The sequence below is a fragment of the Streptomyces chisholmiae genome (assembly GCF_031845445.1).
GTDB lineage: Bacteria > Actinomycetota > Actinomycetes > Streptomycetales > Streptomycetaceae > Streptomyces > Streptomyces chisholmiae.
This window is the reverse complement of record NZ_JAVREO010000002.1, coordinates 1-55,771: the sequence shown is the minus strand read 5'-3', so window position 1 is coordinate 55,771 and position 55,771 is coordinate 1. Positions and strand designations below refer to the sequence as shown.

The 55,771-nt window shown below is 74.0% G+C and carries 53 protein-coding genes (1 of these 53 cut by a window edge); 28 read left to right on the top strand and 25 right to left on the bottom strand.

Features of this window, described 5'->3' with window-relative positions:
* The 3 genes from RM844_RS03105 to RM844_RS03095 form a co-directional block, all read right to left on the bottom strand.
* Window positions 1-1,552: the 5' portion of an ABC transporter substrate-binding protein gene (locus RM844_RS03105; protein WP_311664455.1), read on the bottom strand. Its footprint begins 83 nt before the window's first position; 1,552 of the gene's 1,635 nt are visible here — the first part of the coding sequence; the start codon lies at window positions 1,550-1,552; its stop codon lies off the left edge, out of view.
* Between the two features lie 129 nt (window positions 1,553-1,681).
* On the bottom strand, window positions 1,682-1,981 hold the full coding sequence (locus tag RM844_RS03100; RefSeq protein WP_311664453.1) for a carboxypeptidase-like regulatory domain-containing protein: 300 nt from the start codon (window positions 1,979-1,981) through the stop codon (window positions 1,682-1,684).
* Between the two features lie 174 nt (window positions 1,982-2,155).
* Window positions 2,156-3,517 (bottom strand): metallophosphoesterase, encoded by a 1,362-nt coding sequence (locus tag RM844_RS03095; protein ID WP_311664451.1) that lies wholly within the window; start codon window positions 3,515-3,517, stop codon window positions 2,156-2,158.
* Window positions 3,518-3,728: 211 nt separating this feature from the next.
* On the opposite strand from RM844_RS03095, the gene RM844_RS03090 reads away from it, so the two are divergent.
* Window positions 3,729-4,949 (top strand): D-alanyl-D-alanine carboxypeptidase family protein, encoded by a 1,221-nt coding sequence (locus RM844_RS03090; RefSeq protein WP_394814409.1) that lies wholly within the window; start codon window positions 3,729-3,731, stop codon window positions 4,947-4,949.
* Here the strand turns inward: RM844_RS03090 and RM844_RS03085 are convergent.
* The 3 genes from RM844_RS03085 to trpS all read right to left on the bottom strand — a co-directional run bounded on the left by RM844_RS03085 (window position 4,837) and on the right by trpS (window position 7,588).
* Window positions 4,837-5,775 carry a YihY/virulence factor BrkB family protein gene (locus tag RM844_RS03085; RefSeq protein ID WP_311664449.1) on the bottom strand — a complete coding sequence of 313 codons (939 nt, stop codon included), beginning with the start codon at window positions 5,773-5,775 and terminating at the stop codon, window positions 4,837-4,839. The genes RM844_RS03090 and RM844_RS03085 overlap by 113 nt on opposite strands.
* 97 nt (window positions 5,776-5,872) lie before the next feature.
* Window positions 5,873-6,445, bottom strand: coding sequence for a 2'-5' RNA ligase family protein (locus tag RM844_RS03080; protein ID WP_311665284.1), 573 nt, complete (start codon window positions 6,443-6,445; stop codon window positions 5,873-5,875).
* Window positions 6,446-6,571: 126 nt separating this feature from the next.
* On the bottom strand, window positions 6,572-7,588 hold the full coding sequence (gene trpS, locus RM844_RS03075) for a tryptophan--tRNA ligase (RefSeq protein WP_311664447.1): 1,017 nt from the start codon (window positions 7,586-7,588) through the stop codon (window positions 6,572-6,574).
* 157 nt (window positions 7,589-7,745) lie between these two features.
* Here trpS and rocD point away from each other — a divergent pair, with 157 nt between their 5' ends.
* The 3 genes from rocD to RM844_RS03060 all read left to right on the top strand — a co-directional run bounded on the left by rocD (window position 7,746) and on the right by RM844_RS03060 (window position 11,187).
* Complete coding sequence (rocD, locus tag RM844_RS03070; RefSeq protein ID WP_311664446.1) at window positions 7,746-8,978, top strand: ornithine--oxo-acid transaminase; 1,233 nt, start codon at window positions 7,746-7,748, stop codon at window positions 8,976-8,978.
* A gap of 186 nt (window positions 8,979-9,164) precedes the next feature.
* On the top strand, window positions 9,165-10,154 hold the full coding sequence (locus RM844_RS03065) for a malate dehydrogenase (protein ID WP_311664444.1): 990 nt from the start codon (window positions 9,165-9,167) through the stop codon (window positions 10,152-10,154).
* A gap of 124 nt (window positions 10,155-10,278) precedes the next feature.
* Window positions 10,279-11,187, top strand: coding sequence for a glycine betaine ABC transporter substrate-binding protein (locus tag RM844_RS03060; protein ID WP_311664442.1), 909 nt, complete (start codon window positions 10,279-10,281; stop codon window positions 11,185-11,187).
* Between the two features lie 50 nt (window positions 11,188-11,237).
* On the opposite strand, the gene RM844_RS03055 is transcribed toward RM844_RS03060, so the two are convergent.
* Window positions 11,238-11,651, bottom strand: coding sequence for a DUF3017 domain-containing protein (locus RM844_RS03055; RefSeq protein WP_394814408.1), 414 nt, complete (start codon window positions 11,649-11,651; stop codon window positions 11,238-11,240).
* Between the two features lie 35 nt (window positions 11,652-11,686).
* The gene (locus tag RM844_RS03050; protein WP_311664440.1) at window positions 11,687-12,547 is read right to left on the bottom strand and encodes a bifunctional methylenetetrahydrofolate dehydrogenase/methenyltetrahydrofolate cyclohydrolase; all 861 of its coding nucleotides are present in this window, start codon (window positions 12,545-12,547) and stop codon (window positions 11,687-11,689) included.
* A gap of 156 nt (window positions 12,548-12,703) precedes the next feature.
* Between RM844_RS03050 and RM844_RS03045 the strand changes: the two genes are divergently transcribed.
* Window positions 12,704-12,955, top strand: coding sequence for a hypothetical protein (locus RM844_RS03045; protein ID WP_311664439.1), 252 nt, complete (start codon window positions 12,704-12,706; stop codon window positions 12,953-12,955).
* Between the two features lie 97 nt (window positions 12,956-13,052).
* Here RM844_RS03045 and purH read toward each other — a convergent pair whose 3' ends face one another.
* Entirely contained in the window at window positions 13,053-14,618 is a 1,566-nt protein-coding gene (gene purH / locus RM844_RS03040) for a bifunctional phosphoribosylaminoimidazolecarboxamide formyltransferase/IMP cyclohydrolase (protein ID WP_311664437.1), read from the bottom strand.
* Complete coding sequence (purN, locus tag RM844_RS03035; RefSeq protein WP_311665282.1) at window positions 14,615-15,214, bottom strand: phosphoribosylglycinamide formyltransferase; 600 nt, start codon at window positions 15,212-15,214, stop codon at window positions 14,615-14,617. Before purN ends, purH begins: the two co-directional genes overlap by 4 nt.
* A gap of 270 nt (window positions 15,215-15,484) precedes the next feature.
* Here purN and RM844_RS03030 point away from each other — a divergent pair, with 270 nt between their 5' ends.
* Window positions 15,485-16,162, top strand: a complete 678-nt coding sequence (locus tag RM844_RS03030; RefSeq protein WP_311664435.1) for a hypothetical protein — start codon at window positions 15,485-15,487, stop codon at window positions 16,160-16,162.
* A 141-nt stretch (window positions 16,163-16,303) separates the two neighbouring features.
* Window positions 16,304-16,567 carry a hypothetical protein gene (locus RM844_RS03025; protein WP_311664433.1) on the top strand — a complete coding sequence of 88 codons (264 nt, stop codon included), beginning with the start codon at window positions 16,304-16,306 and terminating at the stop codon, window positions 16,565-16,567.
* Here RM844_RS03025 and RM844_RS03020 read toward each other — a convergent pair.
* Window positions 16,558-17,337 (bottom strand): helix-turn-helix domain-containing protein, encoded by a 780-nt coding sequence (locus RM844_RS03020; protein WP_311664431.1) that lies wholly within the window; start codon window positions 17,335-17,337, stop codon window positions 16,558-16,560. The genes RM844_RS03025 and RM844_RS03020 overlap by 10 nt on opposite strands.
* Before the next feature lie 117 nt (window positions 17,338-17,454).
* Between RM844_RS03020 and RM844_RS03015 the strand changes: the two genes are divergently transcribed.
* Both RM844_RS03015 and RM844_RS03010 read left to right on the top strand, forming a co-directional pair.
* Window positions 17,455-17,805, top strand: a complete 351-nt coding sequence (locus RM844_RS03015; RefSeq protein WP_311664429.1) for a nuclear transport factor 2 family protein — start codon at window positions 17,455-17,457, stop codon at window positions 17,803-17,805.
* A complete protein-coding gene (locus RM844_RS03010; protein WP_311664427.1) occupies window positions 17,802-17,951 on the top strand; it encodes a DUF1330 domain-containing protein in 150 nt (49 codons plus the stop codon). Before RM844_RS03015 ends, RM844_RS03010 begins: the two co-directional genes overlap by 4 nt.
* A gap of 768 nt (window positions 17,952-18,719) precedes the next feature.
* Here RM844_RS03010 and RM844_RS03005 read toward each other — a convergent pair.
* The gene (locus RM844_RS03005; RefSeq protein ID WP_311664425.1) at window positions 18,720-20,201 is read right to left on the bottom strand and encodes a cell division protein PerM; all 1,482 of its coding nucleotides are present in this window, start codon (window positions 20,199-20,201) and stop codon (window positions 18,720-18,722) included.
* A gap of 74 nt (window positions 20,202-20,275) precedes the next feature.
* Here RM844_RS03005 and RM844_RS03000 point away from each other — a divergent pair, with 74 nt between their 5' ends.
* Window positions 20,276-21,424, top strand: a complete 1,149-nt coding sequence (locus RM844_RS03000; protein ID WP_311664423.1) for a SigE family RNA polymerase sigma factor — start codon at window positions 20,276-20,278, stop codon at window positions 21,422-21,424.
* 83 nt (window positions 21,425-21,507) lie between these two features.
* Here the strand turns inward: RM844_RS03000 and sucD are convergent, their stop codons facing one another.
* From sucD to RM844_RS02985, 3 genes are all read right to left on the bottom strand, one after another.
* Window positions 21,508-22,392 carry a succinate--CoA ligase subunit alpha gene (gene sucD, locus RM844_RS02995; protein ID WP_311664421.1) on the bottom strand — a complete coding sequence of 295 codons (885 nt, stop codon included), beginning with the start codon at window positions 22,390-22,392 and terminating at the stop codon, window positions 21,508-21,510.
* Window positions 22,393-22,448: 56 nt separating this feature from the next.
* A complete protein-coding gene (gene sucC / locus RM844_RS02990; protein WP_311664419.1) occupies window positions 22,449-23,624 on the bottom strand; it encodes an ADP-forming succinate--CoA ligase subunit beta in 1,176 nt (391 codons plus the stop codon).
* A 241-nt stretch (window positions 23,625-23,865) separates the two neighbouring features.
* Window positions 23,866-24,270, bottom strand: coding sequence for a cobalamin B12-binding domain-containing protein (locus RM844_RS02985; protein WP_311664417.1), 405 nt, complete (start codon window positions 24,268-24,270; stop codon window positions 23,866-23,868).
* Window positions 24,271-24,596: 326 nt separating this feature from the next.
* Between RM844_RS02985 and RM844_RS02980 the strand changes: the two genes are divergently transcribed.
* Entirely contained in the window at window positions 24,597-26,276 is a 1,680-nt protein-coding gene (locus tag RM844_RS02980; protein WP_311664415.1) for a peptidoglycan DD-metalloendopeptidase family protein, read from the top strand.
* A gap of 105 nt (window positions 26,277-26,381) precedes the next feature.
* Here the strand turns inward: RM844_RS02980 and RM844_RS02975 are convergent, their stop codons facing one another.
* Window positions 26,382-27,107, bottom strand: coding sequence for a hypothetical protein (locus RM844_RS02975; protein ID WP_311664413.1), 726 nt, complete (start codon window positions 27,105-27,107; stop codon window positions 26,382-26,384).
* Window positions 27,108-27,262: 155 nt separating this feature from the next.
* The gene (pcrA, locus tag RM844_RS02970; RefSeq protein WP_311664411.1) at window positions 27,263-29,722 is read right to left on the bottom strand and encodes a DNA helicase PcrA; all 2,460 of its coding nucleotides are present in this window, start codon (window positions 29,720-29,722) and stop codon (window positions 27,263-27,265) included.
* Between the two features lie 319 nt (window positions 29,723-30,041).
* On the opposite strand from pcrA, the gene RM844_RS02965 reads away from it, so the two are divergent.
* Window positions 30,042-30,764 carry a DUF1707 SHOCT-like domain-containing protein gene (locus tag RM844_RS02965; protein ID WP_311664409.1) on the top strand — a complete coding sequence of 241 codons (723 nt, stop codon included), beginning with the start codon at window positions 30,042-30,044 and terminating at the stop codon, window positions 30,762-30,764.
* Between the two features lie 125 nt (window positions 30,765-30,889).
* Here RM844_RS02965 and RM844_RS02960 read toward each other — a convergent pair whose 3' ends face one another.
* Window positions 30,890-31,492 carry a dihydrofolate reductase family protein gene (locus RM844_RS02960; RefSeq protein WP_311664407.1) on the bottom strand — a complete coding sequence of 201 codons (603 nt, stop codon included), beginning with the start codon at window positions 31,490-31,492 and terminating at the stop codon, window positions 30,890-30,892.
* Between the two features lie 457 nt (window positions 31,493-31,949).
* Here RM844_RS02960 and RM844_RS02955 point away from each other — a divergent pair, with 457 nt between their 5' ends.
* Window positions 31,950-33,164 (top strand): C40 family peptidase, encoded by a 1,215-nt coding sequence (locus RM844_RS02955; RefSeq protein ID WP_311664405.1) that lies wholly within the window; start codon window positions 31,950-31,952, stop codon window positions 33,162-33,164.
* Window positions 33,165-33,212: 48 nt separating this feature from the next.
* On the opposite strand, the gene RM844_RS02950 is transcribed toward RM844_RS02955, so the two are convergent.
* Window positions 33,213-33,761: a hypothetical protein gene (locus RM844_RS02950; protein ID WP_311664403.1), complete on the bottom strand. Its 549-nt coding sequence runs from the start codon at window positions 33,759-33,761 to the stop codon at window positions 33,213-33,215.
* Window positions 33,762-34,388: 627 nt separating this feature from the next.
* Window positions 34,389-35,483 carry a Gfo/Idh/MocA family protein gene (locus RM844_RS02945; protein ID WP_311664401.1) on the bottom strand — a complete coding sequence of 365 codons (1,095 nt, stop codon included), beginning with the start codon at window positions 35,481-35,483 and terminating at the stop codon, window positions 34,389-34,391.
* Between the two features lie 225 nt (window positions 35,484-35,708).
* Between RM844_RS02945 and RM844_RS02940 the strand changes: the two genes are divergently transcribed.
* The 4 genes from RM844_RS02940 to RM844_RS02925 all read left to right on the top strand — a co-directional run bounded on the left by RM844_RS02940 (window position 35,709) and on the right by RM844_RS02925 (window position 38,809).
* On the top strand, window positions 35,709-36,119 hold the full coding sequence (locus tag RM844_RS02940) for a RidA family protein (protein WP_311664399.1): 411 nt from the start codon (window positions 35,709-35,711) through the stop codon (window positions 36,117-36,119).
* A gap of 174 nt (window positions 36,120-36,293) precedes the next feature.
* Window positions 36,294-37,937 (top strand): TlrC/CarA/OleB/SrmB family ABC-F type ribosomal protection protein, encoded by a 1,644-nt coding sequence (locus RM844_RS02935; RefSeq protein ID WP_311664397.1) that lies wholly within the window; start codon window positions 36,294-36,296, stop codon window positions 37,935-37,937.
* A 57-nt stretch (window positions 37,938-37,994) separates the two neighbouring features.
* A complete protein-coding gene (locus tag RM844_RS02930) occupies window positions 37,995-38,303 on the top strand; it encodes an ArsR/SmtB family transcription factor (RefSeq protein WP_311664395.1) in 309 nt (102 codons plus the stop codon).
* Window positions 38,300-38,809 (top strand): SRPBCC family protein, encoded by a 510-nt coding sequence (locus tag RM844_RS02925; protein WP_311664393.1) that lies wholly within the window; start codon window positions 38,300-38,302, stop codon window positions 38,807-38,809. The genes RM844_RS02930 and RM844_RS02925 overlap by 4 nt, the downstream gene beginning before the upstream one ends.
* A gap of 73 nt (window positions 38,810-38,882) precedes the next feature.
* On the opposite strand, the gene RM844_RS02920 is transcribed toward RM844_RS02925, so the two are convergent.
* Window positions 38,883-39,230: a hypothetical protein gene (locus RM844_RS02920; RefSeq protein WP_311664391.1), complete on the bottom strand. Its 348-nt coding sequence runs from the start codon at window positions 39,228-39,230 to the stop codon at window positions 38,883-38,885.
* 228 nt (window positions 39,231-39,458) lie between these two features.
* On the opposite strand from RM844_RS02920, the gene RM844_RS02915 reads away from it, so the two are divergent.
* From RM844_RS02915 to RM844_RS02895, 5 genes are all read left to right on the top strand, one after another.
* Window positions 39,459-41,708 (top strand): glycoside hydrolase family 9 protein, encoded by a 2,250-nt coding sequence (locus RM844_RS02915; RefSeq protein WP_311665279.1) that lies wholly within the window; start codon window positions 39,459-39,461, stop codon window positions 41,706-41,708.
* Between the two features lie 154 nt (window positions 41,709-41,862).
* A complete protein-coding gene (locus RM844_RS02910; RefSeq protein WP_311664389.1) occupies window positions 41,863-42,684 on the top strand; it encodes a DsbA family protein in 822 nt (273 codons plus the stop codon).
* A gap of 325 nt (window positions 42,685-43,009) precedes the next feature.
* Entirely contained in the window at window positions 43,010-44,101 is a 1,092-nt protein-coding gene (locus RM844_RS02905) for a C40 family peptidase (RefSeq protein WP_311664387.1), read from the top strand.
* Window positions 44,102-44,232: 131 nt separating this feature from the next.
* The gene (locus RM844_RS02900) at window positions 44,233-45,573 is read left to right on the top strand and encodes an IPT/TIG domain-containing protein (protein ID WP_311664385.1); all 1,341 of its coding nucleotides are present in this window, start codon (window positions 44,233-44,235) and stop codon (window positions 45,571-45,573) included.
* A gap of 35 nt (window positions 45,574-45,608) precedes the next feature.
* Window positions 45,609-46,154, top strand: a complete 546-nt coding sequence (locus tag RM844_RS02895) for a DoxX family membrane protein (RefSeq protein WP_311664383.1) — start codon at window positions 45,609-45,611, stop codon at window positions 46,152-46,154.
* Here the strand turns inward: RM844_RS02895 and RM844_RS02890 are convergent.
* On the bottom strand, window positions 46,147-46,455 hold the full coding sequence (locus RM844_RS02890; protein WP_311664381.1) for a hypothetical protein: 309 nt from the start codon (window positions 46,453-46,455) through the stop codon (window positions 46,147-46,149). The genes RM844_RS02895 and RM844_RS02890 overlap by 8 nt on opposite strands.
* Entirely contained in the window at window positions 46,452-47,834 is a 1,383-nt protein-coding gene (locus tag RM844_RS02885; protein WP_311664379.1) for a PspC domain-containing protein, read from the bottom strand. Before RM844_RS02885 ends, RM844_RS02890 begins: the two co-directional genes overlap by 4 nt.
* 124 nt (window positions 47,835-47,958) lie before the next feature.
* Here RM844_RS02885 and RM844_RS02880 point away from each other — a divergent pair, with 124 nt between their 5' ends.
* From RM844_RS02880 to RM844_RS02860, 5 genes are all read left to right on the top strand, one after another.
* Window positions 47,959-49,227 carry a PspC domain-containing protein gene (locus tag RM844_RS02880; protein WP_311664376.1) on the top strand — a complete coding sequence of 423 codons (1,269 nt, stop codon included), beginning with the start codon at window positions 47,959-47,961 and terminating at the stop codon, window positions 49,225-49,227.
* Window positions 49,224-49,904: a response regulator transcription factor gene (locus RM844_RS02875; RefSeq protein ID WP_311664374.1), complete on the top strand. Its 681-nt coding sequence runs from the start codon at window positions 49,224-49,226 to the stop codon at window positions 49,902-49,904. Before RM844_RS02880 ends, RM844_RS02875 begins: the two co-directional genes overlap by 4 nt.
* Window positions 49,905-49,995: 91 nt before the next feature.
* Window positions 49,996-50,352: a potassium channel family protein gene (locus RM844_RS02870; RefSeq protein ID WP_311664372.1), complete on the top strand. Its 357-nt coding sequence runs from the start codon at window positions 49,996-49,998 to the stop codon at window positions 50,350-50,352.
* A gap of 68 nt (window positions 50,353-50,420) precedes the next feature.
* The gene (locus tag RM844_RS02865) at window positions 50,421-51,104 is read left to right on the top strand and encodes a hypothetical protein (protein WP_311664370.1); all 684 of its coding nucleotides are present in this window, start codon (window positions 50,421-50,423) and stop codon (window positions 51,102-51,104) included.
* A complete protein-coding gene (locus RM844_RS02860) occupies window positions 51,092-52,114 on the top strand; it encodes a hypothetical protein (protein WP_311664368.1) in 1,023 nt (340 codons plus the stop codon). Before RM844_RS02865 ends, RM844_RS02860 begins: the two co-directional genes overlap by 13 nt.
* Window positions 52,115-52,138: 24 nt before the next feature.
* Here RM844_RS02860 and RM844_RS02855 read toward each other — a convergent pair whose 3' ends face one another.
* Both RM844_RS02855 and guaA read right to left on the bottom strand, forming a co-directional pair.
* Complete coding sequence (locus RM844_RS02855; RefSeq protein ID WP_311664366.1) at window positions 52,139-52,747, bottom strand: Uma2 family endonuclease; 609 nt, start codon at window positions 52,745-52,747, stop codon at window positions 52,139-52,141.
* Window positions 52,748-52,878: 131 nt separating this feature from the next.
* Window positions 52,879-54,456, bottom strand: a complete 1,578-nt coding sequence (guaA, locus tag RM844_RS02850) for a glutamine-hydrolyzing GMP synthase (protein WP_311664364.1) — start codon at window positions 54,454-54,456, stop codon at window positions 52,879-52,881.
* Between the two features lie 381 nt (window positions 54,457-54,837).
* Between guaA and RM844_RS02845 the strand changes: the two genes are divergently transcribed.
* Window positions 54,838-55,179, top strand: coding sequence for a chorismate mutase (locus RM844_RS02845; protein ID WP_311664362.1), 342 nt, complete (start codon window positions 54,838-54,840; stop codon window positions 55,177-55,179).
* Window positions 55,180-55,771: the final 592 nt, after the last annotated feature.

Genomic DNA, 55,771 nt, shown 5'->3' with positions numbered 1-55,771 from the left:
CGGTGAACCGCTTCTCCTGCCAGATCGGCACGACCGCCGCGCTCTCCGCGGCCACCTCGACGATCTCCTGGAACGGGACGGCGGCCTTGGCCCGGTCCGCCTCGGCCTGGGCCTGGGCCATCAGCCCGGCGATCTCGTCGCTGACGAAGCCGGTGCTCAGGGCGTCACCCGGGCCCACGATCGGGTCGACGAAGGTGGCCGGGTCGGGGAAGTCCGAGCGCCAGCCGATGAGATAGGCGTCGAACTCGCCCGCGGGCAGCCCGTCCAGGAACGGCTTCCACTCGTGGTGGGCCACCTCCACCTCGAAGAGGCCGTCCGCCTCCAGCTGCCGCTGCACGGTGGCCGCCTCCTCGTGGTTGGCGGCGCCCCGCGAGTAGGCGATGTCGAGGCGGTACGGCAGCGTGAGGCCGGCGTCCAGCATCCGCTGCCGCAGCACCTCGGGGTCCTGCTCGCGGTACTGGTCGAAGTACGGGGTGCCGTGGCCGATGTAGCCGACCGGGACCAGCGAGAACAGCGGCTCGACGGTGCGCTGCTGCACGTCGTTGCTGATCTCCTCGCGGTCCAGCAGGGCCGCCGCGGTCTGCCGGGCGACCTGGCTGGCGCCCGGCGTGCCCTCCTTGGTGTTGAAGGCCAGCATCCGGATGGAGCCGGCGATGCTCTCGGTGACCGGCTGGCTGGGGTCGCTGCGGTTCATCCCGGCCATCACGGCGGGGGGCATCTTGCCGTCGTTGACGTCCAGTTCGCCGTCGGCCCAGGCGGCGGCCAGCTCCTCGTCGGCGCCCAGCTCGTCGTCGCCGTAGAAGTAGCGGATGGTGACCGGGAACTCGGGCACCTCGTTGGCGCCCCGGTAGTCCGGGTTGGGCACCAGCTCGACGGACTGGCCGTCGTTCCACTCCTCCAGCAGGAACGGGCCGGAGCCGGACACCTCGAAGTCGGTGCGGGGCTCCAGCAGCTCGTACTCCTCCCGGTCCACGATGGCGCCGGCGCTGCCGGCCACCACCAGCGGGAAGGTCGCGTCCGGGTGCTCCAGTTCGAAGATGACGTCCTGGCCGTCGGTCCGCACCGCGACCAGGCTCTCCAGCAGCGCCGCCGGGCCGTTGAAGGAGAACTTCTCGTCGTCCGGGATGCTGTCGTCGGCCTCGTCCTCACTGGCGCGCTGGGCCATCGCCTGGATGCGCTCGAAGGAGAACTGCACGTCCTCGGGCTCGATGGCCCGGCCGCTGCTGAACTGGAGGTCGTCCCTGAGGGTGCAGCGGTAGACGGTCAGTTGGTTGTCCGTGAAGCCGCACTCCTCGGCGGCGTCCGGCACGGGCTGCTCCTGGCCGTACTGGAAGGTCAGCAGCGACTGGTAGAGGTTGCTCATCAGCGCCTGGGCCGAGGCGTCGTAGGCGCCGCCCGGGTCCACCAGGCTGGGGGTGGACGTGGTGCCGACCACGATCGGGTCCGCTGAATCGCCGGCCGACCGGAACACCGTCCAACCCACGAAGGCACCGGCGACCAGCACCAGGGCGAGACCGACACCTATGACCCCTTTGGCCCGGATACGTCGCACTCCCGCGCCCTTTCTCGGAAAAACTGTTGGGAGGCCACCCAACCACAGGGCACGTGAACCGCTACCGGGCAGGTGGCAAGCGTCGGCCACACTTCGTAGGGTGGCCGGCGCGCTACCCGGAGCAATCCGTCATTCCGTTACAGCACCGGGCACATCGATCATAAGCTCGACCTCGACGGCCCGGCCGTCCAGCCTGATCTCCACGCTCCTGGTGCCCAACTGCGGTGAGAAGGCGGCCAACACGTAGTCGCCCTCGGCCGGCGCCTGCACCTCGAAGGTCCCGTCACCACCGCTGCGGGTCTTGGCCAGGTTCTTTCCCCCGTCCACCCCGGAGAGGGTCACCACCGCGCGGGGCAACGCCACCCCCAGCGAGTCACTCACCCGTCCGCGGACCACGAGCCCCTCCCCCAGTCCTGCAAGCTCGGACATACCTATCGCTCCTCCCAACGCCGCGCACCGTGTCCGTCACGCTGTCAGTTTGTTCCCTCAGCGTTATCCAGGACACCAACGGCGGCCGAATAGTTGACGCGTCGGACCCGGCTGGCACAAAACCGGGACCGGCTCGGGGTAACCCCTAGGGGGCCCGCCCGCGCCGGCCGGCGCTCAGGCCTGCCCGGAGGCCAGCTCGACCACGGTGATGTCCGGGTCGGCGCCCAGCCGCACCGGCGGCCCGTAGGCGCCGGCGCCCCGGCTGACGTAGAGCTGGGTGTCGCCGTACCGCTCCAGACCGGCGAGGGTCGGGTTGGCCAGGTCGGCGAGGTAGGTGATGGGCCACATCTGGCCGCCGTGGGTGTGGCCGGAGAGCTGGAGGTCCACGCCGTGGTCCACCGCCTCGTGGATCATCACCGGCTGATGGGCCATCAGCACCGAGGCGCGCGCCAGGTCCCGGTCGCCGAGCGCGGCCCGGTAGTCGGGCCCGCCGAACTCGGTGCCCTCGCCGTCCACGTCGTTGACCCCGGCCAGGTCGAAGAAGGGCAGCTCGCGCCGCTCGTTGACCAGCGGGGTGACGCCCAGCTCGCGGATGTGGTCCACCCAGGGGGCGGTCTCCACGTAGTACTCGTGGTTGCCCGTCACGAAGTAGGCGCCGTCCCTGGCGCGCAGCTCGGCGAGCGGGGCGACGGCCGACCGCAGGTCGTCCACCTCCGCGTCGACCAGGTCGCCGACCACCGTGATCAGGTCGGGCTGCACCTCGTTGATGGTGTTCACCACCCGGCGGCAGTGCGAGGCGCCCAGCACCGGGCCCAGGTGGATGTCGCTGACCACGGCTATCCGGTAGCCGTGCCCGCCCCTGGGCAGCTTGGCCAGCGGAACGGTGACCCGGCGCACCCGCAGCCGGCGGAAGTTGTAGCTGCCGTAGCCGACCGTCCCGGCGGCCAGCAGGCCGACGCCGACGCCGATCGAGCGGGTCACCAGCAGCCGGCGGCTCAACTCGCTGTCGGCCGGCTCCCCGGCGCCCGCCGGGGTGGCGGACGGCGCGTCAGCCGGCGGCTCGGCGGGCGGGACGGCGGGCGCCGCCCCGCCGCGCGCCGGGCCGTCGGCCGGGCCGGCCGCGGCCTCGGCCGCCGCCACGCCGGCCGGCACGGGCGCCGGCTCGGGCGCCGGCTCGGGCTCGGCCGCGGCGGCGGCCGCCGCTTCCTCGTCGGCCCGCTCCGGGGCGGCGGCGGCCCGCCGGCGGAGGCGGCGCAGCAGCAGCCAGCGCGGCAGCTCGGCGGCCAGCAGCCCCAGCAGCAGGTAGAGCAGCGCGGCCATCCAGTAGAAGCCGGGCACGGCCACCACCTGGTGCGCCGAGAACGGCAGACCGAGCCGCCCACCCCCGGCGGCCAGCAGCGTTGTCAGGGTCAGCGCCCCCAGCACCCAGCCGCCGTAGCGCCGGTACCTGGTGCCGGGCCGGGAGACGTCGCGCACCAGCCGCCGCCACAGGTACCAGAAGGCGGAGCCGAGCACCGCACCGGCCACAAGAGCCATGGCCACGACGGTCAACACAAGTGATCCCTCCCGCGCCGGTGCCACACCGAGCGCCCCTCATCCAGTATGGGTGACCTTGGGTCGTCCGAACGTCGGCGCCCACGTCACCGGTTTGCGCCGCTCCGCTGGCACGGACGCAGGGTGACAGCGATAGGTTCAGCGTGTGCCGTTCAATCGCTCGTCCTCTTTTAGGATCTCTGTGCGCGCGTGGGTGCTTGGCTTACTGACCGCGCCGCTGCTGGCCCCCACCCTCGCCGTGGCCGACGACGCGCCGCCCGCCGCCGAGCCGGTCGGCGGGGCCGAACTGGCCGGCTCGGGCATCGCGGTCGACACCTCGGCCGAGGTGCCGCCGCTGCCCGCCGAACTGACCGCCAAGTCCTGGATCGTGGCCGACGCGGAGACCGGCGAGGTGTTCGCCGCGCACGCGGCGCACCGCCCGCTGCCCCCGGCCAGCACCCTCAAGATGCTCTTCGCCGACACCGTGCTGCCCCAGCTGGCGCGGGACGCCGAGTACCTGGCGGAGCCCGAGCACTTCACCGAGCTGGGTCCGGGCAGCAGCGCGGTCGGCGTCGCCGACGGCCACACCTACACCGTCGAGGACCTGTGGCTGGGCGCCTTCCTCGCCTCGGGCAACGACGCGGTGTACGCGCTGACCGCCATGAACGGCGGCAAGGAGGCGACGGTCGCGGAGATGAACGAACGCGCCGCCGAGCTCCAGGCCTACGACACCCACGTGGTCAACCCGGACGGCTACGACGCCGACGGGCAGCTCAGCTCGGCCTACGACCTGACGCTGATCGCCCGCGCCGGCCTACAACACGACGACTTCCGCGAGTACGCAGCCACCGCGTCCGCCGACTTCCCCGGCGAGGGCGAGGGCGAGGACCGGGAGACGTACGAGATCCAGAACACCAACCGGCTGCTGGTCGGCGCCCCGGGTCTCGACCCCTACCCGGGCCTGGCCGGGGTGAAGAACGGCTACACCTCGGCGGCCGGCTACACCTTCACCGGCGTCGCGGAGCGCGGCGACCGGGTGCTGCTGGTCACCGTGATGGACCCGGCCGACGACGACAACCTCGCCGTCTACCGGGAGGCCGCGGCGCTGCTCGACTGGGGCTTCGCCGCCGCCGACACCGCGCGGCCGGTCGGCGAGCTGGTGCCGCCGGTCAGCGAACTCCCGGCGGACCACCAGGCGGAGCCGGAGCCCGAGCCGGCCGGCATGGCGGGCGACGACGGGAAGAACGCCGAGGCCGCCGCCGCGGGCGCCACCGGCCCCGAGGAGGAGCCGGCGGTGGCCAGCGGCCTGCTGGTGGCCACGGTCACGGCCGGGGCTCTGGCGGTACTGGCCCTGGGGGCCTACGTGTTCCACCGGCGTCATCCGTTGCCGCTGCCGCGTCCAGCGCGTCGGCGTCGGGACGGCGACCCGGACTGACCGCGGTGGCCGTCCAGGCGCAGCAGAAGAGCAGCAGCTTGGCGATCAGGTTGATCCACAGCAGCAGCGCCACCGGCACCCCGAAGGCGCCGTAGACGTTCCGCCCGGCCACCCCGGTCAGGTAGCCGCCGAGGAGCAGCTTCAGCAGCTCGATGCCGACCGCGCCCAGCAGACAGGCCGTCAGCGTGGCGCGGCGCGGCGGCCGGACGCCGGGCAGCCAGACCAGCACGTAGAGCAGCAGCAGGAAGGTGACCGCGACGGCCACCGCGTAGGCGCCCAGCTGGATCAGCGGGCCGACGCCGTCCAGCCGGTCGCCGGCCCAGTGCAGCAGGCTCTGCCCCACGATCGAGACGCCGAGCGAGACCAGGGTGACCGCGCCCAGGCCGGCCAGCACCCCGACGTCCTTGGTCCGGCGCAGCACCACGTTCTCCGGCGGGTCGTCCAGGTCCCAGACGGCCCGCAGACAGCCGCGCAGCGCGTCTATCCAGGCCGCGCCGGTGGGCAGCACCAGCAGCAGCGAGATCAGCCCGATGGTGCCGGCGTGCGTGAAGAGGGCCTCCAGGTCGAGCTGGGCCGAGATGCCGGGCACCTGTTCGGAGAGCCATCGCTCGATGTCCTTCAGCCGCCGCTCCGTCAGCAGCTGGCTGCCCACGGCGGCGGCCAGGCCGAGCACCGGGAAGAGGGCGACGAAGCTGGTGAAGGTGATGGCGGCGGCCAGCCGCGTCCAGTGCCGCTGGTCCAGGTGCTGGTAGAGCCGCCAGAGCCGGCTGTCCGCGACCCACGCCACCGCGGCGGCCACCCAGGGCGGCCGTTTCCACCACGCCATCCGACCTCCACGTCGCCAGTCCGGACCGGTCCGGACCGGTCCGGTGGTCAGACCCTAGGGTCTGAGCCGGCCGGCGCGGCACCGGCCCGCCGGCGGGTCAGGCCACCCGGGGCGGCGGGCCGAGCGGGCGGCCGGCGGAGCTGGCGGCCGGCGCGAACAGGAACTCCCGGCGCAGCGCCCAGACCGCGTCCGCGTCCTGCTCGTAGAGGGCGAACCCGGCGACCCGCCAGGCCGCCTGGTAGCCGGCCAGCTCGACGCTGGCCCGGTCCATCGCCTCCTCGGCGATGCCGTGCGCCACCGTCACGTGCGGGTGGTAGGGGAAGAGCAGCTCCCTGGCCAGCGGGCCGGCCGGGTCGCGCAGCCGCTCCTGGAGCCGGCCGCAGGCCGCCGAGCCCTCCACCACCCGGACGAAGACCACCGGGGAGAGCGGCCGGAAGGTGCCGGTGCCGGACAGCCGCATCGGGAACGGCCGCTCGGTGGCGGCGACCGCGGCCAGGTGCTCCTCGATCGCCGGCCGGAGCGCCGCGTCCACCTCGGTGGGCGGCAGCAGCGTCACATGGGTGGGGATGCCGGCGGCGGCCGCGTCACCGAAGCCGAGCCGGGCGCGTTGCAGGCGGCTCCCGTACGGCTCCGGAACCGCGATGGACACACCGAGGGTGACCGTCCCCACCATTCGACTCCCTCCATCTCGTGAGCGGTTCGCCGTCCGCTCCTCGCTCCGCGCGGGCGTCCCGCCCGCCAGTGTGCCAACGTCCGCCGGACCGGCGCGGTGCCGCCGGGGGCCGGGGCCGGGGGCTCAGCCGGGCAGCGGCGGCACGAAGCCGACCGCCTCGTGCACCCGGGCCAGCGTCCCGGCCGCCACCGCGCGGGCCTTGGCCGCGCCCCTGGCCAGCACCCGGTCCAGCTCGGCCGGGTCGTCGAGGAACTCCCTGGTCCGCGCCTGGAACGGGGCCACCCACTCGGTGAACAGCTCGGCCAGCTCGGTCTTGAGCGGCCCGTAGAGCTGGCCGTCGTACTTGGCCTCCAGCTCGGCGACGGTCAGCCCGCTGAGCGCGGCGTAGACGGTGAGCAGGTTGCTCAGGCCGGGCTTCTCGGCCGGGTCGTAGCGGACCTCGGTGCCGGTGTCGGTGACCGCGCTGCGGAACTTCTTCGCCGAGGTCTTCGGCGGGTCGAGCAGCCACACGATGCCCTTGGCCGACGAGCCGGACTTGCTCATCTTGCTGGCCGGGTCCTGGAGGTCCTGGATCTTCGCCGCGTCCTTGAGGATGTGGGCGTTGGGCAGCCGGAACAGCTCGCCGAACCTGCCGTTGAACCGCGCCGCGACGTCCCTGGTCAGCTCGACGTGCTGGCGCTGGTCCTCGCCGACCGGCACCTGGTCGGTCTGGTAGAGCAGGATGTCGGCGGCCTGCAGGATCGGGTAGGTGAAGAGGCCGACCGTGGTGGACTCCGCGCCCTGCTTGGCGGACTTGTCCTTGAACTGCGTCATCCGGGCCGCCTCGCCGAACCCGGTCACGCAGTTGAGCACCCAGGCCAGCTGGGCGTGCTCCGGCACGTGGCTCTGCACGAAGAGCGTGCAGCGCTCCGGGTCCACCCCGGCGCCCAGCAGCTGCGCGGCGGCCAGCCTGGTCGCCTCGCGCAGCGCCGCCGGGTCCTGGGGGACCGTGATGGCGTGCAGGTCGACGACGGAGTAGTAGGCGTCGTGGGTCTCCTGGAGCGGCACCCACTGCCGCACCGCACCGAGGTAGTTCCCCAGGTGGAAGGAGCCGGCGGTGGGCTGGATACCGGACAGGACGCGCGGACGATCGGTGGCCATGGCAGTCATTGTCGCAGGTCCGCCAAGCGGGGAAACGGGCCGCCGGTCACCCGTCGGGAGCACCGCATACCGGACACCAGCGCCGGGGATCTTCCCATAGCGGACGGCAGGCGCTACAAGTGCCATGGCACCACCCCCGCCACAGATCGGATGACACATGAGCGCCTTGGAGACCCCAGCCGCCCACATCGCCGCCGCCGAAGACCACGGCGCGCACAACTACCACCCGCTGCCCGTGGTGATCGCCTCGGCCCGCGGCGCCTGGCTGACCGACGTCACCGGCCGCCGCTACCTGGACCTGCTGGCCGGCTACTCGGCCCTCAACTTCGGCCACGGCAACCCCCGGCTGATCGCCGAGGCCAAGGCGCAGCTGGGTCGGCTCACGCTGACCTCGCGCGCCTTCCACCACGAGCACTTCGCCCCGTTCGTGACGGCGCTGGCCGACCTGTGCGGGATGGAGATGGTGCTCCCGATGAACACCGGAGCCGAGGCGGTCGAGACGGCGGTCAAGACCGCCCGCAAGTGGGGCTACCGGGTGCGCGGGGTGCCGCGGGACAAGGCGCGGATCGTGGTGGCCGCCGACAACTTCCACGGCCGGACCACCACGCTGGTCAGCTTCTCCACCGATCCGGACGCCTACCGGGACCACGGCCCGTTCACCCCGGGGTTCACGGTGGTGCCGTTCGGCGACCTGGCGGCGATGCGGGAGGCGTTGAGCGCGCCGACCGAGGACGGCGGGACGGTGGTCGCGGTGCTGCTGGAGCCGATCCAGGGCGAGGCCGGGGTGATCCTGCCGCCGCCCGGCTACCTGCGGGCGGTGCGGGAGCTGACGGCGGAGCGCGGGGTGCTGCTGATGGCGGACGAGATCCAGTCGGGCCTCGGCCGGACCGGCCGCACCTTCGCCTGCGAGCACGAGGGCGTGGTGCCCGACGTCTACATCCTGGGCAAGGCGCTGGGCGGCGGGGTGCTGCCGGTCTCCGCGGTGGTCTCGTCGGCCGAGGTGCTGGGCGTGCACCGGCCGGGGGAGCACGGCTCGACCTTCGGCGGGAACCCGCTGGCCTGCGCGGTCGGCCTTGAGGTGGTGGCGATGCTGCGGGAGGGGCACCTCCAGGCGCGGGCGTCCCGGCTGGGCGAGCGGGTCCAGGACGAGCTGGCGAAGCTGGTCGCGGCCGGCGTGCTGACCGGCGCCCGGGTGCGCGGCCTGTGGGCCGGGCTGGACGTGGCGCCCGGTCTCGGCACCGGGCGGGAGGTGTCGGAACGGCTGATGGAGCGCGGGGTGCTGGTGAAGGACACGCACGGCAGCACGCTCCGGATCGCTCCCCCGCTGACGATCGAGGAGGCCGACCTGGACTGGGCGCTGACCCAGCTGCGCGAGGTTCTGACGGGTTGACGCGGTGGCTACCCCGCGGCCCCGGGCGACGGGGCCGCGGACTACGCTGACGCACGTATCTTGATGACGAGATATGGGCGGGTAAGTACCCGAGGAACTCCCGCCCCTCGTGGGGGTTCCTGGCCACGTTGGACGAGTAACCTGGCCGTGGACCCGGCCGCCCATACCCATACCGGAAGGTCCCAGATGCCCCGCACCCCCGTCACCGTCACCGTCACCGGCGCCGCCGGCCAGATCGGCTACGCGCTCCTCTTCCGGATCGCCTCCGGCCAGCTACTCGGCCCCGACGTGCCCGTCCGGCTGCGCCTGCTGGAGATCACCCCGGCGCTGGGCGCGGCCGAGGGCACGGCCATGGAGCTGGACGACTGCGCCTTCCCGCTGCTGTCCGGGATCGACATCAGCGACGACCCGAACGTCGCCTTCGACGGCACCAACGTCGCGCTGCTGGTCGGCGCCCGGCCGCGCACCAAGGGCATGGAGCGGGGCGACCTGCTGGAGGCCAACGGCGGCATCTTCAAGCCGCAGGGCAAGGCGATCAACGACCACGCCGCGGACGACGTGCGCGTCCTGGTCGTGGGGAACCCGGCCAACACCAACGCGCTGATCGCGCAGGCCGCGGCGCCCGACGTGCCGGCCGAGCGGTTCACCGCGATGACCCGCCTCGACCACAACCGGGCGCTGTCCCAGCTGGCGAAGAAGACCGGCGCCACGGTCTCCGACATCCGCCGGCTGACCATCTGGGGCAACCACTCGGCCACCCAGTACCCGGACGTCTTCCACGCCGAGGTCGCCGGGAAGAACGCGGCCGAGGCGATCGGCGACGAGAGCTGGCTGGCGGACGAGTTCATCCCGACCGTCGCCAAGCGCGGCGCCGCGATCATCGAGGCCAGGGGCGCCTCCTCGGCCGCCTCGGCGGCCAACGCCGCCGTGGACCACGTCCACACCTGGGTCAACGGCACCCCGGAGGGCGACTGGACCTCGATGGCCATCCCGTCCGACGGCTCCTACGGCGTGCCCGAGGGCCTGATCTCCTCGTTCCCCGTCACCTGCGCGGACGGCGTCTACCGGATCGTGCCCGACCTGGAGATCAACGACTTCTCCCGGGTCCGGATCGACGCCTCGGTGCGTGAGCTGACCGAGGAGCGGGAGGCGGTCCGCGCGCTCGGGCTCATCTGAGTCGCTCGCGCGTCCCGCGTCCGTTGACGCATCGGTGGCCCCGTACCCGTGGTCGGGGCCACACCGCGTAGGCACCGTGTCCGCCGGCCCACCACCGGCCCACTCGAAGGAAGAGCCAACACCGATGCCACGCCCCTCCCCGCGGATACGCCGCCTGGCCGCCCGCCGCCTGCTCGCGGCGGGCGGCGCGCTGGGTCTGATCTGCGTCAGCGCCTGTGACGTGCCGGGCGGGCTGATCGGCGCCGACGAGCCGGAGCCGATCCGGATAGCCGTGACCGACTGGCCGGGCGCCAGGGCCAACGCGGCGGTGGTCGCCTACCTCCTGGAGGAGGAGCTGGGCGTCCCGATCGAGAAGGTCGAGACCGAACCGGCCGCCGCCTGGGCGGAGTTGGGCGAGGGCACCACCCAGGTGCTGCTGGAGGACTGGGGCGGGCTGCCGGAGCTGGCCCGGCTGCACGTCACCCAGCGCGGGGACGTGGTGGGCGCCGGCGAGCTGGGCATCACCGGGCACGTCGGCTGGTTCATACCCGGGGCGTTCGCCGAGGCCAACCCGGACGCGCTGAACTGGCGCAACCTCAACGACTACGCCGAGCAGCTCGGCGGCACGGTGCTCCAGGGCGACCCGCGGTTCGCCACCCGGGACGAGGCGATCATCGACGAGCTGGGCCTGGAGCTGACGGCGGTGGCGGCCGGCAGCGAGGACGCGCTGGTGGACGAGATCTACCAGGCCGGCGCCGGCGGCACCCCGCTGCTCGCCTACTTCTGGCAGCCGCACTGGCTGGCCACCAAGGTCGAGCTGGCCGAGGTCGAGCTGCCCGGCTACTACCCGTCGATCACCCTCAGGAAGTACCTGAACGCCGAGTTCGCCGAGGAGGGCGGCGAGGTGGTGGACTTCCTGCGGGCGTTCTCCTGGTCGGCCGAGGACCAGAACGCGGTGGCCGAGCTGATCGCCGGCCAGGGCATGACGCCGCGGGCCGCCGCCGAGCGCTGGGTCGGCGAGAACGAGGACACGGTGGCGGCCTGGCTGGAGTGACCGGGCCGAAGCCGGGTCACCCGCTTCCGTAGAGGCCCCGTCCGGTCCCGTCAGCCGGCGGAGAAGCGCAGGATGTCGTTGAGGAACGGCACCTCGAGCCAGGGCCGGGGCTCGGCCATCAGCGTCAGCAGCACTATCACGGCGCCCAGCAGCGTGTAGGTCACGATGTCGGTGAACCGGGAGCGGACCGCCAGCATCCCGACCGCCGGCAGCCAGGCGCGCAGCACCCCGGCGGCCAGCAGCGCGCCGCCCACGACCAGCAGCCCGATCCGGAAGTCGGCGAGCGTGACCAGCAGGCCGGTCAGCGTCGCCGCCAGCACCACCAGCAGCGGCCACTGCCGGATCGGCGCCGGCGCGTCACCCCCCGCCGTGCGCCCCCCGCCCTCGGGTCGCGCCGTGTCCCGGGTGCGGTACTTCTCCGGCACCCGCCAACGCCTGCGCCAGGCCACGCCGCCCACCGCCATCGTCTCCCTGTCGCTCGCCGTTCCGGCCCGAACCGTCAGTTGCCCGCGGCCGCGCGCTCGGCGGCCTCCACCACGTTGCTCAGCAGCAGCGCCCTGGTCATCGGCCCCACGCCCCGCGGGTTGGGGGAGAGCCAACCGGCGACCTCGGCCACGCCCGGGTGCACGTCGCCGACGATCTTGCCGGACGCGTCCCGGCTGACGCCGACGTCCAGCACGGCCGCGCCGGGCTTGACGTCGTCCGGCTTCACCAGGTGCGGCACCCCGGCGGCGGCCACGATGATGTCCGCCCGGCGCAGGTGCGCGGAGAGGTCCCGGGTGCCGGTGTGGCACTGCACCACGGTGGCGTTCTCCGAACGGCGGCTGAGCATCAGCGGCAGCGACCGGCCGACCGTGACCCCGCGGCCGACCACGACCACCTCGGCGCCGTCGATCGGCACCTCGAAGCGGCGCAGCAGCCGGATCACGCCGTTGGGGGTGCAGGGCAGCGGCGCCGGCTCGTTCAGCACCAGCCGGCCGAGGTTGGTCGGGTGCAGGCCGTCCGCGTCCTTGGCCGGGTCGATCAGCTGGAGCACCCGGTTGGCGTCGATGCCGCGCGGCAGCGGCAGCTGCACGATGTAGCCGGTGCAGGCCGGGTCCTCGTTCAGCTCGCGGACGACGGCCTCGATCTCCTCCTGGGTCGCGGTCGCCGGCAGCTCCCGCTGGATGGAGGCGATCCCGACGGCCGCGCAGTCGCGGTGCTTGCCGGCCACGTACTTCTGGCTGCCCACGTCGTCGCCGACCAACAGCGTTCCCAGACCCGGCAGGTGGCCGCGCTCGCGCAGCGCGTCGATCCGGGTGCGGAGGTCGGACTTGATCTCGGCCGCGGTGGCCTGGCCGTCGAGCGTCTGGGCAGTCATGCCCCCCATCCTCCCTGATGAGTCCCCCCGGCCACCAATCCGGCCACCGATCCGGGCACCGATCCGCGCCCCGGCCGGCTCCCGGGCCGGCTCCCCGGCCCCGGCGTGCGGCGCGGCGCGTGAGAGGGCGCCGGGAAGCTGCTAGGAATACCGACCATGAACGAAAGGTACTCGCTCTTCAGGAGCCCGAGCGGCGGCGTCATGACCAGCGAGGTCGGCGCGATCACCGGCGAGTTGGAGCTGCACAGCGCCATCGACGAGGACGGCGCGCTGCGGCTGCGGGTGCGCTACGCCGGAGCCGACGAGTGGTACACGGTCGAGGGCGGCCCCTACCGGCTGCACGACCCCAGGGACCACGAGGTGCTGCACGAGATCCTGGTCGCGATGGTGGACCGGCCCAGCGCCTGAGCCCCGCCGGCCGGCCAGTCGACCGGACGGACGACGGCGGGGCACCGGCCGGGCTGGCCGGTGCCCCGCCGTCACGACGTTGGGCTACGGACGCGGCTCAGTGGAAGAAGTGCCGCGTGCCGGTCAGGTACATGGTGACGCCGGCGGCCTTGGCCGCCGCCACCACCTGCTCGTCCCGGACCGAACCCCCGGGCTGCGCGACGGCCCTGACGCCCGCCTCCGCCAGCACCTCGAAGCCGTCCGGGAACGGGAAGAACGCGTCCGAGGCCGCGTACGAGCCGGCGGCCCGCTCCGCGCCGGCCCGCCGCACCGCCAGCCGGGCCGAGTCGACCCGGTTGACCTGCCCCATGCCGACGCCGACCGTGGCCAGGTCCTTGGCCAGCAGGATGGCGTTGGACTTCACCGCCCGGCAGGCCCGCCAGGCGAAGGCCAGCTCGGCCAGCTCGGCCTCGGACAGCGCCTCGCCCGCCACCAGCCGCCAGTTGGCCGGGTCGTCGCCCTCGGCCTGCAGCCGGTCGGCGACCTGGGCCAGCGCCCCGCCGTCCACCGGCCGGAACTCGAGCCCGGTCGCCGGCGGCTCGGGGCAGCGCAGCACCCGGATGTTCTTCTTCCTGGTCAGCGCCTCCAGCGCGGCCGGCTCGTAGTCCGGGGCCACCACGACCTCGGTGAAGATCTCCGCGATCTGGCCGGCCAGCTCCGCCGTCACCGGCCGGTTGACGGCGATCACGCCGCCGTAGGCGGAGAGCGAGTCGCAGGCGTGCGCCTTGCGGTGCGCCTCGGCGACGTCCGCCCCCACCGCGATGCCGCACGGGTTGCTGTGCTTGATGATCGCCACACACGGCTCGGCGTGGTCGTAGGCGGCCCGGCGCGCGGCCTCGGTGTCCACGTAGTTGTTGTAGGACATCTCCTTGCCGTGCAGCTGCTCGGCCGAGGCCAGGCCCCGACCGGTGCCGTCGGTGTAGAGCGCCGCCGACTGGTGCGGGTTCTCGCCGTACCGCAGCACCCGCGAGCGGCCGAAGACCGGGCTCACGCTGGCCTCGAACTCCTCCGCCGCCCCGGTCTGGGCCGCGAAGTAGCCGGCGACCTGGGCGTCGTAGCGCGCGGTGTGCCGGAACGCCTCGGCGGCCAGCTCGCGCCGCCTGGCGGCCGGGAAGCCGCCGTCGGCGACCGCCGACAGCAGCTCGTCGTAGCCGGCCGGGTCGGTGACCACGGCCACCGAGGCGTGGTTCTTGGCGGAGCTGCGCACCATGGCGGGACCGCCGATGTCGATCTGCTCCACGCAGTCGTCGAAGCCGGCGCCCGAGGCCACCGTCTGCTCGAACGGGTAGAGGTTGCTCACCAGCAGGTCGAACGGGGCGACCTCCAGCTCGGCGAGCTGCTCCCGGTGGGCGGCCAGCCGCTGGTCGGCCAGCAGCCCGGCGTGCACCCGCGGGTGCAGGGTCTTGACCCGGCCGTCCAGGCACTCGGGGAAGCCGGTCAGCTCCTCGACCGGGGTCACCGGCACGCCGGCGGCGGCGATCCGGCGGGCCGAGTTGCCGGTGGAGACCAGCGCGACGCCGGCCTCGTGCAGCCCCTTGGCCAGCTCCTCAAGGCCGGTCTTGTCGTAGACGCTGATCAGTGCGCGACGGATCGGGCGGCGGTCTGCGGTCTCTTCGGCGGTCACGGGATGTACACCTTTCGTCCCTCTACGCGGTAGCCGTGCCGGGCCAGACGACCCACGGCATCGACCAGCAGGCCGCGTTCCACTTCCTTGATCCGCTGGTGCAGGGAGGCTTCGTCGTCCTCGTCCCTGACCTCGACGGCTCGTTGGGCGATGATCGGCCCGGTGTCCACCTCGGCCTCGGCGAAGTGGACCGTGCAGCCGGTCACCTTGACGCCGTGCGCCAGCGCGTCGCGCACCCCGTGCGCGCCGGGGAAGCTGGGCAGCAGCGCCGGATGGGTGTTGATGAACCGGCCCCCGAAGGCGGCCATGAACGAGGCACCCACGATCTTCATGAATCCGGCCGAGACCACCAGGTCCGGCCGGTGCGCGGCCACCGACTCGGTGAGCGCGCGATCCCAGTCGGGGCGGGTCGGGTAGTCCCGCAGCCGGTGCGTGAAGGTCGGCACGCCGACCCGCTCCGCCCGCCGCAGCCCCTCGATGCCGGTGCGGTCGGCGCCCACGGCGACCACCTCGGCGCCGAACCCGGCCCCCTGTTCGGCCGCGGCGTCCAACAACGCCTGAAGGTTGCTGCCGGCACCGGAGACCAGGACCACCAGGCGGGCCGGCGGCCCGGCCCCCGGCTCCGGCTGGGCTCCCGCTGGGGAGTCGGCGGCTTCGGGGGCTTCGGGGGCAGCGGCCACGACGAGGTCTTTCCTTGAGGTCTTTCTCCCGGGAGGAGCCGGCCGCTCACCGGACGGCCGTCCGCAACGATACCGGCACGGCTGGGTCCCCCCGTGCCGTGGGCCGGCCACGGGCAGGTACGGTCGGAGGCCACCGGCACCGCGAGAACCCGGCGCGCGGGCCCGACAGGGAGATGCGACCACCAGATGACGGACCGACCCCGTGCCTCAGGCCAGCAGGAGCGGCCGAGCGAGGAGGACAACCCCTTCGCCCCGCCGCCCGAGGGGCAGCCCGACCAGCCGTGGCGACCGCGTCGTCCCGACGGCGACTCCCGGGACGGGAACGACGACGAGCCGGACCAGCGGCAGCGCTGGGGCAGCCAGTGGAGCCGCCGCCAACCGCGGCGCGGCAACGGCCCGTTCGGCGCGCCGGGCGGCGGCGACCGGCCGGACGAGGACGGCGAGGGTCGGCCGGGGCGCCGTTGGGACCCCAACGACCCGGCGCAGCGGCACGCGCGGTACGCGGTGCTGGCCGGCATGTGGGGGGTCTTCGCCGGGCTGCTCTCCTGGGAGTGGCTCGGGCTGCTGCTGGGCGCGCTCGCCCTCTACTGGGGCGTCAGCGCGCTGCGCGGCGGCCCCAGGGACGCCGACGGCCAGCCACCGGCCCCGACCCCGGACGGGCGCCGGCCGCAGCGCGGCGCGGCGATCTCCGGCGTGGTCCTGGCCAGCCTGGCCCTGCTGGTCGTCTCGGTCAGCTACACCGCCCAACTGGTGTACAAGGACTACTTCGACTGCGTGTCCGACTCCCTGACCGCCCCCTCCAGGGAGGCCTGCGAGGAGCATCTGCCCAGCCAACTCCACTCGGTCTTCGGCGACCAGAACTGACCCCCGGCCGAGGCCCACGCCGGCGCCGGCCGGCCGACGCGGCCACGCAGAACCGCCGCCCGGCGGGACGGGGAGTCGGTCCCCGGACCGACGGCGTCCCGGCGGACAGGGCGGCCAACACGGTGAGACGCCGGAGGGGGCGTGCGAGCCCTGGAGCTCACCGGTGAGGAACTGAAGACCGACGTCGCTGGCCTTCACCTCCACGGCCAGCGTCGCCAGTGCGATGCCGCGGCCGAGTCGCTTGTGTGCGCGGACGACGAGCGTGACGCGCCCCCGGAGGCACGCGGTTCGCTGGCGGGCGGTGGACGCACGGGCGTACCCGAGGTGTACGTGCCCGACCGGCTCGGTGCCGGCACCCGCGGGCCGGGCCCGCGGCGGGACCCTTCTGGCATGGTCTACCGCTGATCGAACCGGCGTCGGGTCTCGTGGTCGGCCGGCAGGAATGTCTCCAGATGTAGCCCTTCCAAGGCGGCATCGGAGGCGGTGCTGAGGGTGGCGGAGGTGCTGAAGAATCGGAGCGGGTCGCCGTCGACGTCGATTTCGAGAGTGATCACCGGCCCCGTGAGGGGAGTGGGGACATCGGGTCCGCGGAGGTATCCGGCGATTTCCGCGGCAAGTTCGTGGTGACGCTGATCATGGGTGCGCTCGGCACGGTGACTCACCTGCTGGAGCAGATGGCTGCCCCATTCCACGAGATTGCCGATCCGGCGGGCCAGCCCGTCCGGATGGAGGCAGACCCGAACCACATTGATCGGCGGCTCCAGCAACTCCGGCGCACAACCGGTCAGCAGCTGATCAACGGCAGCGTTGGCGTCGACGATGTCCCAGTGATCGTCCAACAGCAGTGCGGGGTACGGCAGATGGGCGTCGAGGAGCCGGCGCAGACCGTCCATCACTACCGCGATCGACGCGTCGTCCCATCGGCGCTCCTGATAGCGCGGTGCGTAGCCGGCGGCCAACAGGAGGCGGTTGCGATCCCGCAGCGGCACGTCCAGGTTGTCGGAGAGATGCATGAGCATCTCTGGCGTCGGGTGCGCCTTGCCGGTCTCCACCCGGCTGAGGTGCCGGGTGGAGACCCGCGATCGGTTGGACAGCTCCTGCTGGCTGAACCGGCGTCGTTCACGCCAGGTCCGCAACAGCGCACCGACCGGCAGGGCTTCGACTGCAACGCTCATACCCGGGAGCCTAAGGGGTCGCATCCGGGTGGCCATGACGTGTGAGGTCATGGATCTGCCGGCCGGGGCCGGGCCAGGATGCCGGCAGCCGATCGAGATGAACGGGAGAAAACGATCGTGAGGGCTATCGTTCAGCAGTACCTGGCCACCTGGAACGCGACCGGCGACGAGCGGGCGACGTTGCTCTCCAAGCACTGGTCGCCCAAGGCGACCTACACCGATCCGCTGGCGGAGGTCTCTGGCCACGAGGGGATCACGGCGGTCGTCGACGGCGTCCAGGCGCGGTTTCCCGGGTTCGTGTTCACCCAGGTCGGCGAGGCCGACGCCCACCATCGCCTGGTGCGTTTCCGCTGGGGCCTGGGCCCGGAGGGAGCCGAGCCGCTGGTGATCGGATTCGACGTCCTGGTGCTGGACGCGTCAGGCCGGATCCAGGACGTACACGGCTTCCTGGACAAGGTGCCGGCATGACGGCGCCTCGCGCGTACGTGATCGCTTGCCTGAGGGATGCCGAGGTCGGCCCGGAGAACGCGGAGTACCTCGAGCGGATCGAGGCGACGACGGCACCGCACGGCGGCCGCTACCTCGTGCACGGCGGGCAGCTCGTCGGGGCATGAGGGCACCTGGGGCGGCGACACCGTGATGCTGGAGTTCCCCGATCTGGCCAGCGCTCAGGAGCGGTACGCGTCGCCGGACTAGCAGGCGATCCCGCCGCTCCACACCGAGCACTCAGCCTCGATGGTCGCACTGGTCGAGGGGGTACCCGACGGCCATCGCGTCATCGAGCCCCCGCACGGCCGCTGGTTACCGTGCGCGTTGTCAGGGGTGGGCTCGGGGGCCCTTCATGTGGCGGCGTCCGGATCGATGCCTCGGCTCCGTAGCCGCGTGCGGGCACGCTCCCACCGCTCAGCGGGAAGCTCCACCCCGATCACAGACTCCCACGAGTACTGGCACCCCTCCCGGTGTCCGCGGTCGGCCCCCGGCGCCGCCCTCCCCCGTGGGTCGGCGTCGGGGTCAACCGCCGCCCGGGCCCGTTCCTCGGCGGCGGCCGGGTCGACTTGGACCCCGCACCGTGATCGTTCCTTGGCGTTCAACCCGGCAGCATGACCGGCGGGACGCCGGAAGCACCCCGGACCAGGACGCCAACGGCCCGTCACGCTCCGCCGAGCGGACCGCAGGAGCCACGCGTCACCGAGGGCGACGCCCCGCCGGCCCGCACCGCACCAGCGGTTTGCGCCGCACGTGCCCCGGGCCGGGCCACGGCCGGGCCCCTCGTTCCGGCCTACCCGGGTGCGGCGCACCCGGGTCCGGCGTTACCTGACGCCGAGACGCCCGGGGGCGCGGCGTCGCGTCGGGCGGCACCGGTCCGGGGCGGCGCCCGCCCGTCAGGACGGCGGCTGGTCGTCCATGCGGGAGACGAGTTCGCCGGAGGTTCTTCTGAGCGCGGCCCAGCGGGCCAGCCGCGCGTCGGTGGCGTGCCACTCCGGCACCCGGCCGCGGCGGTGGCGGCGCCGGGCCCAGCCCGGCAGCCAGCCGCCCCGGGCCGGCCGGCGGCGCGGCCACGGGCGGGCACCGCGGCCGAGCAGCCCGGACAGCAGCAGCCTGGGCTGGTGCAGCCGGCACAGCCGCAGCACCAGGGCCAGCGGGAGCGCCGCCGTGGCCCAGCCGGCGGCGGCCAACCCGGTGTGCCAGCCGTTCGGCCCGAACTCGGCCAGCGCGCCGCCGCCCAGTGCCCCGCCGGCCAGGGTGCCGAGGCCGCCGAGGAGCACCCCGGTGCCGGCGGCGGCCAGCAGCCCGGTGAGCGCGGTGCCCAGCCAGCCGACGGCGCCGGCCCGCTCCCCCGGCACCGGGACGGCCGCCCGGGCCACCAGGCCGGCGATGACCAGCACCCCGACCACCGGCACGGCCGCCGCGCACCACAGCAGCGGCCCCTCGGGGCTGCCGTGCGGCAGTCCGGCCAGCAGCGGGAACGGCGGCGGCGTCGGGTCACCGCTGACCGCCAGCGGGGAGAGCACGCTGCCGCCGCCCAGTGTGAAGCCGGGGCCGAGGCCGTAGGCGGCGCCCCAGACCGCGGCGTTGGGCGCCAGCGCGCAGCCGAGCAGCAGCACCGCGAGCCGCCCGGTCCAGTCGCCACTGAGGGTGACCAGGGTGGACTGGGCGGCCGGGGCGTGCAGCAGCAGCCCGCCGGCGGCCAGCAGCGCGCCGACGCCGCAGCAGGCGGCGGTGCCGGCGAGCGCGGCGCGGCCGGCGGCGGCGAGCCGTTCGGGCGTGCCCGGGCCGGCCCAGCGGCCGGCCGTCCAGCCGGTCGGCGGTGGGACCGGCGGCACCCCGCTGAGCTGCCAGGCGGCGACGCCCGTCACCAGCAGGGCGAAGAGCGGGAGGTGGAGCGCGGTGGAGAGTGGCTGCGGTGCGAGGCCGGCGGGCGCCGCGAAGAGCGCGGCGGCGGCGCCGGCGAGCAGGTAGCCGCCGGAGATCCACAGCGCGGCGGGGAACGCGTCGTCCGGTTCCGCCGCCCGGGCGTCCTCCGTGTCCGGCAGGAGGGTGACCCGCACCGCGCGGTAGAGCAGCCAGCCGGGCAGCGCGACCAGCAGCAGTGGGGTGAGTCCGACGGGGGCGCTGCCGCCGTAGAGGGTGTCGGCGCGCAGCAGCTCGCAGCCGTGCGCCAGCAGCCAGAGGTCGGCCGCGATTCGGAGCGCGCCGGTGGGGCTCTGGTCCGGGTAGGGGGAGATCACCCAGAACATCAGCACCAGCACGGCCAGGCCGCCGAGCCCGAGCCCGGCGGCGAGCATGCCTTCGAGGAACCACCGGCCCTGACCGCGTCCGTGCGGGGCGATCCGCCGCAGGACCCGCTGACTGAGGTGTCGCACCCGGCCATGCTGCCAACAACACCCGAAGTGTTCCGGTAATGGGTTTTCACCGCAGTGTCGGCCAAAATTCCGATATGACCCTTTTTAAGGATTATCGTCCCCGGCATCGGGGCACCCACCGGGCCCGGGGACGCCGGGCCGCCCGCCACGCGCCCGGCTCCGCCACCACGCCGGCCGGCCAGGGGGCGTCCTGGTCGGCGGCCGATCCGCGCACCGCGTTCACGCTGCTCTACGAACACCAGGCCGGGCCGCTGTTGCGCCAGTCGGAGCTGCTCAGCGGAGATCACGCGATCGCCCGGCGGGCGGTGGCGCACGCCTTCCGGCTAGCCTGGGAGTCCTGGCCGTCGGTCGCGACCGACCAGGACCCGGCCGGCTGGGTGCGGTCGGCCTGCCACGAGTACGCGCTGGCACCCTGGCAGCGGTTGCTGCCCGGGCGCTGGCGGGCGCCGGTGGAGCCGGCCGCCGGCGAACGCCCGCTGCGGGCGGCCCTGTTGGCGCTGCCGCCGGGCTACCGGCGGGCGCTGCTGCTCGCCGACGGGCTGGGCCTGCGCCGATCGGCGGTGGCCGCCGAGTGCGAGGCGACCACGGCGGCCACCGCGGCGCGGCTGCGGCACGCCAGGGCCGCGCTCGCGGACCGGCTGCCGCCCGCCGGCCCCGGGCACCCGTCGCCCGCCGACCAGCTGCGCCGGGCCCTCGGCCTGGCCCCGCTGCCCGAGCCGGCCCCCGAGCCCGGGCCGGACGCCGCGTTCCTCCCGGAGCCCGAGCCTGCGCCGGAAGCCGCACCGGAGCCCGGGCCGGTGGCCGGGACCGCGCCGGGCCCCGCGCACGCGCCCACCGCGGCGGCGGCCACCGGCGGGCCGCCGACCGGCGCCGCCGCGCTGGTCCCGGCGGTGGTCGCGCGGCCGCCACTGCCCGCCGGCCCGCGCCGCCGCGCGCTGACCGCGCGGGCGCCGCTGGTCGCCATCGAGCCGCGGCGCTCCCCCGCGCACGCCGGCCGGCCCGATCCGGCCGAGGCCGGCCTGCTGGCGCTGGCCGGGCCGGCACCCGGCCCGGCGTCCCACGGCGAGGGCGCCCCGGCGCCCGTCCCGGCGCCGGTGTCGGCCGCCGAGGCGCTCGCCGCCAGCGAGCGCACCACCCGGCGGATCGTCCGGGCCTCGGCCGCGCTGTTCGCCGGCACCACGCTCACGCTGGCCGGCTCCGGCCTGCTGGCCGCGTTGCAGTAGCGGGGTCGGGGAACGCCAAGGGGCGCCCTGGTCGGCCATCGGCCGAGGGGCGCCCCAAGCGTGGGTGGACGACCAACCGCGGGTCAGCCGGCCAGCAGCTCCCGGGCCAGGACGGCGGTCTCGGACGGGGTCTTCCCGACCTTGACGCCGGCGGCCTCCAGGGCCTCCTTCTTGGCCTGCGCGGTGCCGGAGGAGCCGGAGACGATGGCGCCGGCGTGGCCCATCGTCTTGCCCTCGGGCGCGGTGAAGCCGGCGACGTAGCCGACGACCGGCTTGGTCACGTTGGCCTTGATGAAGTCCGCGGCCCGCTCCTCGGCGTCGCCGCCGATCTCGCCGATCATCACGATCAGCTCGGTCTCCGGGTCGGCCTCGAAGGCGGCCAGCGCGTCGATGTGGGTGGTGCCGATGATCGGGTCACCGCCGATGCCGACGCAGGAGCTGAAGCCGAGGTCCCGCAGCTCGTACATCATCTGGTAGGTCAGGGTCCCCGACTTGGAGACCAGACCGATCCGGCCGGGCTTGGTGATGTCGGCCGGGATGATGCCCGCGTTGGACTGACCGGGGGTGATCAGACCCGGGCAGTTCGGACCGATGATGCGGGTCTTGTTGCCCTTCTGGCCCGCGTAGGACCAGAAGGTGGCGGTGTCGTGCACCGCGATGCCCTCGGTGATCACCACGGCCAGCGGGATCTCGGCGTCGATCGCCTCGATCACGGCGGACTTGGTGAACTTCTCCGGTACGAAGATCACGGTCACGTCGGCACCGGTGGCCTCGATGGCCTCCTTGACGCCGCCGAAGACCGGGATCTCGGTGCCGTCGAAGTCGACCGAGGTGCCGGCCTTGCGCGGGTTGACGCCGCCGACGATGTTGGTGCCGGCGGCCAGCATCCGCCGGGTGTGCTTCTGGCCCTCGGAGCCGGTCATCCCCTGGACGATGACCTTGCTTTCCTTGGTGAGGAAGATAGCCATGGTGTGAGTCTCGCTGTCCTCGTCTGTTCTCGTGTGTCTCGGTCCTCGTCGGGGCGTTACTTGGCAGCCAGCTCGGCGGCCCGGTCGGCCGCGCCGTCCATGGTGTCCACCTGCTCGACCAGCGGGTGGTTGGCGTCGGTGAGGATCTTGCGACCCAGCTCGGCGTTGTTGCCGTCCAGCCGCACCACCAGCGGCTTGGTGACCTCCTCGCCCTTGCTCCTGAGCAGCTCCAGGGCCTGCACGATGCCGTTGGCGACGGCGTCGCAGGCGGTGATGCCGCCGAAGACGTTGACGAAGACGGACTTGACGTCCGGGTCGCCCAGGATGATCTCCAGGCCGTTGGCCATCACCTCGGCGGAGGCACCGCCGCCGATGTCCAGGAAGTTGGCCGGCTTGGCCCCGCCGTGCCGCTCGCCCGCGTAGGCGACGACGTCGAGGGTGCTCATCACGAGGCCGGCGCCGTTGCCGATGATGCCGACGTTGCCGTCGTCCAGCTTCACGTAGTTGAGGCCACGCTCCTTGGCCGCCGCCTCCAGCGGGTTGGCCGCGGCGCGGTCCTCCAGGGCGGCGTGGTCGGGCTGGCGGAACTCGGCGTTCGCGTCCAGCGAGACCTTGCCGTCCAGCGCCACGATCCGGCCGTCGGCGGTCTTGACCAGCGGGTTGACCTCGACCAGCAGGGCGTCCTCCTTGACGAAGACCTCCCACAGCTGGCGCAGCACGTCGGCCACCTGGTCGGCGACCTCGGCCGGGAAGTTCGCCGCGGCGACGATCTCCCGCGCCTTCTCCTCGGAGACACCGTCGACCGCGTCCACCGCGATCCGGGCCAGCGCCTCCGGCTTGGTGGCGGCGACCTCCTCGATGTCCATGCCGCCCTCGACCGAGGCCATGGCCAGGAAGGTGCGGTTGGTGCGGTCCAGCAGGAAGGAGACGTAGTACTCGTCGACGATGTCGGCCGTCTGGGCCAGCATCACCCGGTGCACGGTGTGGCCCTTGATGTCCATCCCGAGGATGGCCCCGGCCTTCTCCACCGCGTCCGCCGGGTCGGCGGCCAGCTTGACGCCCCCGGCCTTCCCGCGGCCGCCGGTCTTCACCTGCGCCTTGACGACGGCGCGACCGCCAAGCCGCTCCGTCACCGCACGCGCCGCCTCCGGCGTGTCGATGACTTCGCCGGCCAGCACCGGCACGCCATGCTTGGCGAAGAGATCCCTCGCCTGGTACTCGAACAGGTCCACGCTCGCGTCCGTCCTCAGTCAGTGAATCTCGCGGTTCGTTCTCGACATGGGCGTGCCGCGTGGCCGCGATACGAGGCGAAAGGGCGCACGCGGCAAGTCCGAAGTCGAGCGTATCCGGGGCAGTGCCGGGCTTCTGAGTCGCGGGTCACCCGTACGTGGTGAGACCCGTCACAAATCGGCCTCGCTCCGGCGTGCCGGCGCGCGGTTCAGCGGGCACCGCGTCCACCCGGGGGCGCCGCCGTCACCCGGCGCGCACATGGGCGCGCACCCACTCGACCACGGCGCCGGTGGGTGCCCCCGGGGTGAAGATCTCGGCCACCCCCTTCTCCTTGAGCGGCGGAATGTCGGCCTCCGGGATGATGCCGCCGCCGAAGACCGTGATATCGGCGGCGCCCTGTTCTTCGAGCAGCACCAGCACCCGCTCGAAGAGGGTGTTGTGGGCGCCGGAGAGTACGGAGAGGCCGATCGCGTCGGCGTCCTCCTGGATGGCGGTGGCCACGATCTGCTCGGGCGTCTGGTGCAGCCCGGTGTAGACGACCTCCATGCCGGCGTCCCGCAGCGCCCGGGCGATCAGCTTGACCCCCCGGTCATGCCCGTCGAGCCCCGGCTTGGCCACCACGACCCGGATCGGTCCTGACTCACTCATCAGCTGCCTCCCAAGGAACGCGTCAGCGGCGACGCGAACGGACGTTAACCACAGCATCGCGCACCCGACACCCGCCCGTCAGCCGCCCCCGGGGCACCGGATCGCGGGGGCCGAACCGGCGCGAAATCGAATTCTCCTCGAACACAAAGTGCGGTCTCCATGGCCGCCTCGCCAAAAGGCGACCTAATGCCCGATTCCTCATCTCTGGAAACCCAAGAACAACCGGCCGAAGATTGTGGGGCTCGTGTACCCCCGGGTACAGTCACCGACCAGCAGCCGCCGGGTCCCCACCCCAGCTCCTGTTGTCGAGCCGAAAGGCATGGTCGGTGAGCGATCGTCTGTTGTCGGGAACTCCCGACCAGTTGGACTACCCCGGCCTCGGTTCCTTTCCCCCCACGGGCATCGCGGACACCCCCCACGACGGCTACGCCGGCGGCTACGGCACGGCCTACGGAATGGCCGGTGACGGCGGCTTCCCGAGCTACGCCGGCGGCCACGACGGCGGCGCGAGCCTGGCCGGCGGCTGGGGCACCGGCACTCAACACGCCGACAGCCAGGGCCCGTTCGGCTACCCGGCTACGGGCGGCTTCGACCCCGACCAGGTCACCGACCCGCTCGGCCACCCCGGCCAGGCGGACCCGCTGGCCTACCAGGACCCGCAGACCCACCAGCAACACGGCTACTACCAGGGGTACTCGGGCTACGAGCAGCCCCACCAGGCCCCGAACTACGGCGAGTTCGCGACCGGGTACGGCACCGCCCCGGGGTATCCGACGGGCGACCCGCAGCCGGTCGTCGAACCCGAACGGGCCGCCGGCTACGACCCGTTCGGCCAGAACGGCTACGACGCGGGCACCGGGGCGACCGCCCTGGTCGAGGAGTGGGCGACACCGGGCACCGGCGCCTATCCAGGCCAGCACGACGCGTACCCGGGGCGGCACGACGAGACGGGCTGGGGCGCGGCACCGGTCGACGAGGCCCAGCCGACCGGGTACGGATACCCGGGGACGGGCGTCGAGGACACCGGCGAGCAGCGGACCTTCGGCACCGCGCCCGACGAGCCGTGGGCCCAGGCCGCCGAGCCCGAACGGCCCGCCGAGGCGAGCGCCGACCCCACCACCGCCTGGCAGTCGGCCGAGGACGTCGAGACGCCGACGGCGGCCGACGCCCCCGAGCCGGGACACGCCGCCGACCGCGACACCGACCGCGACACCGGGGACGACCCGGCGCCGGCCCGCCGGCCGGTCGAGGTCGGCAAGCCGGTCAACCGCGGCCGGCGCCGCTCCCCCCGGCCCCGCCGCTCGGCGCTGCTGAGCGTGGCGGCCCCCTCCCTCGCGGTACTCGGCGTCACCGCGGCGGCCACCGCCGCCACCGTCAACAACTCCGAAAGCCCCGCCGAGCCGCCCCCGGTGGCGGCGCCCGACCCGTCCGAGGTCGAGGAGATCGAGGCCAACGAGCAGTTCGACACCCAGCTGCAGAGCCTGTCGGCCGCGGCCGACGACTACGCGGACCGGGCCAGCCGCACCCAGGGCCGGATGGACCTGGAGGCGCAGATCGCCGCCGAGGAGCAGGCCGCCATCGAGGAGGCCGCCCGGCAGGAGGAGCTGCGTCCCAAGTTCTGGCTCCCGGTGGAACAACGGGGCCTGAGCGCCTACTACGGGCAGGCCGGCGTCAACTGGATGTCCACCCACACCGGGATCGACTTCCCGGTCAGCTACGGCACCCCGGTGATGGCCGCCACCGACGGCGAGGTCCGCACCCAGTGGAACCCCAGCTACGGCAACATGCTGATCCTGACCGCGCCGGACGGCACCGAGACCTGGTACGCGCACCTGGACAGCACGGCCTACCAGTCCGGCTGGGTCCAGGCCGGCACGGTGATCGCCTACTCGGGCAACTCCGGCACCTCCACAGGACCGCACCTGCACTTCGAGGTCAGGCCATACGGCGGCTCCGCGGTGGACCCGCTGGCCTGGCTCCGCAACCACGGCCTCGAACCCACCTGATCCCGGTCCGCTCGGACCGGCACACGACGAAGCGCGCCGGTCCGGAGCGGACCGACGCGCTTCCCACCGAGACCGGCCGCCGGGGCGGCGCGGCTCGGCGACGGATCACGGACGCTTGCTGATCGAGGCGTTGACCGCGACCGCGCCCACGGGAGCCAGCAGGAGCATCAGGTAGTTGATCGGCTCCATGCCCTCCTCCCAGGCGTCGAAGAGGTCCCCGAACTCGCCGAAGAAGACCTCGAAGGTGCTCTTGGCCTCCATGCCGAACATCGGGTTGCCGTAGATGTACTCGCTCATCACCATCGCCGTGCCCCACAGCTCACCGAAGAGAGCGGCGAACAGGGCCAGCACGGCGCTGACGCCCCAGACCACGTAGTTGCGCTTGGCCAGGAACGCCGGCCCGATCGCGACGGCGCCGCCCACCAGGATGGAGAGGAACGTGTACTGCGTGAACTCGCCCGTCTCGTCGTCGAACAGGGCCTCGTAGATCAGGCCGTAGCCGAAGCCGACGGCGATCATCGCGACCACGGCGACCAGGATGGCGAGACCGGCGTTGCCCGTGGGACCGGTGGGCGGGGGCGGCGGGAAGCCGCCGGGCCCGCCGTACGGGCCCGGCTGGTGCGGGGGCTGGGGCTGCTGCGGGTAGCCGTAACCGGGCTGCGGGGGGACCCCCTGGCCGGGCTGCGGCTGACCGGGCTGCTGCGGGTAGCCGTACCCGGGCTGCGGCTGCTGGCCGTACGGGTTCGGCGGCGGCTGGTAGCCACCGGGCTGCTGGGGCGGTTGTTGCCCCCCGTACCCACCCTCCGGCTGTTGCTGCCAGGGCTGGCTCATGTGTTCCCCCTGGGGAAGAAGAGTGAAGGGATACGTACTCCGGGGACAGGGCGATGGAGTACGAAACGTGCCAGAAGCAGCTAACCGTTCACCCTCGCCCCACCACAAGCCCTCGCCCGGGTCTGTGACATGACGGCGACACTACGGGCGCCTGGTCACAGCTTCTCTACCGGGGCGTAGCGCAGCAGCAGCCGCTTGGGCTTCTCGCCCCCGAAGTCGATGGTCGCCTCGGCCCGATCGCCCTCGCCCTGGACGGCGACCACCCGGCCGAGCCCGAAACTGTCGTGCGTCACCCGGTCCCCCGGGGCCAGCACGACCGCCGGGCGGTCGGACTTCCGGCCGGTGGCGAAGCCGCGCGCGGCCCCGCCGCCGAACCCGCCGGCCGGCCCGGCGGACCGGACGGTGACCGGCGCGGCCGGCCGGGCCACCGGGCCGGTGCGCCGCCACTCCAGGTGCTCCTCGGGGATCTCCTCCAGGAACCGGGACGGCGGGTTGTGCTGCGGCTGCCCCCAGGCGCTGCGCAGCACCGAACGCGTCAGGTAGAGCCGCTGCCTGGCCCGGGTGATCCCGACATAGGCCAGCCGGCGCTCCTCCTCCAGCTCCTTGGTCTTGCCCAGCGACCGCTGGTGCGGGAAGACACCGTCCTCCATGCCGGTCAGGAAGACCACCGGGAACTCCAGGCCCTTCGCCGTGTGCAGCGTCATCAGCGTGATCACGCCGCCGGCGTCCGCCTCGTCCGGGATCTCGTCGGAGTCGGCGACCAGCGCCACCCGCTCCAGGAAGTCGGCCAGCGTGCCCGGGGCCTCCTCCTCGCCGCCGGCCCGCTCCTGCTCGAACTCCAGGGCCACGGCGGCCAGCTCCTGGAGGTTCTCCACCCGGGTCTCGTCCTGCGGGTCCGTGGAGGACTGCAACTCGGCGAGGTAGCCGGTGCGCTCCAGGACCGCCTCCAACACCGTGGCCGGGCCGGCGCCGGACTCCACCACCGTGCGCAGCTCCTCCAGCAGCGCGTTGAACCGCCTGACCGCGTTGGCCGACCTGGCCGCCATGCCGTACGCCTCGTCGACCCGGCGCAACGCCTGGGCGAAGGAGATCCGCTCGCGCTGCGCGAGCGCCTCGATCATCGCCTCGGCCCGGTCCCCGATGCCGCGCTTGGGGACGTTGAGGACGCGGCGCAGCGGCACCGTGTCCTCCGGGTTGGCCAGCACCCGCAGGTAGGCGAGGACGTCCCGCACCTCGCGCCGCTCGTAGAAGCGGACGCCGCCGACCACCTTGTAGGGCAGGCCGACCCGGATGAAGACCTCCTCGAAGATCCGGGACTGCGCGTTGGTGCGGTAGAAGATCGCCACCTGACCCGGCTTGGCCTCGTCCGCGTCGGTCAGCCGGTCGATCTCGTCGGCGACGAACTGGGCCTCCTCGTGCTCGGTGTCCGCGACATAGCCGGTGATCCGGGCGCCGCCACCGGCGTTGGTCCACAGGTTCTTCGGGCGGCGGTCCTCGTTGCGGGCGATCACCGCGTTGGCGGCGGAGAGGATGGTCTGGGTGGAGCGGTAGTTCTGCTCCAGCAGCAGCGTCGCGGCCTGCGGGAAGTCCTGCTCGAACTGCAGGATGTTGCGGATGGTGGCGCCCCGGAAGGCGTAGATCGACTGGTCGGCGTCGCCCACCACGCACAGCTCGGCCGGCTCCACCGCGCCGCCCGGCGCCCCGACCAGCTCCCTGATCAGCGTGTACTGGGCGATGTTGGTGTCCTGGTACTCGTCGACCAGGATGTGCCGGAAGCGGCGGCGGTAGTACTCGGCGACGTCCGGGAACGCCTGGAAGAGGTGGACCGCCGTCATGATGATGTCGTCGAAGTCCAGCGCGTTCGCCTCGCGGAGCCGCGCCTGGTACATCGTGTACGCCTCGGCCAGCGTCTTCTCCAGGGGATCGCTCGCCCGGGCGGCGAAGTCCTCCGGGTCGATCAGCTCGTTCTTCAGGTTGGAGACCTTGGCGCTGAAGGACTTGGGCGGGAAGCGCTTGGGGTCCAGCTCCAGGTCGCGGCAGACCAGCGCCATCAGGCGCTTGGCGTCGGCCGCGTCGTAGATCGAGAAGCTGGAGGTGAAGCCGAGCTGGCGGCTCTCCCGGCGCAGGATGCGCACGCAGGCGCTGTGGAAGGTCATCACCCACATCGCGTGGGCGCGCGGGCCGACCAGCTCCTCGACCCGCTCGCGCATCTCGCCTGCGGCCTTGTTGGTGAAGGTGATCGCGAGGATCTGGCCCGGGTGCGCGTTCCGCGCGGCGAGCAGGTGGGCGATGCGGTGGGTGAGCACCCGGGTCTTGCCCGAGCCGGCGCCGGCCACGATCAGCAACGGCCCCGCGCTGTGTGTGACGGCGGCGCGCTGCTGCTCGTTGAGCCCCTCCAGCAGCGCGGCCGGGTCGCTCACCGGCTTGCGCGCGCCGTTGCGGTAGTAGGCGTCGTCCGCCGCGGCCTTCGGCCCGGCGAAGGTGCCGGCGAAGAGATCGTCGGGGACGGCCTCTTCGGAGGCCCCGCCGTACGGGTCCTCAGGCTCGGGCGGCGGCACCTCGTCCGGGGTGGGTTCGAGGTCCGCCAGGGCTTGGTCGTCGAAGAGGCCGCTCATCGCCCACCGAGTCTAGGGCGTGCCACTGACATCCGGCCGAGCGGTGGGCCGCCGGCGCAAGCGGCCCGGCCGCCCTCGCACCGCCCGCCCCGGGTCGGCTCGGGGTGCGCTCGGGGTGGGCTCGGGGTCACCCCGGGCCCGGGCCGGGGATCGCCCGGAGTTCGCCCCGAGATCGGCGATACGCCCGCGACGTGGGCCGCCGACCTGGCTACCTTGTCCTCACCGGCTCGATGCGCCGGTCGGCTCCGGCCGGCCGCGCCGGGCCGCCGCCCACCGGGGCTTCGCCGACCACCGCAGTGACGTGAGGGGACCGTCCGCCATGACGACCGAGAGCCAGCCGAGTCAGCCCGAGCACTCCTCGGCGGGATCCGAGGCCGTGCCGCACCAGTCGGGCCGCCCGCCGGCCGGGCCCGCCGACCCGCGCGCCGGGCTGCGTGCCTCGGACGCCGACCGGGAGGCGGTGGCCGAGCGGCTGCGGGAGGCCGCGGGCGAGGGCCGGCTCGACCTGGCGGAGCTGGAGGAGCGGCTGGAGGCGACCTATCTGGCCAAGACCTACGGCGAGTTGAGCCCGATCACCGCCGACCTGCCCGGCCCGCACCAGCGGCAGCCGCCGGTGCTGGACGCGCCGCTGCCCGGCCCGCCGGCCGCGACCGGGGCGCCGCTGCTGATCAAGGGCGGCATGCACGGCGCCGAGCGGGTGGGCCGCTGGCAGGTGCCGGCGAAGATCATCGCCAAGGGGGGCCTGGGCGGCGTCAAGCTGGACTTCACCCGGACCCAGCTGCCGCTGGGCCACACGGAGATCGAGGTGCACGGAGACATGGCCGGCATCACCATCGTCGTGCCCGAGGGGTGGCGGGTGGAGAGCGGCGGCGTCGACCCGTCGATGGGCGGGCTGCGCGACCGCACCTCCAAGGATGCGCCCGAGGGGGCGACGCACGCCCCGCCGACCATCTACCTCACCGGCTCGTGCGGGCTCGGCGGGACGACCGTCCGGCACCCGAACGTCTGGGAGCGCCGACGGCTGCGGGACAACCCCGCCTGACACGCCGGGCGAGCGGCCCGGCCAGGGGCGGGCCGGGGCGGCCCGCCCGGGCCAGCTCCGGTCAGCTTCAGTCAGTGCTGGACAGCTCCGGCCAGCTCCGTCAGTCCTCAGCAGCTCCGGTCAGGTCAGCTCTGGTCCGCCGGCGCGGGGCGGTAGGTGGTGACCACCGCGCCGGCCGGGCTGGTGCGGCTGGCGACCAGCTCGAAGGGGGCGTGCCCGCCGTCCTTCGGGAAGATCGACTTGCCGCCGCCCAGCAGCACCGGCATCACGATCAGCCGCAGCTCGTCCACCAGGCCGGCGCCGAGCAGCGCGCGCACCACCGTGGCGCTGCCCTGGACCACCAGGTCGCCGCCCTCGGTGGCGCGCAGCTCCGCGACCCGGGCGGTCAGCTCGGCCCGGCGGAAGCGGGTGGTCGGCGCCCAGCCGAGCTGGTCGTCGCCCAGGCTGTCGCTCACCACGTACTTGGGCAGCGAGTTGAGCCGGTCGGCGAACGGGTCACCGGCGCGCTCCGGCCAGGCCGCGGCCATGGTCTGGTAGGTGCGGCGGCCGAAGAGCAGCGCCTCGGCGCCGGTGAGGACCTCGTCGAAGGCGCCGCCGACCACCTGGTCGTCGAAGTAGGGCTGCGACCAACCGCCGTGCGCGAAGCCGCCGTCGGTGTCCTCCTCGGCGCCGCCGGGGGCCTGGACGACGCCGTCCAGGCTGATGAAGGAAATGGTGACAACGCGCATGAGGGGCCTCCTGGCTCCGCTGGCCGCGGCTCCGGAACGCCTGCCGGGGCCAGCCGTCGATCGCCCCGGGCACGCACGCCGCAGGGGGTTACGAGGGGGCAGACTCCGGTCCGGGCGCCATGTCATCGCCCACCACCCATCCTTCTGTTGTGATCTGCCTCACATGACAGGGAAGGGGTCGACGAATGATCAGGAGGCAAAGATCACAAATTGGTTTCGGTCATATCGCTCAACCGCCTTCCCAAAGGCCCCACCCACTGACTAGCGTGCCGCGTCAGGTGGCCCGCTCCCCTGACGCCGCACCCGGCGGCACGGGCCGCCTCCGTTCGTGGGTGTCCCCCTCGTGTGACGCTCCGTCGGCCTCGCGGCCCCGCCGCGGGCCCGTCCGGCGCGCCGCGCGGTACGGCCAGGCTGTCCCCGACACCCGGTGAGCGGTCAGGGATTGGAGACACCGGCCTTGGGTACCCATCGCAAGCCGCGCGGCGGCTTTCTGGAGTCCCCGTCCGCCCGTCGCGGCGCCATCGGCGTCGGCGCCGCGGCGCTCGCCTCCGCGACGCTGCTGACCAACCCGGCGTTCGCCGACGACGACGAGCCCCCGGCGATCGAGGAGCAGCGGGATCGCGCCGACTCCGCCGCCGACCGGGCCCGCGAGGTGCGGGAGCGGGTCGACCAGCTCTACCACGAGGCCGGCGTCGCCACCCAGCACTACAACGCGGCGAAGGAGGACGTGGACGCGCAGCAGTCCCAGGTGGACGACGCGTTGGCCGCGGCCGACGCCGCCAACGAGCGGGTCAACGAGGCCAGGACCACGCTCGGTTCGATGGCCGCCGCCCAGTACCGGGCCGGCACCGGCGGGCTGCCGGACGCGGCGGCGCTGCTGCTGGCCGACGACCCGAAGAGCTTCTTCGACACCGGCTACACGCTCAACCGGCTGACCACCCTCCAGCAGCACGCGCTGGACACCTTCACCTCCCACCAGCAGGCCGCCGACGAGGAGCGGGACGCCGCCACCGAGGCGCTGACCGAGCTGGAGGAGCGGGAGAACGAGCTGCAGGAGCAGAAGCAGGCGGTCCAGGACCGGCTGGCCGAGGCCCGGGCCCTGCTCGACCAGCTCAGCGAGGAGGAGCAGGCCGAGCTGGCCGAGTTGGAGCGGCTCGAAGAGGAGGAGGCGGAGCGCCAGGCCGAGGAGGCCAGACAGGAGCGCGAGCGCCGCGAGCGGGAGGAGGCGGAGCGCGCCGCCCAAGAGGCCGCCGAGGCCGAGGAGCGCGAGCAGGCCGAGCAGGAGCAGCAGCCGGAGGCGCCGCCCGCGACCGGCGACCAGACCAGCCAGGCGGACGCCGCGATCGCCTTCGCCGAGAGCCAGTTGGGCAAGCCCTACGTCTGGGGCGCGACCGGGCCGAACTCCTACGACTGCTCCGGGCTCACCCAGGCCGCCTGGCTGGCGGCCGGCGTGGAGATACCCCGGGTCACCTGGGACCAGGTGAACATCGGCACCAGCGTCACGCGGAGCCAGCTCCAGCCGGGCGACCTGGTCTTCTTCTACGACGACATCAGCCACGTCGGCCTGTACGTCGGGAACAACCAGATGATCCACGCCCCCAAGCCGGGCGACATCATCAAGTACGAGTCGATCGACAACATGCCCTGGCACAGCGCCGTCCGCCCGGGCTGAGCGGGCCACGCCTCCCCGGGCCGGCCCCGGCCCGGGGAGGCGGACCCCTCAGGGGAGCCGCGCCAGCAACTCCGGCCACCAGCCCGGGTGCTCGCGCCAGACCCGCCACCCGTCGTCGGCGGCCAGCAGAGCGTGCAGCGCCTCCTCGGGGCTGACCGCCGCCGGCCCCCGGAGCTCCCGCAGCACGACGATCGCCGCGGTCAGGCCGTCCTGGCCGCCCTCGGCCAGCCGCCCGAGGGCGACCGCCGGCTCGGCCTCGGCCCGGGCGGCCTCGGTCAGGGGCACCAGCCAACGCGCCCACCGGGTCTGGGTGGTGTCGCCCGGCTGGTCCGCCTCGGCCAGCACCGGCTCCAGCGCGCGGGTCAGCCGCGTGGGGAAGTCGGCGGCGCGGGCCGCCGCCTCCGGGTAGTCGGTGACGAAGTGCCGCCAGCCGTTCCCGTGTGGGAACCAGTCACACCACCAGGCCCCCGGCGGGCGCAGCTCCCCGCCGTCCATCCGGCCCGAGCCGAGGAGCGCGTCCCGCAGCAACGCGTAGCTGGGCGGCGTCCGTTCGGCCAGCAGGGCGGCCAGTCGCCGGGTCGCGGTGACCCGGCCCACCCCGACGAGCGCTGCGTGACGAACCGTTCCTGCTGGCCGTCCACGCGACTGCGGCGGGCGTTCCAGGAGAGGTGGGCGGTGTGCGGCACGACCAGCCGCTCCAGCGCGGACCGGTCGTGGTCCGGGGGCAGCAGCAGCTTCACATGGTGCTCGAAGTACCGGCCCCGGTGCGCGACGCCGGGTGCCGGGTCGTCGGCCGGCACGCCGGCCGCCCACGGCGCCGCCTCCGTCCTGGTCCTGACCACCGGGTAGCCGGCCGCCGCCAACTCATCGGCCAGGGTGGCGACTTCACGCTCCCGCCCGGCGGCCGAGCCACGGCCGACCAGGGTGACCATCGGCTGGGAAGCTGCCACCCCACGGGCCAGCCGGATGTGCACGAACCCCAGCCCGCGCCGGACCGCCCAGTCCGTCAACCCGCGGACCGCTCGGCCGGGCAGGTCACGGTGAGATGGGCCTCCCACTCGCCCCGGATCTCCGGGCTCCCCGCCGTCCGGTCCTGGGGCTCCCTCCCTCGCATGGCGGCCACTCTGGCAGCCAACGGGCCGCCTCGGCCAACGATATCGGCGCCAGGAAGGGCGAGTTGGGCCGCCGCCCGGCCAACCAGCTGGCTGGACAGGGCGGTTGGTCTCAGTCCGACGTCCGACCCGACACGTCGGGCACCGGCACCGGGCGGGAGCCCTCGGCGAGCGACCGCGCCCCGACGACGCCGACCAGCGAGGCCGCCACCGCCGGCCGGACCGGCAGCAGCGGCGGCCGCCCCTCCGTCACCGTCGCCCGCCAGCCCTGGAGCAGCAGCACCGTGGCCTCCCGCGCCCGATCCACCGGCGTGCCGTCCCACAGCAGGGGCGGCGGCACCCGTTCCTCCTCCGCCGGACCGTCCGAGCCCGCCGGCCGGGTCCACGCCTCCCGGCGGAACCGCACCGACCAGGCCCGGTCGCCGGGCGCCCGCACCGTCTCGGCGAACGCCCGGCTGCCGCGCAGCGAGACCCAGCTCCAGTGGCCGTCCGGCTCGCCCTGGAGGAAGCCGTGCCGGGTCACCGCCAACGCGCCGGTGGAGAGCCGGACCACCAGCAACACGGCCGCCCGGGCGGCCAGTTCGTCCACCCCCTCCCCCCAGGGCGCGTCCACCGGGAACGCCGAGACCGCCACCGGCCAGGCGCCGGTGAGCGCCAGCACGGGCGACAGGGTGTGGGTGCAGTAGGCGGTGGGCGCGATCCGCCCCCGCCAGTGGCCGGGGTCCCCGATCAGCTCGGCCATCGCCGCCGGCGACAGCGCGTGCAGGTAGTCCGCCTCGACCAGGCTGATCCGGCCCAGCTCCCCCGCCTCGACGGCCTGCCGCAGCAGCCGGTGCTGCGGCAACAGCGGATAGTTCTCCGCGAACGAGTAACTCGCCGACGACGCCTCGGCCGCCGCGATCAGCCGCCGCCCCTCCGTCTCGTCCGCGCAGGCCGCGGTCTCCGACAGCACGTGGACCCCACGGTCGAGGAAGGCCATGGCCAGCGGGGCGTGCGCGTCGAAGTCGTTGGCCAGCACCACCCCGTCGAGGCCGGCGCCGAGCAACTCCCGCCAGTCCGCCGTGCCGGTGGCGTCCGGCAGCTCGGCCAGCGCGCCGGCCAGCCGCGCCGGGTCGCGGTCGCAGACGGCCGCCACCTCGATCCCCAACGTCCGGCACCACCGTGCCAGATGGAGCCCCATCCCCAGGCCCACCACGCCGATTCGCATGGCGCCCAGCCCACCGTCCGGCCGGCGCCGTGGTCAACCGCTTATTTCCGGGCGGCCGTTCGCCGGCCCACGTACGGTGGGGGCCGGGCCGCGCGACCGCCGGTCCGAAGCGCCGGTCGCACCGCCGGCCCCCGCCCCGCGCCCGCCAGACCGCCGAACCGCTGGCCCGCGGCGCCGGGCGCCACCGCACCGCCGCACCGCCGCACCATCGAGAGGACCGCCACCGTGCCCAAGGCCGTCACCCTGATCCGTTCGGGCTCGCTCTCCGACGTGGCCGAGTACGCCTACGCGGCCACCGCCCCCGCCGAGGCACGGCTGATCTTCCTCGCCGGCGCCTGCCCGCTGCACGCCGACGGCAGCACCGCCGCCGTCGGCGACTACGCCGGCCAGGCGGCCAAGGCGGTGGAGAACCTGCGCACCGCGCTCGCCGACGCCGGCGCCTCGCTCACCGACGTGCTCAGCACCCGGGTGCTCGTCGCCAGCGCCGCACAGGCCGACCTGGTCGCCGCCTGGGAGGTGGTCAGGGACGCCTTCGGCGAGCACGACGTGCCCAGCACCCTGCTCGGGGTCACCGTGCTCGGCTACGACGACCAGCTGGTGGAGATCGAGGCCGTGGCCGCGGTGCTCGACGACTGAGCCGGCGGAGCCGCCCGGGCCAGCCACTCACCGCACCACGCACCTCACCCTCAGTGACCGTTGCGAGGCTTCGGCCGCTCCGTCTACGCTTCCCGAATGCGTTCCCCCTGAGCCGCGCGCGCCTCATCGCGCCCGTCGCCGCGTCCCGTCAGCCATCGCCCCAGGGGGAGCCCCGTGCCGGCCACCGCCACCTCACAACTCACCCTGCGTGAGATCACCAAGCGCTACGACGACAAGACGGTCCTGGACAAGGTCACCTTCGCGGTCAGCCCCGGCGAGAAGGTCGGACTGATCGGCGAGAACGGCGCGGGCAAGTCCACGCTGCTGCGGCTGATCGCCGGCTTCGAGCGCCCGGACCACGGTGAGCTGACCGTCGCGGCCCCCGGCGGCCTCGGTTACCTGGCGCAGACCCTGGCCCTGCCGCCGCAGGCCACCGTGGCCGAGGCCATCGACCTGGCGCTGGCCGACCTGCGCCAGTTGGAGGAGCGCATCCGCCGCGCCGAAGTGGAGCTGGGCCGCCGCGAGGGCGCCGCGCTGGACGCGGCGATGGCCCACTACGGGGCGCTGGTGGAGCGCTACGAGTCCCGGGACGGCTACCAGGCCGACGCCAAGGTGGACATCGCGCTGCACGCGCTCGGCCTGCCGGAGCTGGACCGCGACCGGCGGCTCGGCACGCTCTCCGGCGGGGAGCGTTCCCGGCTGGCGCTGGCCGCCACGCTGGCCGCCAGCCCGGAGCTGCTGCTGCTGGACGAGCCGACCAACGACCTGGACGACCAGGCCGTCGGCTGGCTGGAGACGCAGCTGCGCGAGCACCCGGGGACGGTGCTGGCCGTCACCCACGACCGGGTCTTCCTGGAGCGGCTCACCAGCACCGTGCTGGAGCTGGAGGCCGGCGCGGTCACCCGGCACGGCGACGGCTACGAGGGCTATTTGCGGGCCAAGGCCGCCGAGCGGCGCCGCCGGCTGCAGAACTACGAGAACTGGCGCCGGGAGCTGGCCCGCAGCGAGCAGATCGTGGACGCCAACATCGACGCGCTGGACGCCATCCCGCGGAAGAACCCGATGGCCAACTTCGGCTCCGGCGCCTTCCGTTCCCGCAACCGGGACCACGGGGCGAGCAGCCGCATCCGGAACGCCAAGGAGCGGGTGGAGCGGCTCACCGCCGAGCCGGTGGCGCCGCCGCCCGAGCCGCTGACCTTCACCGGGCGGATCGAGGAGACCGACGAGGTGCCGACCGGGCCGGCCGTCGAGCTGTCCGGCGTCTCGGTCGCCGGCCGGCTGACGGTGCCGGTGCTGCGGGTCGGCCACGGCAGGCGGGTGCTGGTGACCGGCCCCAACGGCGCCGGCAAGAGCACCCTGCTGCGGCTGATCGCCGGCGAGCTGGCCCCGGACCAGGGCACGGTCACGGTGCCGGGCCGGGTGGGACACCTGCGGCAGCGGGAGACGCCCTGGCCCGAGCGGTACAGCGTGCTGCGCGCCTTCGCACACGGCCGGGGCGGCCCGGCCGACCTGGAGGAGCACATCAGGACGCTGCTCTCGCTCGGCCTGTTCGAGCTGGAGGAGCTGAGCCTGCGGGTCGGGGAGCTGTCCTACGGGCAGCGGCGCCGCATCGAGCTGGCCCGGCTGGTCACCGAGCCGGTGGACGTGCTGCTGCTGGACGAGCCGACCAACCACCTCTCCCCCGCGCTGGTCGAGGACCTGGAGACGGCGCTGGCCGCGTACGCCGGCACGGTGCTGCTGGTCACCCACGACCGTCGGCTGCGGGCCAGGTTCGCCGGCCGGCACCTGTCCGTCCGGAACGGCCGGATCGAGGGCTGACCGGGCGGCCGCCGAGCACCCCTTGCCCGTTCGTAAGTAAATACTTACGCTTACCCCATGTCAGCACTCGACGTCCTGGCCGACCCGACCCGCCGCCGCATCGTGGAACTGCTGGCGGACGGCGGCGAGCTGAACGCGACCGCCATCGCCGGCCGGTTCGCCAGCAGCCGACCCGCGATCTCCCAGCACCTCGGGGTGCTGGTGGGCGGCGGCGTGCTCACCGTCCGGCGGGCCGGCACCCAGCGGATCTACCGGCTCGAACCGGCCTCGCTGGCCGAGGCGGGCGACTGGCTCTCGACCCAGGCCCAGCGCTGGACCCGCGTGCTCGACGCCCTGGAGACCGCACTGGACGAGGACACGCCATGAACGACCTGCCACCGCACGGCGCCGGCCTGTTGGGCCTCGACGAACAGGGCGCCTTCGGCGTCAGGTTCGACCGCGAGCTGCGCCACCCGACGACCCGGGTCTGGGCCGCGCTGACCGAACCCGCCCGGCTGGCCGGCTGGCTGCCCGGCTGCCTGATCGAGGCCAGGGTGGACGGGCTGGTGCGCTTCGACTTCGGCCCGGAGGGCACCGCGACCGGCCGGGTGCGCGCCCTGCGCGCGCCCGGCTCCGACCTGGAGGCCGGCACGCTGGAGCACAGCTGGCGCTGGGACGGCGTCCCCGAGTCCCTGGTCAGCTGGCGGCTCGCGCCGACCGGCGGGGGCTGCCGACTGACCCTCACCCACCGCGAGGTGCCGGCGGCGCCGGCCCGGGACTTCGCGGTCGGCTGGCACCTGGTCCTCGACGTCCTCACGCACACGCTGGCCGGCACCCCCGCGGACCAGGTCTGGGCGGACGCCGAACGCCTCGGCGCCCACTACGCGGCCTGAGGCGCCGCCCCCGCCGACCCGGCGCCCGCCGGGTCGGCGGCCGTGCCGCCGTCCACCAGAGCCGCGCCGCCGCCTACCAGAGGGTGGCGATGAAGATGTTGACCGTGGTGAGCAGCGCGATCGTGCCGAGCACCGGCGGCGGGACCTTCTCCCCGCGCTTGACGTAGACCAGCACCAGGATGACCACCAGCAGCGCCAGCTTCACCGCGATCTTGGTGTTGTTGACCTCCTGGTCGTCCGCCTGGTTGAGCCCCACCAGGGCCAGACCGGTGACCAGCATGGTGGCCGCGCCGTGCAGCATGCCGGGGGTCACCACGGCCTCCCCGGTCCTGATCGCCTTCATCTGCGCCAGCACACCCCCCAACAGCGCGGCGATGCCGACGATGTGCAGCGCGAGAAACAGGCCAATCAGTACATCCATGCCGCCGGAGTCTACTGCCGCCGCTTCTTCCGACTTTCGGCGGGTGACAGGGGGTTGACGTGCTCCCGCCATCCGTTCGACGATGCCGTGGGACTCCTTGGGAGCGCTCCCACGCACCGCGACAGAACAGCACACGACCCCCCATCCGTTCCGTCGAAGGATCGAGCCGTGACCCAACGCCCCACCCACTCCCCACCCGGGCACCGTCGTGCCCGCGACACCCGGCGCGTGCTGGGTGTCGTCCTCGGCGCCGGGCTGATCGCCGGCGCGCTCGCCCTGCCCAACGCCGGCGCCGCCGACGGCCCCGAGCTGATCGTCAACGGCGACTTCGCCACCGGCACCACCGACCCCTGGTGGTGGACCGCCAACAGCCCGGGCGCGGTGGTGGACGGCCAGCTCTGCGCCGAGGTACCCGGCGGCACCAGCAACCCGTGGGACGCCATCATCGGCCAGAACGACCTGCCGCTCACCACCGGCGAGTCGTACCAGCTGAGCTACACCGCCACCGCGACCAACACCGTCATCAGCCGCACCGCCGTGCAGCAGGCCGAGGAGCCGTACGCCGCCGAGCTGACCGCGGTGGACACCATCGGTGCCGAGCCGACGGAGTTCACCCACTTCTTCACGGCGGGCGCCGACCACACCGCGGCCCAGCTGGTCTTCCAGGTGGGCGGCCGGGACGAAGCGTTCACCCTCTGCCTGGACGACATCTCGCTGACCGGCGGCGCCGAGCCGCCCGTCTACGAGCCGGACACCGGCTCCCCGGTGCGGGTCAACCAGGTCGGCTACCTGACCGAGGGCCCCAAGCGCGGCACCTTCGTCACCGAGGCCACCGAGGCGCAGACCTGGACCCTGTCGGACGCCGCCGGCACCGAGGTGGCGACCGGCGACACCACCCCGCTCGGCGTCGACCCGTCCTCCGAACAGCACGTGCACGGCTTCGACTTCGGCGAGGTCAGCACGCCCGGCGAGGGCTACACGGTGACCATCGGGGAGGAGACCAGCGAGCCGTTCGCCATCGGCGACGACCTCTACGCCGAGCTGCGCTCCGACGCGCTGGCGTACTTCTACCACAACCGCAGCGGCATCGAGATCGACGCCGAGCTGGTGGGCGAGGAGTACGCGCGCCCGGCCGGGCACGTCAACGCGGCGCCCAACCAGGGCGACGACGGCGTGCCCTGCTGGCAGGACGGCTGCGACTACACGCTGGACGCGGCCGGCGGCTGGTACGACGCGGGCGACCACGGCAAGTACGTGGTCAACGGCGGCATCGCGGTGGCCCAGCTGCTCTCCTCCTACGAGCGCACGCTGACCACCGAGGGCGCCGACGGCGCCCCGCTCGGCGACGGCGCGCTGGCCGTGCCGGAGCGCGGGAACGGCGTGCCGGACATCCTCGACGAGGCGCGCTGGCAGCTGGAGTTCCTGCTGTCCATGCGGGTGCCGGCGGGCGAGGAGCTGGCCGGCATGGCGCACCACAAGCTGCACGACGCGGCCTGGACCGCGCTGCCGACGCTGCCGCACGAGGACGACCAGCCGCGTGAGCTGCACCCGGTCTCGACGGCCGCGACGCTGAACGTGGCCGCGGCGGCCGCCCAGGGCGCCCGGCTCTTCGAGGAGCACGACCCGGCGTTCGCCGCCGAGCTGCTGGCCGCGGCCGAGTCGTCGTACGCGGCGGCGGTGGCCAACCCCGAGCTGCTGGCCGACCCGAACGACGGCGTGGGCGGCGGCGCCTACAGCGACGCCAAGCTGACCGACGAGTTCTACTGGGCGGCGGCCGAGCTGTTCGTCACCACCGGGGCGGACGAGTACCGCGCGGCGGTGCTCGGCTCCGAGCTGCACGGTGACACCGAGGCCCTCTTCCCGGCCGGCGGCTTCTCCTGGGGCGAGACCGCGGCGCTGGGCGGGCTCTCGCTGGCCACGGTGCCCAACGCGCTGACCGAGGCCGAGCTGGCCCAGGTCCGCGGCACGGTGACGGAGGCGGCCGACGGCCTGGTCGAGCTGGCCGGCGGCGAGGCCTACGGGGTGCCGCTCGGCGTGGACTCCTACGTGTGGGGCTCCAACTCACAGGTGCTGAACAACATGGTGGTGCTGGCCACGGCCCACGACCTGACCGGCGAGAGCGCCTACCGGGACGCCGTGCTGGGTGGCCTCGACTACCTGCTGGGCCGCAACCCGCTGAACCTCTCCTACGTGACCGGCTACGGCGAGCGTGACGCGCACAACCAGCACCACCGGTTCTGGGCCAACCAGCTGGACCCGAGCCTGCCGAACCCGGCGCCCGGCTCGGTGGCCGGCGGCCCCAACAGCGAGCTCCAGGACCCGATCGCGGAGGACCTGCTGGTGGGCTGCGCCCCGGCGATGTGCTACGTCGACCACATCGAGTCGTACGCGACCAACGAGATCACCATCAACTGGAACGCGCCGCTGGCCTGGATCGCCTCCTACGCCGACGACCTGGGGGGTGGCGCCACCCACTGACCGCGCGCCCCGGCCGTGCCCGCGAGCCGGCGGGCACGCCGGCGCCGAGCCCCACCATCCGCTGGCTGGACGGTGGGGCTCACCCCTGGGGCGCCCGGCGCGGGCGCCCCGGGGCGGGCCCGCCGCCTCCCGCTGGGCACCCTAGGCTGGGGGCATGCCCGTCTCCCGGTCCCGCAAGCCGAAGCCGAACCGCCGCCCGAAGGGTGGCCGCCAGCGGCCCGCCGCCGGCGCGGGGCGGGCGGCCGGCGCGGGGCGCTCGCGGCGGCCGCTGGTGGTCGCGGTGGCCATCGCGGTGGTGCTGTTCCTGCTGGTCGGCACGGTCTCCGCGCTGCTGGCCGGCGGCGGGGACGACGGCGCGGACGACGCGGTGGGGGACGGCCAGGAGACGGTGGTCCCGCTGCCCGACGACCATCCGGCGCTCCAGCTGGCGCGCCGGGACGCGGACGATCCGCTGGCGGTCGGGGCGGTGGACGCCCCGGTGGTGATGATCGAGTACGCCGACTTCCAGTGCGCCTTCTGCGGCACCCACGCCAGGGACACCTACCAGCGGCTGCTGGCCGAGTACGTCGACCAGGGCGTGCTGCGGATGGAGTTCCGCAACTTCCCGATCAACGGCCCCGAGTCGGACGCGGCGGCGCGGGCCGCCTGGGCGGCCGGGCGGCAGGGCCGGTTCTGGGAGTTCTACCAGGCGGCGTTCGCCGAGGAGTTCCACCTGAACAGCGGCCGGTTCACCGAGGACGGGCTGCGGGTGCTGGCCGCCGAGGCCGGGGTGCCGGACGTGGAGCTGCTGCTGACCGACATGGAGTCGGCGGAGGCCGGGGAGGCGGTGGGGGCGGACGCCGAGGAGGCGATGGACCTGGGCATCGCCACGCCGCCGGCCTTCCTGCTCAACGGCCACCCGATCGAGGGCGCCCGGCCGTTCGAGGAGTTCGCCACCGTGATCGACCAGCTGGCCGAGGCCGAAGGGGACGCCTGACCCGGGCGGCCGGCGGGTGGCCGGCCGACGGACCAGATCCAGCCGACTCCCGGGGCCGGCCGGGCGCGGCACCGCGCCGGCGCACGGTGGGGCATGACGGCGCGCGGGCGCCCGCTCCGCCGGTGGGCATCGTGGCACGCCCCGGGTCCGGTACGCGGCGCGGCCCGCCCACCACCACGCCAAGTGAACACGCAGGGTCCCAAAGTGAGAGCGAACGGTAGTCACGGCTGACCGTTTCGATCAACTCGTGTCAGCTCCGGCCGTTTGCCGCCAATGCCGGTCAGAAGGCGGTTGGGACGGTCCACCGGGTCTAGCGTCCTGCCTCATGGCTGAGCATCGAAGGCGCCGTTGGCGGCGTACCACCTACCGAAAACCCTGGTTGTCGGGCCGCCGATCCTCGCTACGGGTCGCCGCCGGCCTCACGCTGGCCGGCGCGGCCACCGCCGGCGCGCTGGACACCCCGGCGCTGGCCGATCCGGAGCCCACGCTCGCCGAGGTCGAGGAGCGGGTGGACGCGCTGCACCACGAGGCCGCCCAGGCCACCGAGGCGTTCAACGCGGCCACCGAGACGGCCGAGGAGGCCGAGGCCGAGCTGGCCGAGCTGTCCGACCGCGCGGCCCGGCGCACCGCCGAGCTGAACGACGCGCGCAACGCCCTCGGCGCGCACGCCAGCGCCAGCTACCGGGCCGGCGGGATGCCCGCCGGGCTGGCGCTCGCGCTCTCCAGCGACCCGGACGAGTTCCTCCGCCGGGCCGACGTGCTCAACCGCACCGGCGACCGGCAGTCCCAGCGGGTCCGGGAGATCGGCGACAAGCTGCGCGAGTTGGAGCAGCTGCGGGACGAGGCCGACGAGCGGGCCGAGGAGTACGCGGAGGCGACCGAGGAGGCCGACCGGCAGCGCCTGGTGGTCGAGGAGCGGCTCGCCGAGGCCGAGGAGCTGCTGGCCACCCGCACCGAGGAGGAACGCGCGCGGGTGCTCGCCGAGGAGTCCGACGAGGTCGCCCCGGTCCGGGCCGCCAGGGACGAGCCCAGGGCCGCCGAGGCGGCCGAGACCGCCCCCGCGCCCACGGCCAGGGCGGCGACCGCGGTGGGCTTCGCGACGGCCCAGCTGGGCAAGCCCTACGGCTGGGGCGCCACCGGCCCCGACGCCTTCGACTGCTCGGGCCTGACCCAGGCCGCCTGGGGCGCGGCCGGCGTCTCGCTGCCCCGCACCAGCTACGCCCAGGCCGGCGCCGGCGTCCGCGTCTCCCGATCCGAACTCGCCCCCGGCGACCTGGTGTTCTACTACGCGGACAACAGCCATGTGGCGCTCTACATCGGCAACGGCCAGATCGTGCACGCCGCCAGGTCGGGAACGCCCGTCCGGCTGGCCGACGTTGACTCGATGCCGTTCAACGGCGCGACCCGCCCCGCCTGATGGCCGGCCGGTAGGGCAGAATCTCTAGCCCTGCCCAGGACATCGTGGAGCGTCGATCCGTGGCCCACCGGTGCGGCGATGGCGTCCGGCCACGCCCCCGGGCCACCGGGCCAGGGGGAAGAGGGAGCAGCGTGGCCGAGGAGCCGTCAAGCGATGCCGCGCCGGTCGCGCCGCACGAGTCGAAGGCGCCGGTCGCGCCGGAAGCGGCGGGGGCCGCGCCCCCGCCCGCGCACGGCACCGACTGCGCCTGCGGCGACTGCCCCGCCTCGACCCGGGCCGCGCTGCGCCGGGCCGAGACCGCCTTGGCCGAGCTGCGGGACACGCTGGCCGCCGGCGACGGGATTCCGCCGGCCCTGGCGCACTCCCCCGAGGCGGCCGGGCAGTGGATCTCGGACGAACTGACCGAGGCGGCCCGGGAGGTCGAGGCCCGGACGCTGGCCTGCGCCAGGTTCCGGCTGGCCGCGCTGGCCGACCGGACGCTGCTGGTGCTGTGGGCCGGGGTGGCGCTGCTGCTGCTCGGGCAGGTGGTGACCGCGCTGTTCGGCGCCGCCGGCTGGACGCTGGCCAGGACCACGGCGCTGCTGGCCGCCGGCGTGCTCGCCGGCCTGCTGACGCTGGCCGGCCGGGCGCACCGGGAGCGCGGCGGGCTGCTGGCCCCGCTGATCGGCGAGGACAACCGGCTCTCCACCTCCCGCGCGGTGGCCGTCGGTTGGCTGGCGCTGGCCGGCTACGCGGTGCTGATGCTGGCGGGCACGCTGGCCGGCACCGGCGACCGGGCCGCGCGCGAGGCGCTGCTCGACGGGCTGACACCGGCGAGTTCCGGCGGGCTGCTCGCGGCGGTGGCCGTCGCCTGCGCGGTGACGGTCTGGGTGCGGCACACGGTGGCCACCCGGGTGCGTGGCTTCCGGATGCAGAAGGTCAGGGCCAGCGCCCCGCACCCGGCCGACCTGTTGACCGACGACGGCGGCCGGGGCAGCTTCGCCGACGTGCAGTACCTGCTGGTCAACGCCGCTGCGTTGGTGCTGGTCGGGGTGCGGCTGGCGCGGGCGCCCGAGGCGGCGCCCAACCTGCCGTGGGGGGTGGCGCTGCTGGTCGTCGTCTCCGCCCTGACCTACCTGGCCGCGAAGTACACCGAGGGCGCGCGGCCGGTGATCCAGTCGGTGGTGCGGGTCCGCGAGCCGGGCACGGTGGTGGCACCGATCCGGCAGGGCGACGAGCTGGAGATCCGCGGCTCCGGCTTCGTGCCGCCCGGCGCCGAGTCCGCGCACCGGCTGGCCGACACCGTGGTGCGGATCGGCGGCCTGACGGTGCCGGTGCCGCTGGTCCCGACCCGCGGTGGCTACGCGGCGCCGAACGACGCCAGGTTGGTGGTGCGGGTGCCCGCCGAGGTGGAGCCGGGACCGGTCGAGGTGCGGGTGATCACCGCCGCTGGCACGGAGTCTGGCCGGTACCGCGTCACGGTGGCAGACTGACCGTCTCTGAAACCGTGACGAAAGGGCGTCGGCCCATGTCGGTAACGGACCCGTTGGGCGGTCACTCCCCGGCCACCGGCGGTCCCGGGAGCGCCCGGGATCTCGCCGCGCGCTGGGCGATGCTTCCGCTCCGCCTGTTCCTCGGCTTCACCTTCCTGTACGCGGGCGTCGACAAGTACGTCGACGGCGGCCCGTTCAGCGCCGTGATGAACACGGACACCATGGAGTTGATGCTGACGGCGTCCCGGGACAACGCGGCCGTGCCCTGGTTGGTCGACCGGGCGCTGGACGCCCCGGAGTTGATGGGACACGGGACCGCGATCGCGGAGATCGTGCTGGGCGCCGCGTTGCTGCTGGGGCTCTTCACCCGGTGGGCGGCGGCGCTGAGCGCGCTGCTGGCGCTGTCGTTCTGGCTGACCGTGTCCTGGTCGAGCGACCCGTACTACTTCGGCGCCGACCTGCCGCTGGTCTTCGGCTTCGTCACCCTGGCGCTGGCCGGCGGCGGCCCCGGCACGCTCGACGGCCTGCTCCGCTCCCGGCCGTGGTTCCTGCCGCAGCGCAACCGGCGGCTGTTCAGCTAGCCCCCTCGCCCGGCCCCCCGGCCCCCTCGTCCCCGGGGGGCCCGGCCGGGCCGCGCGAGCCCGTGCGGCGCACCGTCATCGCGATGACCGCGACCACGGCGGCCAGCAGCAGCGCCGCCGGCAGCATGGTGAACCGCGCCCCGACCGGCAGCTCCGTCTCCCCCGTCGCGTGCAGGATGAACAGGGCCGCGATCGGCAGCAGGCACAGGCCGAGCACCAGCCTGGCCGGCTCGAACCGGTGCCGGCGCAGCACCCGCTGCCCGCCGGGCCCACCGTCCTGCGCGTGTCCGAACCGACTCATGGCTGTGGCTCCTCCGCCGCTCGTTCCACCTGGACATGACCCACGCCCAACTCCACCCGCAGCTCGATCCGCGGCTGTTCGGCCGCTTCCTCGCCCTCCTCCGTGGCCGGCACCACCGCCGGGTACTCCAGGACTCGTTCCTCGCCGAGGCCGCCCCAGGAGTCCTGGTTGTCGTGCTGGCTGAGGCCGCGCAACGGCTGGTAGGTGAACGCGCCGACGCCGATCCCGACCCGGACCGTCAGGTCCACGTCGTACGGCACCAGCACCGTGACCTGCCCGGCGCCGGCCTCCACCTCGGTGACCAGCTCGTCGCCGGGCGCCACCTCGACCGCGGTGAGGTCCAACTGCGCGGCGCCGCTGCCCAGCTGGTAGCTGTCCCGGACCAGCTCGACGCCGCCGGGCCGCCAGTCGTGGCTCTCCCAGGTGGTGGTGATGTTCTCCGGCAGCATGGAGGCGCCGGCCAGCATGACCCCGGTCAGCAGCACGGCCGTGATGGTGCCCAGCCCGAGCCGGCCGGCGAACGCGCTGACCAGCAGCCCGATCCCGTAGACCGCGAGCGCCGAGGCCAGCCCGATCTGCAGCACCGGCCCCAGCGGGAGGCTGGTCCAGGCGGCGGAGACGCCGATCGCGAAGGCGAGGGCGGCCAGCAGGAAGAGCAGCCCACCCAGCCGGAACTCCCGCGGCTCCGGCCGCCGCACCGGCGGCTGCGGCCGCCCGGCCGCCGGCGGCCAGGGCGGCTGGCCGGCCGGCGGCCCCGGCGAGTGGTGGCCGTCCTCGGCGTGCGCCGGCCCCCACAGGTAGCCGACGGCCGGCGTGCCGCCGCGCCACCACGAGGGGCTGCTCGGCGCCGGCGGCGGCTGCGCCTCCGGCGGCGCCTCGGCCACCGCCTGCGCCGCGGCCCGATGCGTCGGCACGCCCTCCGGTGTGGTGGTCTCGGCCGACCGCCGGTACCTCGACCAGTAGGCGGCGGCGCCCAGCGCGGCCAGCACCAGGACCGCGAACCAGGTGGTCGGTCCCCGGTTGCCCAGCGAGGCGAGCAGCAGGCCGAGCCCGGCGACCACGAAGAGCAGCGCCGTCAGCCCCGGCCCCTCCACCCGGCCGGAGAGCAGCTGGCGCCCCTCGTTCTCCTCCTGGTCCTCGAACGGGGTGATCAGCCAGGCGATGCCGTACACGATCAGGCCGAGGCCGCCCAGCACCGACAGGACGACCAGCGGCACCCGGAAGATCACCGGGTCCATCTGGTAGTAGCGGCCGAAGCCGCCGCAGACGCCGCCGATCACCTTGTGCCGGCGGCTGCGGCGCAGCGGCGCCTCGCCCGGTGGCGACGGCGGCGGGCCCGGCGCGGTGGCGGCACCCGACAGTCCTCGGTCGTCGGTCATGGACCCATCCTTCCCTCCGACCGGCGCCGGACGGAATCCGGGGAGCCCCCGAACCGATCCCTGACGTCGCTCTCCGGGGCACCCCTGATGCACCGCGCCCGCCGCTCGTGTGACGATGCGGGGCATGACGATGGCCACGCCCTACGGCGGCGCCGGGGACGAGCCACCGGTCCGCAAGCTCTACCGCAGCGCGGACGGACGCTGGTTGGGCGGGGTGGCCCAGGGGCTGGCCGGCCACCTGAGCGTCCCGGTCTCCTGGGTCCGGGTGATCCTGCTGGTGCTCTTCTCCGCCAACGGCCTCGGTGTGCTGCTGTACGCCGTCTTCTGGTTCGTGGTGCCGCTGGGCGCCCCACAGGCCGCTCCGGCCGCGCCGGCCCGCCGCCGGCAGCCGCTGCTGCGCCGGCCCGACAAGCAGTCGTTGATCGCCGCCCTGGTGCTGGCGATCGCGCTCTTCGCCTTCGCCACCAGCGTGCAGTACCCGATCTCCAGCCGCTACCTGTGGCCGCTGCTGATCATCGGCGTGGGCGCCGCCGTGGTCTGGCGGCAGGCGGACAACTCCCGGCGGGCCGCCTGGGCCGAGGCCACCAAGAAGAGCGGCTGGCTGCCGCTGCTGCGCAGCGCGGCCGGCGCGGTGCTGGTCGGGATGGGCGTCACCAGCTTCGTGCTGGGCCAGGGCCCGGCCGCCCGGGAGAGCCTGGGCGTCGCGCTCCAGGCCTCGGTGGCCGTGGTGGTGGGCATCGCGCTGCTCGCCGGGCCCTACCTGGTGCGGATCATGCAGGACCTGTCGGAGGAGCGCACGATGCGCATCCGCGCCCAGGAGCGCGCCGAGGTCGCCGCCCACGTGCACGACTCGGTGCTGCACACCCTGACCCTGATCCAGCGGAACGCGGAGAACGGCCGCGAGGTGGCCAGGCTGGCCCGCGCGCAGGAGCGGGAGCTGCGCGTCTGGCTCTACCGCTCGGCGGAGACCGGCGGCCAGCAGCAGGTGGAGGAGGACGAGCCCAAGACCCTGGCCGAGGCGGTGCGCACCACCGCGGCCTCCGTCGAGGACCACCACGGGGTGCAGATCGAGGTGGTCTGCGTCGGCGACTGCCCGCTGGACGAGCCGCTGGGGGCCACCGTACAGGCGGCGCGTGAGGCCATGGTGAACGCGGCCAAGTACGGTGGGGACGGCGGCCCCATCCGGGTGTTCGCCGAGGTCGAGGGCCGCACCGTGTTCGTCTCGGTGCGGGACCGCGGCCCCGGCTTCGACCCGGACACGGTGCCGGCGGACCGGATGGGCGTGCGCGAGTCCATCATGGGACGGATGCGGCGCAACGGCGGCAGCGCCCGGGTACGGTCCACACCAGGCGAGGGGACAGAGGTGGAACTGACGATGGAGCGATCCGAATGAACCGGTCACCGGAGGAACGACGGGCCCGGGTGGTCCTGGTCGACGACCACCGGATGTTCCGGGCCGGGGTCCAGGCGGAGATCGGCCGCACCGAGGAGACCGGCGTCGAGGTGGTCGGCGAGGCCGGCGACGTCGACCAGGCGATCACCGTGATCAAGGCCGCCAAGCCGGACGTGGTGTTGCTCGACGTGCACCTGCCGGGCGGCGGTGGCGTCGAGGTGCTGCGCCGCGGCACCGAGCTGATGTCGGCCGGGCAGCAGCCGGTGCGCTTCCTCGCCCTGTCGGTCTCCGACGCGGCGGAGGACGTGATCGGCGTGATCCGCGGCGGCGCCCGCGGCTACGTCACCAAGACCATCACCGGCACCGACCTGGTGGACGCGATCTTCCGCGTCTCGGACGGCGACGCGGTCTTCTCGCCCCGGCTGGCCGGCTTCGTGCTGGACGCCTTCGCCTCCTCGGAGGCCCCGCCGGTGGACGAGGACCTGGACCGGCTGACCCAGCGCGAACGCGAGGTGCTGCGGCTGATCGCCCGCGGCTACGCGTACAAGGAGGTCGGCAAGGAGCTGTTCATCTCCGTGAAGACGGTGGAGAGCCACGTCTCCGCGGTGCTCCGCAAGCTCCAGCTCTCCAACCGCCACGAGCTCACCCGCTGGGCCACCGCCCGCCGCCTGGTCTGACGACCGGGGCGGGCGGCCCGAACGTCAGCCCTCGCGCGGCGGCGCCGCGTCGCTGCCCGCCGGGCGGGTGGCGGTGCCCAAGACTGGGGCCGTGTTCGGATTCGTGGTACTCGCGGCGGCGCTGGCCACCGCGGGACGAGCGGCCTGGCGCCAGCCCTCGTTCCGCGGCGCCGCGCTCTCCCTCCTGACGGTGCTGGCGACCGGCACGGTCTTCTACCAGGTGCACGAGCGCTGGTCACTGCTGGACTCGCTGTACTTCGCGGTGACCACCGGCCTGACCATCGGCTACGGCGACCTCGCCCCCACCACCACCCTCTCCCGGGTCTTCACCATGCTCTACGCGGCCAGCGCGGTCAGCCTCTTCGCCATGGTCGGCGGGCTGCTGGCCCGCATCGGCCTGACCCAGCGCCAGTCCCGACGCGGCGGCAGACCACCCGAATCCCCCTGACCGTCCGACACCCCGCTGGTACCGTGTGACGGAAAGTCAACACACGTGTTCGCAAAGGGGAGTTCCAGATGCTCCGGCCCCACGCCCGCGCCGCATGGACGGCCGCAGCGGCCGCCGTGCTCCTCCTGACCACCGCCTGCGGCGGCGACTCCGACAGCACCGCGGACGACCGGATCCCCGGCGTTGACGAGGAGACCACCGGCCGGGACCCCGAGCCGGACCCCACCCCGGAGGACCCGGCCGAGACGGCCGCCCCGGAGGACCACGAGATCGAACTCCCCGCCGACGTCGAGCTGGTCTTCGACTGGGAAACCCCCGAAGACCCCGACGAGGCGGCGGCCCTTGAGGGCGCGGCGGACTACCTGCGCGCCATCGCCCACAGCGTGGTCGCCCAGGACCCGGAGAGCGGGATGTTCCGGGGACATTCGAACGGCGGAGCCCAGAGCTACGCCGAGGAGCAGGTCCAGGCCTGGGTGGACAACGGCTGGACCATGCATGGCACCGACCGGTACTACGACGCGTCCACCGAGGCCGCGGACGGCAGCTCGAACATTCGCGTGCGGTTCTGTGGCGACAGCTCCGAAATGATCGGTAAGGAGGTGGCGACCGGCGAGCCGCTGTCGGCGGATCAGCAACTCGCGGAGTCCCTCTACCACTACGACATGATCCTCACCGAGGCTCCGGGCGTTGCGGGCTTCTGGCAGGTCAACGGAGTCGCGGTGACCGCGGACGAGGCGACGTGCGGCGGTTAGGCCAGGCTGCCTGGCTGACACCACCGCTGGTCCTGTTACTGGCCGGCGCGGCGGCGGCTGACCCGATCGGGCGTGCCGGCGGCGGGCTGGACGAGCAGGATCTGTCCGCCACGGCCGCGGCGAATCCCGAGACCATCGTCTTCGACGAGCGCCGCAACGGCGACGGCGGGCCGCTGACCACCACCTCACGCAACTGGTCCCCGCCCCCGTGCTGGTACGCCCCTTCCTGGTCCCCCGAACAGTTACGGGACCTGGCCGAGGACTCCTGGGACCCCAGCGAGCAGACGGGACACGCGGCCGCCGCCCTGGGCTGGATGTGGAACCACTACGAAGGTGGCGATCCCTACACCGACTTCAACGCCGAGGAAGCCGAGAACGGCATGTGGTGGGGCCCGGTCGAGAATCCCAACGAACCCGATCCACTCCTGCGGATGGACTGCTCGGAGATCCCCTTCTGGGTGGAGACCGGCGTCGTGCCGGACGTGGAGCGGGCGTTGTCGCCCGCGGTGTTGGCCGAGTTGGCCTACGAGCGGATCCGGGTGCCGGACACCGAGGTCGCGTTGAGCCCGCCCGAGGCGGCCGGGCAGGTCGTCAACCTGCCGACCTGGGTGTGGGCCGAGGCCGGGGACTACGCCCCGGTGGCGGTGACGGCGACGCTCACCAGCTGGGACCTCTCGGCGACCACCACCGCGACGCCGACCGCCCTGCGGATCGAGCCGGGCACGCCGGACGCCGAGACCCACCCGGCCTCCGGTGACTGTCCCATCGCCGCCGACGGCTCGGTCGGCGCCCCGTTCGTCCCGGGGGTCGACGAGGACACCACCCCGCCCTGTGGGCTGACCTACCTGCGGGCGACAGCCGGCGGCGCCAGCTATCCGCTGACCGCGAGCATTACCTGGACCATCACCTGGGAGGGCTCGGACGGCTCGGGCGGCACCCTGCCGGACGCCACCTTCGCCACCACCCACGACGTCCAGGTCAACGAGATCCAGTCGGTCGTCCGCCCGTGATAGGGCATCGGCGGCCGGCTTCGCTCACATGCGATCGATCTCGGTCAGGTCCAGATCGATGCGGTAGGGCTCGTCCGCCTTCAACCAGCCCTGGTAGACCCCGGTCGGGGAGTACCAGGCGGTGCGAGGGTCCCGCTCGAAGGTGTAGACGACGGGGTGATCGTCCGGGCCTGCCATCTCCACGCGCCAGAAGTGCGGGATACCGGCCCGGGCGTACTTCAGTGGCTTGGTCTCGCGGTCCCGCTCCGCGGACTCCGGCGAGACCACCTCGACCGCCAGCAGCACGTCCTTCGCCTGGTAGCGCGTCTGTCGACGGTTGTGCACCGCGTCAGCTCGTACCACGATCACGTCGGGCTCAGGCGCCGTCTGCTCGGTCAGCACCACGGTCATCTCCCGCTTGACGCGCAGCCCCTCGGGAGCCGTCTGGCGCAGCCCGGCGGCGATGAGGTCGACGGCCAGGGAGTGGAAGTCCCGCCGCGGACTCAGGAAGACGAGGCTCCCGTCGATCAGCTCGGTGTGCGGCGGGAGGTTGGGCAGCCGATCGAGGTCATCGACGGTGTGACCCCCGGGCGGCGGCACCGGCCGGACGGGGTTGGCGTGCCGCGGATCGGGGGCGGTCACGATTCCTCCCATAGCCGGAAGTCTCCCCCACCCGACGACGAACCTGCGGGCCGACGGCCTCGGCGCCACCCGAACGAGCAGTGAGCCGAGGCACGTTGACGACTGGAGTCCTCAGCGATCCGCTCGGTGGGGTCCCCCGGCCGTCACTCCCACTCGATGGTGCCCGGGGGCTTGCTGGTGATGTCCAGGGTGACGCGGTTGATGTCGCGGACCTCGTTGGTGATGCGGGTGGAGATGCGGGCCAGCAGGTCGTAGGGGAGGCGGGACCAGTCGGCGGTCATCGCGTCCTCGGAGGTGACGGGGCGGAGCACCACGGGGTGGCCGTAGGTGCGGCCGTCGCCCTGGACGCCGACGCTGCGCACGTCGGCGAGGAGCACCACCGGGCACTGCCAGATCTCGCGGTCCAGGCCGGCGGCGGTCAGCTCCTCGCGGACGATGGCGTCGGCCTCGCGGAGCAGGTCGAGCCGTTCGCGGGTGACCTCGCCGATGATCCGGATGCCGAGCCCGGGGCCGGGGAACGGCTGGCGCTGGACGATCACGTCCGGCAGGCCCAGCTCGCGGCCCACCATCCGGACCTCGTCCTTGAACAGCTGCCGGAGCGGCTCGATGAGTTCGAACTCGATGTCGTCGGGGAGCCCGCCCACGTTGTGGTGCGACTTGATGTTGGCGGTGCCGGTGCCGCCGCCGGACTCGACGACGTCCGGGTAGAGGGTGCCCTGCACCAGGAACGCGATGTCCTCGCCGGCCGCGCCGGCCTCGGCGAGCAGCTCGGCCTGGGCCTGCTCGAAGACCCGGATGAACTCGCGGCCGATGATCTTGCGCTTGGTCTCCGGGTCGGAGACCCCCTGGAGCGCGGAGAGGAAGCGCTCGGAGGCGTCCACCATCCGCAGTGTGGCGCCGGTGGCGGCCACGAAGTCCTTCTCGACCTGCGCCGACTCGTCCTTGCGCATCAGCCCGTGGTCCACGTAGACGCAGGTGAGCTGGTCGCCGATGGCGCGGTTGACCAGGGCGGCGGCGACCGCCGAGTCGACCCCGCCGGAGAGCGCGCAGATGGCCCGCTTGTTGCCGACCCGGGCGCGGATCGCCGCGACCTGCTCCTCGACGATGCTGCCGGTGGTCCAGCTCGGGGCGATCCCGGCGCCCCGGTAGAGGAAGTGCTCCAGCACCTGCTGCCCGTGGGTGGAGTGCAGCACCTCGGGGTGGTGCTGGACGCCGTAGAGCCGCCGCTCGTCGTTCTCGAAGGCGGCGACCGGCACGGTGTCGGTGGCGGCGGTGACCCGGAAGCCCTCCGGCGCGGCCGAGCAGGCGTCGCCGTGCGACATCCAGACCTGCTGGGTCTCGGGGGTGCCCTCGAAGAGGGTGGAGTCGGGCCGGCTGACGGTCAGCTCGGTGCGGCCGTACTCGCGGGCACCGGTGTTGTCGACGGTGCCGCCGAGGGCCTGGGCCATCAGCTGGAAGCCGTAGCACATCCCGAAGACGGGGACGCCAGCCGTGAAGATCGCCGGGTCCATGCCGGGGGCGTCCGCCGCGTAGACGGAGGACGGGCCGCCGGAGAGGATGATCGCGCTGGGCCGCTTCGCCAGGATCTCGTCCACCGGCATGGTGGACGGCACGATCTCGCTGTAGACCCGGGCCTCCCGGACCCGACGGGCGATGAGCTGGGCGTACTGCGCGCCGAAATCGACGACCAGAACGGTGTCCTGGGGGACCACGTCTGCCACGGAACTGCCTTTCGTGCCTACCCGGCCTGCTGCCTGTCGGCGGAGTTGGTGCGAGGAGTGCGCGGGACGCACCCGAGGTGCGGGATGTGCGGGCTGCTTCGGTGTCGTCGAGTCTACCGGCGGCGGGCGCGGCGCCGGCCCGGCCGCCCGGCGGCCGGGGGGTGGCTGGCATACTGGGCCCATGCCACAGCGGCGACCCGACTTCTTCTTTACCTATGGCACCGGTCCGGCCGGAGGTCATGGGGATGGTCGCGCGCGACACTGACAAGCACTCCCCCCGACGCCCCGGGTCCCGGATCATCCGGCCCGGGGCGTCGTGGCGTTCGGGGTCGGTTGCCGGTTCACCGGGGACGTCTCGACCGTTTCCCGAGGAGCGAAACCATGAACCAGGCCGTGAACAGCGAAGAGCGCGCCGCCCGGCGCCGACCGTCCGCGTCGCCCGCCGGCCGTGAGGTGACCAAGGTCACCGAGCCGGCCGACCCGGCGGCGGTGATCGCCGGGGCGCGTGCGGAGATCGACGCCCTGGACACGGAGATCGTGCGCCTGGTGCGACACCGGATGACCCTGTCGGCCCGGGTGCAGCACGCCCGGATGGCGAGCGGCGGCCGCCGCGTCCAGCTGGCCAGGGAGAACGAGGTGCTGCGCCGGTGGCGGGCGGAGCTGGGGGTGCCGGGGACCACCCTGGCCATGACCCTGCTGGAACTCTGCCGGGGGCGGATCTGACCGGCGGCTGGGCGCGCGGGCCGGGGCACACGGGCCGGGCGCGCGCCGGTGCCGCGGGCCGCCGGGGACGAGCGGGGGCGGGCGGGCGCCGGCCGGCGGGGCGCCGCCTCCGCGCGCCGGGAGCCGGGCGCGCACCGTGGCGCGCCGGGTGCGTGCCACCGCGCGCGGTCCGGCCGAACCGGGGGACGAGCCGTCACCCGTACGGAGCGTGACCGGGTGCCGAGGGCTTCGTTGAAGGTGGTGTCCCCGGGGCGATGAGGCGCGGTGGTCCTCGCGGTGTGGCGGGGAGCCCGCGCCGTGGGACCTCGCTCCGGTGCGGTGGCCGGGCAGCAGGGGACAGCAGGCCGGTCACGCCTAACGGCCGGTTCTCGGGACGCCGAGGACCGGCCGCCCGGGCTCATGTGGCACTTCCGTCCCCGCCGAGCACGCGGGGCGGACCAGGAACGTTGGCGAGGCCACGGCACACCCCCTCCAGTGGTCAAGCCAGCGGCAGCGGCGCCTACCCCCCGGGTGCCGCGCCCAGCACCGGCGCCGCCCTGTCGCCGTGCTGACCCGGGGGCCCCCGCCCGGGGGCCGGGGCCCCCCAACGGTT

What these genes read in the sequence shown, in the direction of transcription:
- RM844_RS02965 (WP_311664409.1), top strand. Translation starts at nt 30,042, where the DNA reads ATGACGACCGAGAGCCAGCCGAGTCAGCCCGAGCACTCCTCGGCGGGA.
- RM844_RS02975 (WP_311664413.1), bottom strand. Translation starts at nt 27,107, where the DNA reads ATGAGCCAGCCCTGGCAGCAACAGCCGGAGGGTGGGTACGGGGGGCAA.
- RM844_RS02895 (WP_311664383.1), top strand. Translation starts at nt 45,609, where the DNA reads ATGTCGGTAACGGACCCGTTGGGCGGTCACTCCCCGGCCACCGGCGGT.
- rocD (WP_311664446.1), top strand. Translation starts at nt 7,746, where the DNA reads ATGAGCGCCTTGGAGACCCCAGCCGCCCACATCGCCGCCGCCGAAGAC.
- RM844_RS03060 (WP_311664442.1), top strand. Translation starts at nt 10,279, where the DNA reads ATGCCACGCCCCTCCCCGCGGATACGCCGCCTGGCCGCCCGCCGCCTG.
- RM844_RS03100 (WP_311664453.1), bottom strand. Translation starts at nt 1,981, where the DNA reads ATGTCCGAGCTTGCAGGACTGGGGGAGGGGCTCGTGGTCCGCGGACGG.
- RM844_RS03000 (WP_311664423.1), top strand. Translation starts at nt 20,276, where the DNA reads ATGACCCTTTTTAAGGATTATCGTCCCCGGCATCGGGGCACCCACCGG.
- RM844_RS02890 (WP_311664381.1), bottom strand. Translation starts at nt 46,455, where the DNA reads ATGAGTCGGTTCGGACACGCGCAGGACGGTGGGCCCGGCGGGCAGCGG.
- RM844_RS03045 (WP_311664439.1), top strand. Translation starts at nt 12,704, where the DNA reads ATGAACGAAAGGTACTCGCTCTTCAGGAGCCCGAGCGGCGGCGTCATG.
- RM844_RS02925 (WP_311664393.1), top strand. Translation starts at nt 38,300, where the DNA reads ATGAACGACCTGCCACCGCACGGCGCCGGCCTGTTGGGCCTCGACGAA.
- RM844_RS02945 (WP_311664401.1), bottom strand. Translation starts at nt 35,483, where the DNA reads ATGCGAATCGGCGTGGTGGGCCTGGGGATGGGGCTCCATCTGGCACGG.
- RM844_RS02920 (WP_311664391.1), bottom strand. Translation starts at nt 39,230, where the DNA reads ATGGATGTACTGATTGGCCTGTTTCTCGCGCTGCACATCGTCGGCATC.
- RM844_RS03030 (WP_311664435.1), top strand. Translation starts at nt 15,485, where the DNA reads ATGACGGACCGACCCCGTGCCTCAGGCCAGCAGGAGCGGCCGAGCGAG.
- RM844_RS02930 (WP_311664395.1), top strand. Translation starts at nt 37,995, where the DNA reads ATGTCAGCACTCGACGTCCTGGCCGACCCGACCCGCCGCCGCATCGTG.
- RM844_RS02960 (WP_311664407.1), bottom strand. Translation starts at nt 31,492, where the DNA reads ATGCGCGTTGTCACCATTTCCTTCATCAGCCTGGACGGCGTCGTCCAG.
- trpS (WP_311664447.1), bottom strand. Translation starts at nt 7,588, where the DNA reads ATGGCCACCGATCGTCCGCGCGTCCTGTCCGGTATCCAGCCCACCGCC.
- RM844_RS02875 (WP_311664374.1), top strand. Translation starts at nt 49,224, where the DNA reads ATGAACCGGTCACCGGAGGAACGACGGGCCCGGGTGGTCCTGGTCGAC.
- RM844_RS03055 (WP_394814408.1), bottom strand. Translation starts at nt 11,651, where the DNA reads ATGGCGGTGGGCGGCGTGGCCTGGCGCAGGCGTTGGCGGGTGCCGGAG.
- RM844_RS02880 (WP_311664376.1), top strand. Translation starts at nt 47,959, where the DNA reads ATGACGATGGCCACGCCCTACGGCGGCGCCGGGGACGAGCCACCGGTC.
- RM844_RS03010 (WP_311664427.1), top strand. Translation starts at nt 17,802, where the DNA reads ATGACGGCGCCTCGCGCGTACGTGATCGCTTGCCTGAGGGATGCCGAG.
- RM844_RS03050 (WP_311664440.1), bottom strand. Translation starts at nt 12,547, where the DNA reads ATGACTGCCCAGACGCTCGACGGCCAGGCCACCGCGGCCGAGATCAAG.
- RM844_RS02985 (WP_311664417.1), bottom strand. Translation starts at nt 24,270, where the DNA reads ATGAGTGAGTCAGGACCGATCCGGGTCGTGGTGGCCAAGCCGGGGCTC.
- RM844_RS02885 (WP_311664379.1), bottom strand. Translation starts at nt 47,834, where the DNA reads ATGACCGACGACCGAGGACTGTCGGGTGCCGCCACCGCGCCGGGCCCG.
- RM844_RS02855 (WP_311664366.1), bottom strand. Translation starts at nt 52,747, where the DNA reads ATGGGAGGAATCGTGACCGCCCCCGATCCGCGGCACGCCAACCCCGTC.
- sucD (WP_311664421.1), bottom strand. Translation starts at nt 22,392, where the DNA reads ATGGCTATCTTCCTCACCAAGGAAAGCAAGGTCATCGTCCAGGGGATG.
- RM844_RS03085 (WP_311664449.1), bottom strand. Translation starts at nt 5,775, where the DNA reads ATGGCGTGGTGGAAACGGCCGCCCTGGGTGGCCGCCGCGGTGGCGTGG.
- RM844_RS02910 (WP_311664389.1), top strand. Translation starts at nt 41,863, where the DNA reads ATGCCCGTCTCCCGGTCCCGCAAGCCGAAGCCGAACCGCCGCCCGAAG.
- pcrA (WP_311664411.1), bottom strand. Translation starts at nt 29,722, where the DNA reads ATGAGCGGCCTCTTCGACGACCAAGCCCTGGCGGACCTCGAACCCACC.
- RM844_RS02845 (WP_311664362.1), top strand. Translation starts at nt 54,838, where the DNA reads ATGAACCAGGCCGTGAACAGCGAAGAGCGCGCCGCCCGGCGCCGACCG.
- RM844_RS02865 (WP_311664370.1), top strand. Translation starts at nt 50,421, where the DNA reads ATGCTCCGGCCCCACGCCCGCGCCGCATGGACGGCCGCAGCGGCCGCC.
- RM844_RS02905 (WP_311664387.1), top strand. Translation starts at nt 43,010, where the DNA reads ATGGCTGAGCATCGAAGGCGCCGTTGGCGGCGTACCACCTACCGAAAA.
- RM844_RS03020 (WP_311664431.1), bottom strand. Translation starts at nt 17,337, where the DNA reads ATGAGCGTTGCAGTCGAAGCCCTGCCGGTCGGTGCGCTGTTGCGGACC.
- RM844_RS03065 (WP_311664444.1), top strand. Translation starts at nt 9,165, where the DNA reads ATGCCCCGCACCCCCGTCACCGTCACCGTCACCGGCGCCGCCGGCCAG.
- RM844_RS03095 (WP_311664451.1), bottom strand. Translation starts at nt 3,517, where the DNA reads ATGGCTCTTGTGGCCGGTGCGGTGCTCGGCTCCGCCTTCTGGTACCTG.